52 protein-coding genes and 1 other RNA gene (2 of these 53 cut by a window edge) are annotated in these 55,626 nt (G+C 66.1%); 30 read left to right on the top strand and 23 right to left on the bottom strand.

What is annotated here, in order from left to right:
• The 10 genes from BMY12_RS12740 to BMY12_RS12695 form a co-directional block, all read left to right on the top strand.
• Positions 1-674 carry the 3' portion of a DUF2057 domain-containing protein gene (locus BMY12_RS12740; RefSeq protein ID WP_177188983.1) on the top strand. 37 nt of this gene lie to the left of the window's left edge, so only the last 674 of its 711 coding nucleotides appear in the window; the start codon falls outside the window, past its left edge; it ends in the stop codon at positions 672-674.
• Positions 675-885: 211 nt separating this feature from the next.
• Positions 886-2,049, top strand: coding sequence for a porin (locus BMY12_RS12735; protein WP_177188982.1), 1,164 nt, complete (start codon positions 886-888; stop codon positions 2,047-2,049).
• Positions 2,050-2,156: 107 nt separating this feature from the next.
• Entirely contained in the window at positions 2,157-4,460 is a 2,304-nt protein-coding gene (mrcB, locus tag BMY12_RS12730; RefSeq protein WP_093286752.1) for a penicillin-binding protein 1B, read from the top strand.
• A gap of 64 nt (positions 4,461-4,524) precedes the next feature.
• Complete coding sequence (locus BMY12_RS12725) at positions 4,525-5,097, top strand: tetratricopeptide repeat protein (protein WP_143068949.1); 573 nt, start codon at positions 4,525-4,527, stop codon at positions 5,095-5,097.
• Positions 5,094-7,040 (top strand): DNA repair helicase YoaA, encoded by a 1,947-nt coding sequence (gene yoaA, locus BMY12_RS12720; RefSeq protein ID WP_245732492.1) that lies wholly within the window; start codon positions 5,094-5,096, stop codon positions 7,038-7,040. Before BMY12_RS12725 ends, yoaA begins: the two co-directional genes overlap by 4 nt.
• Complete coding sequence (tsaB, locus tag BMY12_RS12715; RefSeq protein ID WP_093286747.1) at positions 7,037-7,732, top strand: tRNA (adenosine(37)-N6)-threonylcarbamoyltransferase complex dimerization subunit type 1 TsaB; 696 nt, start codon at positions 7,037-7,039, stop codon at positions 7,730-7,732. Before yoaA ends, tsaB begins: the two co-directional genes overlap by 4 nt.
• A 333-nt stretch (positions 7,733-8,065) precedes the next feature.
• Positions 8,066-8,536, top strand: a complete 471-nt coding sequence (locus BMY12_RS12710; RefSeq protein WP_093286745.1) for a hypothetical protein — start codon at positions 8,066-8,068, stop codon at positions 8,534-8,536.
• A gap of 275 nt (positions 8,537-8,811) precedes the next feature.
• Positions 8,812-10,227 (top strand): ShlB/FhaC/HecB family hemolysin secretion/activation protein, encoded by a 1,416-nt coding sequence (locus tag BMY12_RS12705; protein WP_093286742.1) that lies wholly within the window; start codon positions 8,812-8,814, stop codon positions 10,225-10,227.
• Positions 10,228-10,820: 593 nt separating this feature from the next.
• Positions 10,821-11,225: a hypothetical protein gene (locus BMY12_RS12700; RefSeq protein ID WP_143068948.1), complete on the top strand. Its 405-nt coding sequence runs from the start codon at positions 10,821-10,823 to the stop codon at positions 11,223-11,225.
• 147 nt (positions 11,226-11,372) lie between these two features.
• Positions 11,373-12,902, top strand: coding sequence for a ShlB/FhaC/HecB family protein (locus BMY12_RS12695; RefSeq protein WP_093286737.1), 1,530 nt, complete (start codon positions 11,373-11,375; stop codon positions 12,900-12,902).
• Between the two features lie 152 nt (positions 12,903-13,054).
• Here the strand turns inward: BMY12_RS12695 and BMY12_RS12690 are convergent, their stop codons facing one another.
• Positions 13,055-14,056 carry a LysR family transcriptional regulator gene (locus tag BMY12_RS12690; RefSeq protein WP_093286734.1) on the bottom strand — a complete coding sequence of 334 codons (1,002 nt, stop codon included), beginning with the start codon at positions 14,054-14,056 and terminating at the stop codon, positions 13,055-13,057.
• A 210-nt stretch (positions 14,057-14,266) separates the two neighbouring features.
• Here BMY12_RS12690 and tkt point away from each other — a divergent pair, with 210 nt between their 5' ends.
• Both tkt and BMY12_RS12680 read left to right on the top strand, forming a co-directional pair.
• Positions 14,267-16,312 carry a transketolase gene (tkt, locus tag BMY12_RS12685; protein WP_218140180.1) on the top strand — a complete coding sequence of 682 codons (2,046 nt, stop codon included), beginning with the start codon at positions 14,267-14,269 and terminating at the stop codon, positions 16,310-16,312.
• 14 nt (positions 16,313-16,326) lie between these two features.
• Entirely contained in the window at positions 16,327-17,043 is a 717-nt protein-coding gene (locus BMY12_RS12680) for an HAD-IA family hydrolase (RefSeq protein WP_093286729.1), read from the top strand.
• 13 nt (positions 17,044-17,056) lie between these two features.
• Here BMY12_RS12680 and BMY12_RS12675 read toward each other — a convergent pair whose 3' ends face one another.
• Genes BMY12_RS12675 through BMY12_RS12660 form a run of 4 tightly spaced genes read right to left on the bottom strand, consistent with a single transcriptional unit; the run spans position 17,057 to position 19,486 of the window.
• Entirely contained in the window at positions 17,057-17,863 is an 807-nt protein-coding gene (locus BMY12_RS12675) for a sulfite exporter TauE/SafE family protein (RefSeq protein ID WP_093286727.1), read from the bottom strand.
• 10 nt (positions 17,864-17,873) lie between these two features.
• Positions 17,874-18,569: an MBL fold metallo-hydrolase gene (locus tag BMY12_RS12670; RefSeq protein WP_093286724.1), complete on the bottom strand. Its 696-nt coding sequence runs from the start codon at positions 18,567-18,569 to the stop codon at positions 17,874-17,876.
• Between the two features lie 21 nt (positions 18,570-18,590).
• Complete coding sequence (locus BMY12_RS12665) at positions 18,591-19,049, bottom strand: YeeE/YedE family protein (RefSeq protein WP_093286722.1); 459 nt, start codon at positions 19,047-19,049, stop codon at positions 18,591-18,593.
• Complete coding sequence (locus BMY12_RS12660; RefSeq protein WP_177188981.1) at positions 19,046-19,486, bottom strand: YeeE/YedE family protein; 441 nt, start codon at positions 19,484-19,486, stop codon at positions 19,046-19,048. The genes BMY12_RS12665 and BMY12_RS12660 overlap by 4 nt, the downstream gene beginning before the upstream one ends.
• Before the next feature lie 210 nt (positions 19,487-19,696).
• Here BMY12_RS12660 and BMY12_RS12655 point away from each other — a divergent pair, with 210 nt between their 5' ends.
• Positions 19,697-19,966: a metal-sensing transcriptional repressor gene (locus BMY12_RS12655; RefSeq protein ID WP_093286823.1), complete on the top strand. Its 270-nt coding sequence runs from the start codon at positions 19,697-19,699 to the stop codon at positions 19,964-19,966.
• Between the two features lie 10 nt (positions 19,967-19,976).
• On the opposite strand, the gene BMY12_RS12650 is transcribed toward BMY12_RS12655, so the two are convergent.
• The 5 genes from BMY12_RS12650 to cydP are packed head-to-tail and all read right to left on the bottom strand — an operon-like array spanning position 19,977 to position 23,263.
• The gene (locus tag BMY12_RS12650; protein ID WP_245732490.1) at positions 19,977-20,258 is read right to left on the bottom strand and encodes a cyd operon YbgE family protein; all 282 of its coding nucleotides are present in this window, start codon (positions 20,256-20,258) and stop codon (positions 19,977-19,979) included.
• On the bottom strand, positions 20,255-20,374 hold the full coding sequence (gene cydX / locus BMY12_RS12645) for a cytochrome bd-I oxidase subunit CydX (RefSeq protein WP_093286717.1): 120 nt from the start codon (positions 20,372-20,374) through the stop codon (positions 20,255-20,257). Before cydX ends, BMY12_RS12650 begins: the two co-directional genes overlap by 4 nt.
• A 12-nt stretch (positions 20,375-20,386) precedes the next feature.
• Positions 20,387-21,526 (bottom strand): cytochrome d ubiquinol oxidase subunit II, encoded by a 1,140-nt coding sequence (cydB, locus tag BMY12_RS12640; RefSeq protein ID WP_093286714.1) that lies wholly within the window; start codon positions 21,524-21,526, stop codon positions 20,387-20,389.
• Between the two features lie 13 nt (positions 21,527-21,539).
• Positions 21,540-23,096: a cytochrome ubiquinol oxidase subunit I gene (locus BMY12_RS12635; RefSeq protein ID WP_093286711.1), complete on the bottom strand. Its 1,557-nt coding sequence runs from the start codon at positions 23,094-23,096 to the stop codon at positions 21,540-21,542.
• Complete coding sequence (gene cydP / locus BMY12_RS20350; RefSeq protein WP_177188980.1) at positions 23,093-23,263, bottom strand: cytochrome oxidase putative small subunit CydP; 171 nt, start codon at positions 23,261-23,263, stop codon at positions 23,093-23,095. The genes BMY12_RS12635 and cydP overlap by 4 nt, the downstream gene beginning before the upstream one ends.
• A 184-nt stretch (positions 23,264-23,447) precedes the next feature.
• On the opposite strand from cydP, the gene BMY12_RS12630 reads away from it, so the two are divergent.
• Entirely contained in the window at positions 23,448-24,329 is an 882-nt protein-coding gene (locus BMY12_RS12630; RefSeq protein WP_093286709.1) for an MBL fold metallo-hydrolase, read from the top strand.
• Between the two features lie 259 nt (positions 24,330-24,588).
• An RNA gene (ffs, locus tag BMY12_RS12625) (signal recognition particle sRNA small type) lies at positions 24,589-24,685 on the top strand.
• 35 nt (positions 24,686-24,720) lie between these two features.
• Here ffs and BMY12_RS12620 read toward each other — a convergent pair.
• The 3 genes from BMY12_RS12620 to BMY12_RS12610 are packed head-to-tail and all read right to left on the bottom strand — an operon-like array spanning position 24,721 to position 30,271.
• Positions 24,721-27,795 (bottom strand): efflux RND transporter permease subunit, encoded by a 3,075-nt coding sequence (locus tag BMY12_RS12620; RefSeq protein ID WP_093286706.1) that lies wholly within the window; start codon positions 27,793-27,795, stop codon positions 24,721-24,723.
• Complete coding sequence (locus BMY12_RS12615) at positions 27,792-28,949, bottom strand: efflux RND transporter periplasmic adaptor subunit (RefSeq protein ID WP_177188979.1); 1,158 nt, start codon at positions 28,947-28,949, stop codon at positions 27,792-27,794. The genes BMY12_RS12620 and BMY12_RS12615 overlap by 4 nt, the downstream gene beginning before the upstream one ends.
• Positions 28,946-30,271 carry a TolC family protein gene (locus tag BMY12_RS12610; RefSeq protein WP_177188978.1) on the bottom strand — a complete coding sequence of 442 codons (1,326 nt, stop codon included), beginning with the start codon at positions 30,269-30,271 and terminating at the stop codon, positions 28,946-28,948. The genes BMY12_RS12615 and BMY12_RS12610 overlap by 4 nt, the downstream gene beginning before the upstream one ends.
• Before the next feature lie 209 nt (positions 30,272-30,480).
• Between BMY12_RS12610 and dnaX the strand changes: the two genes are divergently transcribed.
• Complete coding sequence (gene dnaX, locus BMY12_RS12605) at positions 30,481-32,136, top strand: DNA polymerase III subunit gamma/tau (RefSeq protein ID WP_093286701.1); 1,656 nt, start codon at positions 30,481-30,483, stop codon at positions 32,134-32,136.
• Between the two features lie 160 nt (positions 32,137-32,296).
• Complete coding sequence (locus BMY12_RS12600; protein ID WP_093286698.1) at positions 32,297-32,623, top strand: YbaB/EbfC family nucleoid-associated protein; 327 nt, start codon at positions 32,297-32,299, stop codon at positions 32,621-32,623.
• A gap of 333 nt (positions 32,624-32,956) precedes the next feature.
• Here BMY12_RS12600 and BMY12_RS12595 read toward each other — a convergent pair whose 3' ends face one another.
• Together BMY12_RS12595 and BMY12_RS12590 are read right to left on the bottom strand one after the other, a co-directional pair.
• A complete protein-coding gene (locus BMY12_RS12595; protein ID WP_093286694.1) occupies positions 32,957-33,625 on the bottom strand; it encodes a hypothetical protein in 669 nt (222 codons plus the stop codon).
• 171 nt (positions 33,626-33,796) lie between these two features.
• Entirely contained in the window at positions 33,797-35,428 is a 1,632-nt protein-coding gene (locus BMY12_RS12590; protein ID WP_093286691.1) for an alpha-D-glucose phosphate-specific phosphoglucomutase, read from the bottom strand.
• Positions 35,429-35,496: 68 nt separating this feature from the next.
• Between BMY12_RS12590 and BMY12_RS12585 the strand changes: the two genes are divergently transcribed.
• Positions 35,497-35,982: a DUF1249 domain-containing protein gene (locus tag BMY12_RS12585; protein ID WP_245732486.1), complete on the top strand. Its 486-nt coding sequence runs from the start codon at positions 35,497-35,499 to the stop codon at positions 35,980-35,982.
• The gene (locus tag BMY12_RS12580) at positions 35,979-36,497 is read left to right on the top strand and encodes a gamma carbonic anhydrase family protein (protein ID WP_093286686.1); all 519 of its coding nucleotides are present in this window, start codon (positions 35,979-35,981) and stop codon (positions 36,495-36,497) included. The genes BMY12_RS12585 and BMY12_RS12580 overlap by 4 nt, the downstream gene beginning before the upstream one ends.
• Here BMY12_RS12580 and BMY12_RS12575 read toward each other — a convergent pair.
• From BMY12_RS12575 to BMY12_RS12555, 5 genes are all read right to left on the bottom strand, one after another.
• Positions 36,494-37,003 (bottom strand): SixA phosphatase family protein, encoded by a 510-nt coding sequence (locus BMY12_RS12575; RefSeq protein ID WP_093286684.1) that lies wholly within the window; start codon positions 37,001-37,003, stop codon positions 36,494-36,496. The genes BMY12_RS12580 and BMY12_RS12575 overlap by 4 nt on opposite strands.
• Positions 37,004-37,006: 3 nt before the next feature.
• On the bottom strand, positions 37,007-37,651 hold the full coding sequence (locus BMY12_RS12570; protein WP_177188977.1) for a class I SAM-dependent methyltransferase: 645 nt from the start codon (positions 37,649-37,651) through the stop codon (positions 37,007-37,009).
• Between the two features lie 50 nt (positions 37,652-37,701).
• A complete protein-coding gene (locus BMY12_RS12565; protein ID WP_093286679.1) occupies positions 37,702-38,016 on the bottom strand; it encodes an SCP2 sterol-binding domain-containing protein in 315 nt (104 codons plus the stop codon).
• Positions 38,017-38,106: 90 nt separating this feature from the next.
• Complete coding sequence (locus BMY12_RS12560) at positions 38,107-38,562, bottom strand: PaaI family thioesterase (RefSeq protein WP_093286676.1); 456 nt, start codon at positions 38,560-38,562, stop codon at positions 38,107-38,109.
• Positions 38,559-39,005 (bottom strand): PaaI family thioesterase, encoded by a 447-nt coding sequence (locus tag BMY12_RS12555; protein WP_093286674.1) that lies wholly within the window; start codon positions 39,003-39,005, stop codon positions 38,559-38,561. Before BMY12_RS12555 ends, BMY12_RS12560 begins: the two co-directional genes overlap by 4 nt.
• Before the next feature lie 32 nt (positions 39,006-39,037).
• On the opposite strand from BMY12_RS12555, the gene BMY12_RS12550 reads away from it, so the two are divergent.
• The 4 genes from BMY12_RS12550 to BMY12_RS12535 are packed head-to-tail and all read left to right on the top strand — an operon-like array spanning position 39,038 to position 41,380.
• Positions 39,038-39,685 carry a CoA pyrophosphatase gene (locus BMY12_RS12550; RefSeq protein WP_093286671.1) on the top strand — a complete coding sequence of 216 codons (648 nt, stop codon included), beginning with the start codon at positions 39,038-39,040 and terminating at the stop codon, positions 39,683-39,685.
• Positions 39,682-40,059 carry a MazG nucleotide pyrophosphohydrolase domain-containing protein gene (locus BMY12_RS12545; RefSeq protein ID WP_093286669.1) on the top strand — a complete coding sequence of 126 codons (378 nt, stop codon included), beginning with the start codon at positions 39,682-39,684 and terminating at the stop codon, positions 40,057-40,059. Before BMY12_RS12550 ends, BMY12_RS12545 begins: the two co-directional genes overlap by 4 nt.
• Before the next feature lie 35 nt (positions 40,060-40,094).
• Positions 40,095-40,886 carry a 4-hydroxy-tetrahydrodipicolinate reductase gene (gene dapB / locus BMY12_RS12540; RefSeq protein ID WP_093286818.1) on the top strand — a complete coding sequence of 264 codons (792 nt, stop codon included), beginning with the start codon at positions 40,095-40,097 and terminating at the stop codon, positions 40,884-40,886.
• 5 nt (positions 40,887-40,891) lie between these two features.
• Entirely contained in the window at positions 40,892-41,380 is a 489-nt protein-coding gene (locus tag BMY12_RS12535) for a GNAT family N-acetyltransferase (RefSeq protein WP_093286665.1), read from the top strand.
• Between the two features lie 18 nt (positions 41,381-41,398).
• Here BMY12_RS12535 and BMY12_RS12530 read toward each other — a convergent pair whose 3' ends face one another.
• From BMY12_RS12530 to BMY12_RS12520, 3 genes are all read right to left on the bottom strand, one after another.
• The gene (locus BMY12_RS12530; protein WP_093286663.1) at positions 41,399-43,717 is read right to left on the bottom strand and encodes an arylsulfatase; all 2,319 of its coding nucleotides are present in this window, start codon (positions 43,715-43,717) and stop codon (positions 41,399-41,401) included.
• A gap of 64 nt (positions 43,718-43,781) precedes the next feature.
• Entirely contained in the window at positions 43,782-44,642 is an 861-nt protein-coding gene (locus BMY12_RS12525) for a sterol desaturase family protein (protein ID WP_093286661.1), read from the bottom strand.
• Positions 44,643-44,773: 131 nt separating this feature from the next.
• The gene (locus BMY12_RS12520; protein ID WP_093286658.1) at positions 44,774-46,090 is read right to left on the bottom strand and encodes a carbohydrate porin; all 1,317 of its coding nucleotides are present in this window, start codon (positions 46,088-46,090) and stop codon (positions 44,774-44,776) included.
• A 121-nt stretch (positions 46,091-46,211) separates the two neighbouring features.
• Here BMY12_RS12520 and BMY12_RS12515 point away from each other — a divergent pair, with 121 nt between their 5' ends.
• The 7 genes from BMY12_RS12515 to ftsH form a co-directional block, all read left to right on the top strand.
• Positions 46,212-47,300 carry a PA0069 family radical SAM protein gene (locus BMY12_RS12515; protein WP_245732485.1) on the top strand — a complete coding sequence of 363 codons (1,089 nt, stop codon included), beginning with the start codon at positions 46,212-46,214 and terminating at the stop codon, positions 47,298-47,300.
• Between the two features lie 148 nt (positions 47,301-47,448).
• Positions 47,449-48,585, top strand: a complete 1,137-nt coding sequence (gene carA / locus BMY12_RS12510; RefSeq protein ID WP_093286656.1) for a glutamine-hydrolyzing carbamoyl-phosphate synthase small subunit — start codon at positions 47,449-47,451, stop codon at positions 48,583-48,585.
• 3 nt (positions 48,586-48,588) lie between these two features.
• Positions 48,589-49,233 (top strand): leucine efflux protein LeuE, encoded by a 645-nt coding sequence (gene leuE / locus BMY12_RS12505; RefSeq protein ID WP_093286654.1) that lies wholly within the window; start codon positions 48,589-48,591, stop codon positions 49,231-49,233.
• A 12-nt stretch (positions 49,234-49,245) separates the two neighbouring features.
• A complete protein-coding gene (carB, locus tag BMY12_RS12500; RefSeq protein WP_093286652.1) occupies positions 49,246-52,476 on the top strand; it encodes a carbamoyl-phosphate synthase large subunit in 3,231 nt (1,076 codons plus the stop codon).
• Positions 52,477-52,608: 132 nt separating this feature from the next.
• Entirely contained in the window at positions 52,609-53,085 is a 477-nt protein-coding gene (gene greA / locus BMY12_RS12495; protein ID WP_093286649.1) for a transcription elongation factor GreA, read from the top strand.
• Between the two features lie 78 nt (positions 53,086-53,163).
• Positions 53,164-53,793 (top strand): 23S rRNA (uridine(2552)-2'-O)-methyltransferase RlmE, encoded by a 630-nt coding sequence (gene rlmE / locus BMY12_RS12490; protein WP_093286647.1) that lies wholly within the window; start codon positions 53,164-53,166, stop codon positions 53,791-53,793.
• A 37-nt stretch (positions 53,794-53,830) separates the two neighbouring features.
• A protein-coding gene (gene ftsH, locus BMY12_RS12485; RefSeq protein ID WP_093286644.1) for an ATP-dependent zinc metalloprotease FtsH crosses the window boundary here: on the top strand, positions 53,831-55,626 show its 5' portion. Its footprint extends 145 nt past the window's final position; the window shows 1,796 of its 1,941 coding nt (coding positions 1-1,796); the start codon lies at positions 53,831-53,833; its stop codon lies beyond the right edge, outside the window.

Genomic DNA, 55,626 nt, shown 5'->3' with positions numbered 1-55,626 from the left:
GCAGCGGCACCCCCGTACGGCTCTACGAGGGCGCGCCGCGTCCAGCTGGAGAAGTGGCAACACTCAGCATGCCGGAAGCGCTGGAGGTGGCACGCGTCAACGGTGTTGAGATCAAGGGTGCCAGTGGCATGCTCAAGGGCGGCGACAAGCGGCTGGAGCTGGCGCCGGGCCGCTATGAGCTGCTCATCTTCTATCGCGAAGTCTGGGAGAGCGGCGGTGAGCATGATGTCCTGCGCTCCAGCCCTGCGTTGTTCGTGCTGGACGCGCGCGCCGGACATCGTTACCGCGCCGGCTATGAGTTGCCCAGTCGTTATGAACAAGCCAAGGCCCTGGCCAGCGGTTTCAGCGGCTGGATTGAAGATCAGGCTGACGGCAGCCGCGTCGCCTCACAGGCCAGCGGTCTCAAGTTCACCGGTGGTTTGCTCGGCTCGCTGGCCAACAGCGGTGAGCTGGTCCCCGACGCCGCAGCGTCAGGCGAAGCCAAGCGCAATGTCGTGGCTCCCCTGTCGACAGTTGCTGTAACGGCTGCGCCGGGGCTGTCGCCTACGCCTTCGCCTGCCGGCACCGTGCCTGCGGACAATGGCCGATATGCAGAACTGATGCGCGTGTGGTGGAAACAGGCCAATGCCGAGGAACGCCGTGAGTTCCTGCGCTGGGTTGCGGCGCAGCCGTGAAAGTCCGCACGCCGCCGCGCGACTCCTGCGGCGGATTGTCATCTGCGACATGTGGCTGCAATGAGTCTGTCAAGAAAGCTTCATGATCGCTTCCGATACTGCCGGCCGTCTGCTGAGGGCGGTCGCGGTAGCAAGGCCGCGCCGCACGGCGCAAACATCAATCATCAGATGTAATGCAAGGGAGCTAGGCGTGAAAAAAAATCTGTTGGCAATGGCAATCAGCACCGCATTCGTTCTGCCGGGCGCGGCTTTTGCCGACGTCAAGGTGTACGGCAAGTTCAATGTCGGTCTGGACGATCAGAAGGATGAGATCGGTATCACGAGCTCAAACGGCACCAACAGCAGCCAGCAGACTGCCGGCAGCGTGAAATATGCCGACAGCACCTGGAGCCTGCACGATCAGAACAATTCCTCGCGCCTGGGTTTCAAGGGCGACACCGAATTGGGCGTGGGTGATCTGAAAGCCATCTTCCAGCTCGAGTATGGCGTCAATCCCTTTGGTTCCGAAGCGGTCGGTGGTGGCAGCACGGCGCAGAGCACCTTCAGCCAGCGCAATATCTTCGTCGGTCTGCAGGGCGGGTTCGGCACCATCAAGGCCGGTCGCATTGACACGCCGCTCAAGCTCGCCGGCGAGAAGGCCGACCAGTTCAACGACGAAGGCATCGGCGATGACACCAATCTGATGGTGGGCGAAACCCGCATCAACAACATCATCGTTTACACCTCGCCGAAGATTGCCGAGGCGCTGACCGTGAATCTGGCCGTGGTGCCGGGTGGCGGCCGCACGGCGCTGGACGATACGAACAGCGTGGACAAGTCGATTGCCGACACCTATTACGCCTCGCTGGTGTTCGAAAACGAAATGCTCTTCGGCTCGGTGTCCTATGCCGCCAATGAACCCGGCAGCCTGAAGGTGGACGGCAAGGCCAGTGTTTCGGTGCCTACGCCGATCGCCACGCAGGCGTCGTCCGCTGGCGTCGACATCCTGCGCGTGGTCGGTGCGGTCAAGCCCATCGTCGACCTCGAACTCAATGCCTTGTTCCAGCAGGCCAAGGGTATTGACCAGAAGGGCAGCGCCACTTCGGCCACCGCCAGCGAGCTGAAGGAGACCACCTATCTGGTGGGCGCGGGCTACAGCATCGAAGCCTTCAAGCTCAAGGCCGAGTACGGCCAGACCAAGGCCGACTACAGCGACATCAAGCGCGACCTGATGGCCTTCGGCATCGACTACAAACTCAACAAGGCTTTCACGACGCAGCTGTACTACATCCAGTATCAGGACAAGGATCGCACCATCAGCCTGACCTCGCCGACCACGGCGGTGACGGATCCCAAGACCACGGCTTTTGGACTGGGTGTGGTGTTTACCTTCTGAGTTTCCCAGTCCTCACTGGAAACCTGTTTCGAGCCCGGCCTTTGCGCCGGGCTTTTTCTTTGCGCGTGCGCGCGGCGGCGCCAGGTTTCTTTTAAACTGCGCGGCTCATGGCTTCATTCTCCCGCAAGCTCGGCCTCCTGCTGGTGTCCGCGCTGGTGCTCCTGCTGAGCGTCGGCGGCGTGCTGCTGGCCGCTTATCTGATCAAGCTCGACGGCCAGATCCGGCAGCGTTTTGCCGGCGCGCGCTGGGCGCTGCCGGCGCAGGTCTATGCCGCGCCGCAGGAGCTGTATGCGGGGCTGGGCCTGAGTGCCGCGGAGCTGGCGCATGAGCTGGATCGCCTGGGCTATCGCCAGGACGCGGAGTTGCCGGCGGCGGGCACTTATCGTCTTGCCGGCCAGCGTCTGGAGGTGCAGCTGCGCGGCTTTGCCTTCTGGGATGGTGCACAGGCACCACAGAAGCTGAGCATCAGCTTCACCGGCAACAGCCTCAGTTCGGTGCGCGACGGCGACAGCGGCCAGGAGCGCGACATCGTGCGCCTGGACCCGATGCTGATCGGCAGCATCTACCCCAAGCAGGGCGAGGATCGCGTGCTGATCAAGCTCAGCGATCTGCCGGCGCTGGTGCCCAAGGGCCTGGTCGCGGTGGAGGATCACGACTTCTACTCGCACGCCGGTGTCAGCATCAAGGCCATCCTGCGCGCCAGTTTCGCCAATCTGCGCGCCGGGCATGTGGTGCAGGGCGGCAGCACCATCACCCAGCAGCTGATCAAGAATTTCTTCCTCAGCAGCAGCCAGACCTGGGATCGCAAGATCAACGAGGCGCTGATGGCGGTGCTGCTGGAGAGCCATTACAGCAAGGATGAAATCCTCGAGGCTTATCTCAACGAGGTGCACCTGGGGCAGGACGGCAACCGCGCCGTGCACGGCTTTGGCCTGGGAGCCCAGTTCTATTTCAACAAACCCTTGAGCGAGCTGCGGCCGCACGAGGTCGCCTTGCTGGTGGGTCTGGTCAAGGGCGCGTCCTACTACAACCCCAGGCGCAATCCGCAGCGCGCCCTGGACCGGCGCAATGTGGTGCTGGGGGTATTCCGCGACGAAGGTCTGCTCAACGAGCAGGAGTACCGCGAGAGCCTGGCCATGCCGCTGGGCGTGGTGGGGGGACGTGGCGGTGGCGTGGAGCGCTACCCGGCCTTCGTGGAGCTGGTCAAGCGCCAGCTGGAACAGCAGTACAAGGACGAGGATCTCACCAACGAGGGCCTGCGCATCTTCACCACCCTGGACCCGCACGCCCAGGAGGTGCTGGAGACGCATGTGCTGGACGTACTGCCGCAGCTGGAGAAGGCGCGGCGCATCAAGCCCGGCCTGCTGCAGGCTTCGGGGGTGATCACCAGCGCGGATCGCGGCGAGGTGCTGGCGCTGGTCGGTGGTCGCGACCTGCGTTATCCGGGCTTCAACCGGGCCCTGGATTCGCGCCGCTCCATCGGTTCGCTGGCCAAGCCCTTCGTCTATCTCACCGCCTTGCAGCAGCCGGAGCGCTACAACCTGGAAACGGTGCTGCCCGATGAGCCCATCGAGGTGCGTCAGGCCGGTGCCGCGCTGTGGGCGCCGCGCAATTACGACAAGCAGCTGCACGGGCCGCAGCATCTGTACATGGCGCTGGCGCAGTCGCTGAATCTGCCGACCGTGCATCTGGGCCTGGAGCTGGGCCCGGCGGCGGTGCTCAAGACCATGCAGTCCGCCGGCTACAGCGGTGATGCCAAGGCGCTGCCTTCGATCTTCCTCGGCGCGGTGGACGCCTCGCCGCTGGAAGTGGCGCAGATGTACGGCACGCTGGCCGCCGGCGGCTTCCAGGCGCCGCCTTCGGCGATCCGCGAGGTGCAGACCAAGGAAGGCCAGCCGCTGAAACGTTTCCCGCTGCAGGTGCGCCAGACGCTGCCGGAAGGGCCGATCTACCTGCTGACCTGGGCGCTGCAGAAGGTCATGCAGCTCGGCACCGGCCGCGCCGCCTACAGTCTGCTGCCGGCCGATACCGTGGTCGCCGGCAAGAGCGGCACCACCGACGATTACCGCGACAGCTGGTTCGCCGGTTTCGGCGCCGACCGTGTCACCGTGATCTGGGTGGGCCGCGACGATAACCAGAGCACCGGCCTGTCCGGCTCGGCGGGCGCGCTGCCGATCTGGGCGCGGGTGATGCGCGATCTGCATGTGCGCAGCATCGATCCGGTGCCGCCGGCGGGGGTGGAGGAGGTGCTGATCGAGCCGGCCAGCGGCCTGCGCGCCGACGAGCATTGCGGCAATGCCTTCAGCGTGCCTTATCTGGGCGACAGCGCCCCACAGGAGTGGGCACCGTGCACGGGCCAGAATCCGCTGTCGGCGCCGCTGAAGTGGTTGCGCGACATCTTCGGCAATTGACCGCGGCGGCAACTGTGATTTGCGTGAAGGCGGCACGGTGGGCGGTATAAATTACAATTCGCGCATGCCATCGAACGCTCGCATCGCCGCCGCACTTCGCTCCAGCCCGCTTCTGCTCTGTGCCCTGGTGCTGGCCGCCTGCCAGTCCATGAGTGGCACGCATCAGGTTTATCCCACCGTGCCGGAGCCGGTCATCCAGCCCTTGCCGCCACCGCCGCCGCCGGCAACGCCGCGCGTGCTGCCGGCGCCGTCGCCGGTCAGCGGCCCCAGGAGCGCCGAGGACATCAGCGGCGGCGCGGTCAGCTCGCTGATGAAGCAGGCTCGGGCCTACATGGGGGCCAAGCAGCCGGACCGCGCTGCGGGCGTTCTGGAGCGCGCGCTGCGCATCGAGCCGCGCAATTACTTCGTGTGGTCGGCGCTGGGCCAGGCCTATCTGGGGCAGCAGAACTATGCGCAGGCCGAGTCGATGGCGGCCAAATCCAATGCGCTGTCGCACGGCAATCTCTACGTGAGCCTTGAAAACTGGAAAACCATCGCCGCCGCCCGCCAGGCGAGCGGCGACAAGGCTGGCGCCCAGGAGGCGCAGGCCACGGCCGATGCCATCCAGGCCCGGCTCAGTGCGGCGGCGGGCGGGTGAGCGAGCCCGACGACTGCGCGCAGCTGCTCGGCCCTGCAGGCCCTTTCGCGCAGCTTCCCGGCTTTGCGCCGCGCGCCGCGCAGCAGCAGATGGCCGCGGCCATCATGCAGGCCTACGCGCAGAGTCGCGCCCTGGTGGTGGAGGCCGGTACCGGTACCGGCAAGACCTACGCCTATCTGGTGCCGGCGCTGTTGTCGGGCCAGCGCACCCTGATCTCCACCGGCACCCGAACCCTGCAGGACCAGCTGTTCCATCGCGACCTGCCACGGGTGCGCGAGGTGCTGCGCACCGGCGGGCGCATCGCCCTGCTCAAGGGCCGCGCCAATTACCTCTGCCTGTATCGCATGAAGCGCGCGCGTGGTCAGGCGCAGCTGCGCTGGGCGGAGGACCGCTTGCGGGCGGTGGAGGACTGGGCGCGGCGCACGCAGTCCGGCGAACTCTCCGAACTGGGCGCGCTGCTCGGCGACGACCGTGAGGACGAGGCGCTGGCGCGACAGATCAGTTCCACTGCCGACAACTGCCTGGGCAGCCGTTGCCCGGATTTCGAGAAATGCCATGTGGTGGCGGCGCGTCGCGCCGCGCAGGCCGCCGATGTCGTGGTGATCAATCACCATCTGCTTCTGGCCGACTTCATGCTCAAGGACAAGGGCTTCGGCCAGATTCTGAGCGGCGTGGATGCGGTGATCATCGACGAGGCGCATCAGCTGCCCGATCTGGCGGCGGATTTCTTCGGGCGCCGCGTCTCGACCCGGCAGCTGCAGGAACTGGCGCGCGATGTTCTGCTGGAAACCAATAACTGCGGTGATCTGCCGCAGCTGGCCGAGACCGCGCAGCGCCTGTCAGCCGATGTGACGCAGCTGGAGCAGCTGTTCATCGCCGTGCTCGGCGGCGGTGCTGCGCGCCTGCCGCTGCCGCGCTTCGCGCAGGGGCCGGCGCAGCACCGCGTGCTGGATCTGGTCGGCGAGTCGCTGAGCGCGCTGCGCCAGCAGCTCGCGCCGCTGGAAGAGCGCAATGCCGAGCTGGCTGCCGTGCTGGAGCGCGCGGCGAATCTGCTGGAAAGCTGGAATCACGTGCTCGACGAAGCGCCCGAAGAAGAAGGCAAGGAGGTGCGCTGGGTGGAGGGACTGCTGCGCGGCGGCAGCCTCAATGCCACGCCGATCGAGGTCGCCGAGGACTTTCGCCGCATGCGGGAGCGCTATCCCGGCACCTGGGTGTTCACCTCCGCCACCCTGGCCCTGGGCGAGGATTTCACGCATTACCAGCGCGCGCTGGGCCTGGAAGAGGCCGATGCGCTCAAGCTCGACAGCCCGTTCGACTACGCGCAGCAGGCGCGCCTGTATCTGCCGCGCGGGCTGCCCGAGCCCAATGATCCGGGCTACAGCCTGGCGGTCTGCAACGCGATCACGCCGCTCATACAGGCCGGCGGCGGCGGCGCCTTCGTGCTTTGCACCAGCCATCGCGCGCTGCGTCAGATCGGCGAGCGCCTGGGCACCACGCTCAGGCAGCGCGTGCTGGTGCAGGGGCAGGACAGCCGCTCGGCGCTGCTGGATGCCTTTGCCGAGGACGGCAATGCGGTGCTGGTCGGCACCGCCAGCTTCTGGGAAGGCGTGGACGTGAAGGGCAGGGCGCTGCGCCTGGTGATCATCGACCGTCTGCCGTTCGCCGCGCCGGGCGATCCGGTGTACGAAGCGCGCATCGAGGCGATCCGGCGTCGCGGCGGCACGCCGTTTTTCGAGCTGCAGCTGCCCGAGGCCATCGTCATGCTGCGCCAGGGCGCCGGGCGTCTGATCCGCGATCCCTCGGATCGGGGCCTGCTGATGCTCTGCGATCCGCGCATCACGCAGAAGAGCTATGGGCGGCGCGTGCTGGCCAGCCTGCCGCCGATGCCGCAGCTGCGCGAAGCCGAAGCCGCCTGTGCATTCCTCAAAGAGATTTCCGCATGAAGTTCCTGGCCGTCGATACCGCCACCGAAGCCTGCAGCTTGGCGCTGCAGATCGGTGAGCAGCGCCTGAGCCGCTTCGTCTGCGCCGGTCGCAGCCATACCGAGCAGCTCCTGCCCATGTTCCAGTCCCTGCTGGCCGAGGCCGGGCTGTCGCCAGGCCAGCTCGACGCTTACGTCTGCGGCGTGGGGCCCGGCAGCTTCGCCGGCGTGCGCATCGGTGTGAGCTTCGTCAAAGGCCTGGCCCTGGCGCAGGACAGGCCGGTGGTCGCCGTCAGCTCGCTGGCCATGCTCGCGGCTGCGGCGATGGCGCAAGGCCAGGAGCGGGTGCTGTGTGCAATCGATGCGCGGATGGACGAGGTCTATTTCGCCGCCTACGTGCGCGACGCTGCTGGCTTGCCGGCACTGCTGGGCGAGCCGCGCGTCTGCGCGCCCCGGGAGGTGCCGCGGCATGAGGGTTCATGGGCCGCCGTCGGCAGTGGCTGGCAGCGCTACGAAGACTCGCTGCGCGCCGCCAGCGCCGCCCAGCTCAGCCAGATCGATGCACAGGCCCTGCCACAGGCCGAACAGGCGCTGCGTATCGCGCTGCCGGAATTGCGCGCCGGACGAACCATCGGCGCCGCACAGCTGTCTCCTCTGTACCTGCGCAACAAGGTGGCCTTGACGCTGATCGAGCAGCGCGCGCGTACCTCCTGAGGCTGAAGCGGGCTGGCCTGGTTTTCCCGCAGCCACCACCATCCGGGCTGATGCCGAGCCGCAGTGCGGACTCCGGCTGGGGCGTCAGGAGAACCGATAGGGGGCACTGGCGAATTTCCTACAAGCGTGTAGGCAGAACATCCAAAAGTTCCAGCCCGCTTTCGCTACACCGATAAAAGGTATTTTTGCAACCCCCCAGCGGGCGAAGACGAAGCTTTACGGAGAAAAACGATTGCGTAACTCTGGGCTCACGCCATGGGAAGTTGCAAATGTCCCGGGCGTAGGCCCCCCCAGTCATGCAAATGACTGCCTATAGTTCGCAAGGAGTTTTAGATGAAAAAGCAACATGTGTTCATCGCTGCGGTGATAACGACTTTCTGCAGCTCCGCTTTTGCAGGTCCCCTGAATCTGCTCGGCATCAGCGGCAGCCACAGTGGCAGCAACACCACGACGCTCAAGGTCAATCCTCTGGGCGCAGTCACCAATCTGACGAGCAATCTCGCCAGCCGCTTGAATCAGAGCGGTCAGACGTCCTCCAGCGATTCATCGTCGTCGGATGTAGGAGGAACTGGTGATGCCGGCAGCGGTTCAACCCAGCGGGTGACTTTGCTGGGATCGGTCTTCGGTCTGACGTCCGGTCTGACCTCGCGTCTTCAGCAGAGCCTCAAGCTCAATCTGAGCCACTCGGGTTCCTCCGATCTGGTGGTTGGCGATTCCAATCTGCATACCTTCGCTGACTGGGGTGTGTCGGGTGCCAACGGCTTCACCACCACGTTTGGAAGTTCCTCGTCTTCGAGCTTCTGAGCTCCCGACGGCAGACGTCATAGAGGCCGCCCTCGGGCGGCCTCTTCAAAAAAAGCTGTCGGGTTTTCCAGGGGGACTGGAAAGGATGCTTGTTCTCCGCCGGAAGCGCGCCCTTTTTTCAGCAGGCGCCTCTTCCGATCTTTGCCATGAGCCGGAGAATGACCATGCCAGTCGACATGCCGCAGCCCGCCTTGCCCGTTATGGAGTCATCGGCAAGTCTGCAAGGCGCTCACCGTTTCCGCGAAACCCTTTCGTTTCGGGGGAAACTTCTGCACTTGTCCGCCGACCGCTGGCTGTGGCCGGATGCAATCGCCGAGGTCGTCAAGCCGGCTGAGTCTCTGGAAGAGGCACTGGCGGCCATCGAGGTTCTCTATTACCGGGAAGGCTTTCCCGCGACCCGTCTGCACTTTGCCGTGGACGGCCACGATGTCTACATCCTGATCCGGGTGGGCTCGATCAAGGAACTGCGTGGGGAATCGGAGCACTATGCCCGCTACTTCCGCGATCTGATCGGACGCAAGCCGCTGGAGATTTCCGATCTGGGCGCACGGGTGAGCCTGGCCAGCGAACAGGCGGATCGTGCCGGAGTGGATGTGCCTTTGAGCTTCGAGTTCCTGCCGGACGGCTCGGAGGCCTTGCTGATCGGCAAGCCCAACAAGATCGAAAGACAGGGCAGGCTGCGCGCGGACTTCAACAACTTTGGCAATCGCTATGCAGGCCGTTATCAAAGCAGCCTCAGCGCGCGCTATGCCACGCTGTCTGGCAATCAGGCCAGCGTCAGCGTCAGCACCGGCTTGCGCGATCTGGCCCGGGACGACACCGTGGGGCCGTATCATGCAGTCGCCGCGAGCCTGGGCCACGTAGGGCCCTGGGGCATCCTCGAACTCAGCGGCGACTACGCAAAAGCCCAGTCGCGACCGGACAATCTGCGCCTGAATCAGGACATCTGGCGCGCAGGATTGTCGTGGGCAAAACCGCTATACGCCGATCTTTTCACGCAGTTCAATCTGCAGTTGCGCGCCGAGGCGTTTTACAAGAGTACCCGCGATGATGCGAGCGACACGCTTCTGCAGGAGGAGCGTTATCCGGCGGTGACCGTGACGCCGAGTTACGCGCGCATGGTGGCGTTCGACAAATCACATCTGATGTTGAAGCTGGGCATCGATCTGCAGCAAGGGCTCAAGCCCGGCGCGCCTGAGCTGAGCAATGCGCAGATGGACTACACCCTGCTGAGGCCGGCCATGGCCGTGGAGTACTTCCGGAATTACTGGGATCTGTCCCTGAGTCTGCGTGGCCAGTTGACCAGTGATCGCCTGCCCGAACAGCAGCAGTGGGTGCTGGGCGGTCCGGGAAATATGTACGCCTATCTGCCCGGCGCGGCGGTTGGCGACGTCGGCGGCCTGGCGGGCCTCAAGCTGCATCGCAGCGCTTTCGGTTTTTACGGCGTGGGGTTCGAGCCCTCTGCGTTCATCGAGTATGGAAGCTCGCGCTTTGTGCAGGCGCGCAGCGGCAACCGGCCGGATGGCATTGCCTCGCTGGCGGATGCCGGGCTCAAGCTGAGCATCATGCCGACGCGATTCTTCAACTGCACGGTCTCCGCCACCCGCGAACTGCATGCCTCGAAGAAAGACACGCTCTCGCCGAACGCGGAGCGCAACATGCTCTACTTTCGCGCCACGCTCGAATACTAGAAGGCGCAGCGCGCATCCGCGCCGGGAGACAAAGCTGCGGTTTCCCGTGCCGGCGGGATGCGTCCATCGCTTGCCGGCTGATTCCGAGCGGAGCGTGTCCGCTCACAACGGACTCACCACACCCCTCGCCAGCGCATCTTCTTCGAGCTTCTGAACGCCGGATCATTGGCCGTGAAGCGGCCGCCTGCGGGCGGCCTCTTTTGTTTTCGCCGCGTAGTGAAACGCCGTGGAAAAAAATACGGGCGCCGGCTGAAGACTCATCGCGTAACGGCCTGGGTGACGTATTTTCAAAAAAGCCAATCTTTGCGTATCGTGCATTGACGCTAGATCAATGCCGTATCGTCTTTCATTTGCAGAATGGACAGCTGATATGAGCGCACTTGTTCTTCGGACGAGGGCCTGCCACGGAATGGAGTCACTGGCGATGACGATCCCAGTCATCACCATGGCCGCTCCGCGATGGCCCGGTAGCTTCCAGGGGCCAATGCTGGCGCGCATAGCTTCACAGGCGCAAAGAGGTTTGCAGGAACCTTGAGGCGCGATATCGCGTGGCCCTCAATCGACACCCATAAATGTTATCCAAGGAGTTTCAAATGAAAAAAGCATTGATTGCAACGGCGATGGCGATGTTCTGTGGTTCTGCCTTTGCCGGCCCGCTGGCGCTTCTGGGAATCACCGGCGGGCACAGCGCGGACAACACCACGACGCTGAACATCAACACGCTGAGTGCTGTTGCGGACCTGACCGGCGGTCTGGCGGACAGCCTGAATCAGCAGGCGGCCGCGCAGCAGCGCAGCTCGCTGCTGGGCACGGTGCTGGGTCAGACCTCGGAGCTGACGACGAAGCTGCAGCAGAGCCTGAAGCTCGATCTGAACCATTCCGGTTCTTCGGATCTGACGATCGGTGCCACCAGCTGGCACAGCTCCTCGCAGTGGAGCTTCAACGGCACCGACGGCTTCAGCTCCAGCTTCCAGCGCACCTCCTCGTCCAGCTTCTGAGCATCCGGCGGTACCAGAAGGCCGCCTGCGGGCGGCCTTCTTTGCGCAGCCTGCTCGAGATTCGAGGCTTGAACGCAGCGGGCGGCTGAACCACCCGAGGCTTCTCGCGCAGGCTGCTGGCTCATTTCCTCCCGCTGGAGCCCAGGCATGCCTGTCGATCTGCCGCCGCCCGCATTGCCCGCCATGAAGCCCGTGGCGCAGCTGCAAGCCGCAACACAAGGGCATGAGACCCTGTCATTCCAGGACAAGCTGCTGCACCTATCGGTGGAGCGAAGCCTGTATGAGGGCGCCATCGCCGGTGCGCTGCACGATGCCGATTCGCTGGAGGCGGCGCTGGCTTCGCTGGAGGTGCTTTACTATCGAAACGGCTATCCGGCCGCCCGGGTGTATTTCGCCATTGCCGGACACGATGTCTTCATCGTGATCCGTGCCGGCTGGATCAGCTCGGTGCGTGACGAGTCGGGACGATATCTTTCCTATTTTCGCGATCTGGCGGGCCGCAAGCCGCTGCGCGATACGGATCTGGCCCCGCGCCTGACGCTGGCGAGCGCGCAGGCGGACCGCGCCGGCGAGGCCGTGGCTCTGGACCTGCAGCCCGCCGGGGATGGCGGTGAGATTCTGGTGATTCACAAACCCAGCCGCGTTGCCGCGCGCGGCAAGCTGCGCGCCGATCTCAACAACTTCGGCACCCGATATGCCGGACGCTATCAGGGCAGTGTCAGCGCGCGTTACGCACTGGCCAGCGGCGATCAGGCCAGCCTTGCGGCGGGCATGGGCTTGCGCAATCTCGGCGACCGGGAACCGACGGTTGGGCCCTATCACACGCTCAGTGCCAGCTTCAGTCATGTCGGCCGCCTGGGCATCTTTGACCTCGGCGGCGACTACGCAAGGGCGCAGGCGCGTCCGGGCGGCCAGCGCCTGAATCAGCAGATCGAACGCTGGGGCGGATCCTGGTCCGTGCCCTTGCATGCGAATCTGTTCAGCCAGTTCAATCTGCAGCTGCGCGGCGAACTGTTCCGCAAAAACACGCGCGATGCCGAGACCGACGCTGTATTGCAGGATGAACGGTATCCGGCCGTCTCGATGGTGCCCGCCTACGCAAGGGTGCTGCCTTTCGAAAGCTCGCGCCTGAGTCTGAAACTGGGCACGGAACTGCAGGCAGGTCTTGGCAAGGCGCATCCCGCGCAGACCGATGCAAAGCTCGACTACTACCTGCTGCGTCCGGCGCTCGCGCTGCAGTATTTCCGTGATTACTGGGACTATTCATTCAGCATGACGGGGCAGCTGGCCACGGAGCGTCTGCCCGAGCAGCAGCAGTGGGTGCTGGGCGGTCCCGGCAATCTCTATGCATATCTGCCGGGTGCTGCGATTGGCGATGTCGGCACGCTGCTGGCGCTGAAGCTGCACCGCGAGGCCTTTGGGTACTACGGCGTGGGCTTCGAGCCCTCGTTGTTTGCCGAATACGGTGTGTCGCGTTACGCGCATACCGGCCACGACAACCGACCCGAACATACGGCCGCCCTGGCCGATGTCGGCGCCAAGCTGAGCGTGATGCCCTCGCGGTTTTTCAATTTCACGGTTTCGGCGACCCGCGAGGTGTACAGCTCCGGTCGCGACACGCTGTCGCCGAGCGCCGAGCGGGGCCTGCTGTACTTCCGTGCCACCGTCGAATACTGACAGGGCGCGGCCAAAGATCTCCATGAGCGTTTGCCGCGAGGCGCTGCTGCGCGCCTGAATCTCCAGAGCCCAGGCGCAGGGCTGATGCACACGAGTTTTACGCCGGCCTGCTGAAAGCCGCTGGGCAGGCCGGGTCTGGCGCTGCGCGGCTGTCAGCGGCGGCGCGAGCGGCCTGGCTTCTGGGCTGCTTTGGGCTTGCTGCCGGCGGGCTTGCTTCTGACGGGCGATGAGGCGGCAACGCTGGCGAAGCGTTCTTCGAGCAGCGCCTTGCCGTGTTCCAGAAGAAAGCAGCGGAAGGCTTCGGCCACCGGCGAGGGTGTGCGTGCGCGGCGATGCGCGATATGCCAGTGGCGGATGATCGGCAGGCCCGGCACATTGAGCGTCTTGAGCATGCCGTACTGCAACTCGGCGCCGACGGTATGCAGCGACAGAAAGGCGATGCCCATTTCCGCCATCACCGCCTGCTTGATGCTTTCGTTGCTGGCCATCTGCATCAGCACCGGCGGACGGATGCGGGTTTCGCGAAAGAAGGCCTCCATGGAAACACGCGCACCGGAGCCGGTTTCGCGGATGATGAAAGGCTCGCTGCCCAGCTGTTCGGGCGAGACTTCGCGCAGCCGGGTCAGCGGATGATTGGGCGAGGCGATGATGCCCAGTGGATGTTCGCCGAATGGTTCGGCCTGTGTCTCCAGTTCCTGCGGTGGACGGCCCATCACCGCCAGATCCACTTCATTGCGATGCAGGAGGTCCACCAGCTGCTGGCGGTTACCCTCGATCAGTGAGAACTCCACGCCCGGATGATCGCGCAGGAAGTGCGCGAGCAGATGCGGCAGGAAGTACTTGGCGGTGGCGAGCATGCCCAGGGTGATGCGGCCGGTTTCCACACGCCTGAGCTTGGCCACCAGGTCTTCGGCATCCTTGAGCGAAGAGAGCATGCGGCGTGCATGCACCAGCAGGAATTCACCGGTCAGCGTGAGCCGTACCTCGGTGGCGCCGCGTTCGAACAGCGGCAGGCCGATCTGGGTCTCCAGCTGCTTGATCTGCATCGACACCGCGGGCGGCGTCAGATGCAGTTCCTCGGCCGCGCGCGCAAAGCTGAGCAGCCGCGCCACCGTGGTGAATACCTTGAGCTGTCGCACTGTTACGTGAAGCATCAGGCTCTCCTTATGCCCGGCATCAGAAAACGTGAATGGCCGCTGCGGCTGGGCCAAACCTAGTATCGACTCATTGCCGCGCAGGGCGGTGTCTTGAAGCGCATCAGAACGCAGTTGGGGCGCTCACCGCAAGCCTGTTACGAAACGCGATGCTGAGTTGGCGAACGATTCGAGGAGAGTGGAGTGGACGTAGCGAAGATGAGAGCCGCAGTGAGCAGCCGCCAGGCGGCCAATGCCCTGCGGGCACTGGCGATGGACGCGGTGGAGGCGGCCAAGTCCGGACATCCCGGCATGCCCATGGGCATGGCGGATATCGCCGAAGTGCTGTGGCTCAACTTCATGAAGTTCGATCCGGCGCATCCGGACTGGTTTGATCGTGATCGCTTCGTGCTGTCCAACGGTCACGGTTCGATGCTGTTATATGCACTGCTGCATCTGAGCGGTTTCGATCTGCCCATCGAGCAGCTGCGCCGCTTCCGGCAGCTGCATTCACGCACGCCCGGTCATCCCGAATACGGTCTTACGCCGGGCGTGGATACCACCACCGGCCCGCTGGGCCAGGGCCTGGGCAATGCCGTGGGCATGGCGCTGGCCGAGCAGCTGCTGGCGGCTGAGTTCAATCGCCCCGACTTCCCGCTGGTGGATCATTGGACCTATGTCTTCGCCGGCGATGGCTGCCTGATGGAAGGCATTTCACAGGAAGCGATTTCGCTGGCCGGTACGCTGCGCCTGGACAAGCTGGTGGTGTTCTACGACGACAACGGCATCTCCATCGACGGCGCGGTACACAACTGGTTTGCCGATGACACTGCCGCACGCTTTGAAGCCTGCGGCTGGCGCGTGATCCGCGATGTCGACGGGCACGATGCCGAGGCGCTGATGCGCGCCATCGTTTCGGCGCGCGCGCGCAGCGGCAAGCCGGTGCTGGTGATCTGCAAGACGGTGATCGGCTACGGCAGTCCGGACAAGGCCGGGCAGGCTTCGGTACACGGTGCGCCCCTGGGCAGTGAAGGTGTGGCGCGCGCCAAGGAAGCGCTGGGCTGGAAGCACCCGCCCTTCATGATTCCCCAGGAGATCTACGCGCACTGGGACAAGCGCGAGGAAGGCGAGGAGCTGCATTACGACTGGGAGTCGATGCTGTATCGCTACGAGCGTGCGCATCCGCAGCTGGCCGCTGAATTCAAGCGCCGCATCCGTGGCGAGCTGCCGGAGAGCTGGCCGCAGCTGGCCGAGCAGGCGCTGGCGCAGCGCCGCGCGCAAACCAAGCCGGAAGCCACGCGCAAGTCTTCCGAGCATGTGCTGAATGCCTGTGCGCCCGCGCTGCCGGAGCTGTTCGGCGGTTCGGCGGATTTGAGCGAGTCCAACAACACCTACTGGCATGAGGCGCCGCGCGTGCTGCCCGGCAAGCTTGCCGGGCGCTACCTGAGCTACGGCGTGCGCGAGTTCGGCATGGCTGCGGCCATGAACGGCATTGCAGCACATGGCGGCTTGATTCCTTACGGCGGCACCTTCGCGGTGTTCTCCGATTACGCGCGCAACGCGATCCGCATGAGCGCGCTGATGCGCCTGCGCGTGATCTATGTGCTCAGCCATGACTCCATCGGTCTTGGCGAAGACGGCCCCACGCATCAGCCGGTGGAGCATGCCGCCAGCCTGCGTCTGATTCCGCATCTGCAGGTCTGGCGTCCTTGCGATGGCGTGGAGACGGCGATGGCCTGGCGCTGCGCGCTGGAGCGTCGCGAAGGCCCTTCGGTGCTGATGCTCTCGCGTCAGGCCCTGCAGTCCTGCCGGCGCGATGCGCAGCAGGAAGCCGATATCGCACGCGGCGGTTATGTGCTGTCCGAGTCGAAGCTGCCGCTGGAGGTGGTGCTGATGGCCACCGGTTCCGAGATTGCGGTGGCGCTGACCGCGCAATCGCTGCTCGCCGAGGATGGCATTGGTGCGCGCGTGGTCTCCATGCCCTGCACCAATCGCTTCGACGCCCAGGAGCCCAGCTGGCGCGCCAGTGTGCTGCCGCCGGGCCTGCCGCGTGTGGCAGTGGAAGCCGCGCATCCCGATTTCTGGCGCAAGTACGTGGGCCTGGAAGGCGCGGCGGTGGGCATCGAGGATTTTGGTGAGTCGGCACCCGCTGCGCAGCTCATGGATTATTTCGGCATCACGGCGGCGCGCGTCGCCGAGGTGGCACGCAGCCGCGTACGCACCGGCGCCGCACCATCCGCCGCCGAACCCACTCTCATCGTGCGTTCCATCAACTAAGGGCCACCACTGCCATGACCATGAATGCTCAATACGAAGCCGTGCTGTTCGATCTGGACGGCACGCTGATCGACACCGCGCCGGAGCTGGCCGATGCGGTCAACACCACTCTGCGGCACTTCAGCCTGCCGGCCGCCGACGAAGCGACGGTGCGCGGCTGGATCGGCCACGGCACACGCGCGCTGGTCGAGCAGGCCCTGGCCGCGGTGAAGGATCATGCCCGCGATCTGGCGCTGGATACGGTGATGCTGGAATTCGCGCGCAACTACCGCAACATCAGCGGCTCGCGCAGCCGCCTGTATCCGGGCGTGGAAGAGACGCTGGAGACGCTCAAGCGCCGCGGCGTGCCGATGGTGCTGGTGTCCAACAAGGAATCGGTCTACGCCAAGCGCCTGCTGGTCTCGCATCGCCTGGACAAGCTCTTCGACCTGCAGGTGTTCGGCGATTCCTTCCCCGAGAAGAAGCCTTCACCGCTGGCGGTGCAGCGCAGCCTCGCGCATCTGCGCGTGGTGCCGCCGCGTGCGGTGCTGGTGGGTGATTCGGAAATCGATGTGGCCACGGCGCGCAATGCCGATGTGCCGGTATGGCTGGTGTCCTACGGATATCGTCGCCAGCAGCGCGCCACGGATCTGGGCGCCGACCGCGTGATCTCCACCATGGTGGATCTGCTGCCGGCGATGCGCTCGCGCAGCCCGGTGTGGCACGACCGCGCGCGGGCCGGCGCCGAGTGAGTGCGGCTTCGGCTTATGACCGATCGAGCAGGGTACGGGTGATCAGGCCCAGGGCCACCAGCGCGGACACCACGGCGAAACCCTGCTGAAGTCGTGGTCCGGCCAGTCGCGCCGCCAGGGCGCGGCCGCCGAGCATGCCGGCGATGGCACCGCCAGCGAAGGGCAGCGCCACCTGCCATTGCAGGTGGCCGGCCAGCGCCGAGCTGAACACCGCAGCGCCGGAGATCAGCGCGATGGCCATCAGTGAGCTGGCCACGATTGCATTCATCGGCAGATCGGTACTGCGGCGCAGTGCCGGCACGATCACGAAGCCGCCGCCAACGCCCAGCAGTCCCGACATCAGGCCGGTGAGCGCGCCGGTGCTCATCAGCGTGCGCGCGCAGCGTGCGGTCCAGCGAAAGCGCCCGGTGCCCTGATCCAGCCTGCAGGCGGTGGCATCGGGCGCGTCCGTGGCCTCACCGCGCAGCTGCGCGCTGGCCTGCCGAAACAGGCGCAGCGCCACATGCAGCAGCACGGCGGCAAAGCCCAGCGCCAGCGGCGCGGCAGGCAGGCGATGCGCCAGCCAGACGCCCAGCGGCGTGAACAGCGCGCCGCTGCCGGCAATCAGAAACGCCGCGCGGTAGCGCACGATGCCGGCGCGCAGTCCCAGATAAGTGCCCACCGCCGCCGAGGCGCCGACCGCGAACAGCGCTACCGGCCCGGCGTGTGCCACATCCCAGTCCAGCGCGAAGATCAGCAGCGGCACGGCCAGGATGCCGCCGCCCGCACCGGTCAGGGCCAGCAGCAGGCCGATCAGCAGTCCCAGCGCCGCTGCAAGCATGATGAACGCCTCAAGCCTTGCCGCAGGCGAGATTGGCCGGCACGGCGATGTCCATCAGCTTGGGATTGGGCAGGTTCAGTGCCTGCATGACGGCGATGTATTCCGCGCGCGTCCTGCCCGCCAGGCGCGGGTTGTGGCGTTTCTCCTCGATGATCGAGGAGGCGGTGAACCCGCGGTAATCGTGTGCCGGATACACCAGCGTGTCATCGGGAAGGGTGAACAGCCGCTGCGTGATCGAATCCCAGCTTTTGCCGGCATCGCCGTTCTGGAAGTCGGTGCGGCCGGTGCCGCGGATCAGCAGCACATCGCCGGTGAACACTGCCTTGGGCTGCGCGGGATCGAGCAGGAAGCTGAAGGATTCATCGGTGTGCCCGGGAGTGTAAAGCGCGCGCAGACGGATGCCATCGACATCGATCAGCTCGTTGTCGGCCACCCGCATCGATACGCATTCGGCCTTGGTGTACTGGCCCATCACCGTCACGCAGCCGGTGTGGGTGCGCAGCTCGCCCAGGGCGGTGATGTGATCGGCATGGGTGTGCGTGTCGATGGCGCGCACCAGCTTCAGGTCCAGCTCGCGGATCAATTGCAGGTACAGGGGCAGCTGCTCGCGCACCGGATCGATGATCAAGGCCTCGCGGCCGCGCGCCGAGGCGAGCAGATAGGTGTAGGTACTGGAGACCGGTTCGAACAGTTGGCGCAGCAGCATGAGTCGCGCGGGGGTTCTGGATCAGGAGAGATGATTGCGGGTGTGCAGGCCGCGCGCGCTGGGCAGCGCGTCCAGCCAGTCGTGCAGCCACATGCCTGCGGCCATGCAGCTGACGAAGACCAGCATGGCCAGCGGTGCTGCCCCCAGATTGGCGATCGCCGGGCCCGGGCAGAGTCCGGCGATACCCCAGCCCAGACCGAACAGCAGCGAGCCGATGATGAGCCGCGCATCCACGCGCTGCTGTGTCGGCAGATGGAAGCGCTCGTCGCCCAGCGGCTGGGCGCCGCGACGGCGTGCCAGCGCGAAAGCCGGAATCGTCACCAGCAGCGCGCAGCCCATCACGAAGGCCAGCGAGGGATCCCAGCGGCCGCTGATGTCGAGAAAGCCCAGCACCTTGTGCGGATCGGTCATGCCGCCCATGGCCAGGCCGGCGCCGAACAGCAGACCGGAGAGCAGGGCCCCGAAGAGTTTCAGTTTCATGCGCTCAGACTCCGGATCGCGAACACGGTCAGCATCGCCGCAGACATGAAGCACAGCGTGGCCAGCAGCGAGCGCCGCGAAAAACGCGCCAGCCCGCAGACGCCGTGACCCGAGGTGCAGCCATTGGCCATGCGCGTGCCGACGCCGACCAGCAGTCCCGAGGCGGCGAGCAGGGGATAGTCCGCCGCGCGGTAGTCGAGCGGGGCGGTCGCCAGCAGACGGCTGCACAGCGTGGCGCCCACGATCAGGCCGAGCAGGAACAGCCCGCGCCAGAGGCGGTCGGCGCCGCTGCGCTGTCCGAGAAACAGCAGGGCAAAAATGCCGCTGATGCCGGCAATGCGGCCGTTCCACCACAGCAGCAGCGCCGAGGCCGAGCCGATCAGCACGCCTCCCGCCGCGGCCAGCAACCAGCTGTGACTGTCCACCACGATCTGCATGCGGCACCCCCCGAAAATGATCTCTGAAGCTAATTGGATACTGGGCAGTGTATAGGAGGAGGGCGTCGCGATGTTGGGTCCGCCGGCGCGTTGCGGGCTCTGTTCTGAAAATGTCGATGCATATTGTGATCCGGCGCCACAAGCTGGCGTGCGCAATCGGCGCGGAGGTTCTAAGCTTGTGATCTTGAGCTTCGAATCCAGATGATGGCCATGACCAGCAAAGAAGAGCACCAACGTAATCTGATCGCGCGCCTGCGCCGTGTGGAAGGGCAGATCCGCGGGATTCAGGGCATGATCGAAAAAGGTGCAGAGTGCGAAGCGGTTGCCCAGCAGCTGGCCGCCGCGCGGCGGGCGCTGGACCGGTCTTTCTATGAAATGATCGCCTGCAGCATGGAAATGGAAATCCAGCAGGCACCGAATGTGTCGGCGGCGCGCCAGGCCGGCACGCAAGTCGGCAAGCTGCTCGCCAAATACGGCTGAAGCCTCGGCTTTACCGCAGCAGGCGCGCGGCCAGCAGCGCCAGGAACAGCAGCGCTGCGGCCGGCGAAAATAACCAGGCAATCCAGACGGTCTGCGGGCGATAGCCCACACCGCGCACGATGCAGGCGGCCATCGCCGCGCCCGCCAGGGTGGCGGCGAGGTGATCGGCGTGGCCTTGTGCGTCGGCAAACAGCCGTGGCCAGACGGTGTACAGCAACATCTGGCCGATGCCGAGCAGCAGCAGCGGCCAGTTCATCGCAGCACCCGCAGCCGTCTGGTCTTGCGTTTTCATGCTTCGGGGTTTTTGGCCGCTTCCTCGCGGTTTTCCTCGTTCTCACCCCACATGGCGTTGAGAATGGCCAGCAGCACGGCGAATCCCACGCCCAATACCCAGGTCAGATACCACATGGCGTTGCGCTCCTAGTAGGCGGAATGTTCGTTGCGGCGGATGTGCTCGGCCGTGACCTTGCCGCTCATCACGCGATAGCACCAGGCGGTGTAGGCGATGATGATGGGGGTGAAGATCAGCGCGGCCCAGAACATGATCGCCAGCGTCAGATGGCTGGACACCGCATCCCAGACCGTGAGGCTGTGGCCGGGATTGGAGGACGAAGGCATCACGAACGGGAACAGCGACAGGCCCGCCGTGCCGATGATGCCGGTCAGCGTCAGGGATGAGCAGATGAAGGCGATGCCGGTGCGGCCGGCGCGCAACATGGCGAACGCCAGCAGCATGCCCAGATAGGCCAGCGCCGGAATCACCATGGTCACCGGCATGGCCTTGTAGTTGGCGAGCCAGGCCCCGGCGCTGCGCACCACGCTCTTGCGCGTGGGATCCAGTACCGCGCCCGGGTCCACTGCCGAGGTCAGCTGGTAGCCGTCGATGCCCATGGCCAGCCACACACCCGCGAGGCTGAAGCTGAGCAGCGTGACCAGACCCGCGCCATAGGCGGCGCGCATCGCGCGTGCCTGAATCAGCCCTTCCGTGCGATGGCTCAGATACACCGCGCCATGCGCCGTGATCATCGCGCTCGACACCACGCCGCAGAGCAGCGCAAAGGGATTGAGCAGGGCCCAGAAGCTGCCGGTGTAGTACGGCACCATGTTTTCGTCGAAATGGAAGGGCACGCCCTGGAACAGATTGCCGAAGGCCACGCCGAAGATCAGCGGTGGCACGCTGCCGCCGATGAACAGGCCCCAGTCCCAGGTGCTGCGCCAGCGCGCGTCGTGGATCTTGCTGCGGTAATCAAAGCCCACCGGACGGAAGAACAAGGCCCAGAGCACCGCCAGCATCGCCCAGTAAAAACCGGAGAAGGCGGTGGCGTAGACCAGCGGCCAGGCGGCGAAGATCGCGCCGCCGCCGGTGATGAACCACACCTGGTTGCCGTCCCAGTGCGGGCCGACGGTATTAATCACCACGCGCCGCTCCACATCGTCACGGCCGACGAAGGGCAGCAGCGTGCCCACGCCCATGTCGTGGCCGTCCATGATGGCGAAGCCCACCAGCAGCACGCCCACCAGCAGCCACCAGATCAGTTTGAGAACTTCATAGTCGAGCATGGTTGGCTCTCCTTTAGTGGTAGGACGGTTCGGCGAGATAGCGGCCGGTGCCGAGGCTGCCGGGCCCCTGACGCGCGAAGCGCTGCATCAGATACAGCTCCACGCAGAGCAGCACGGTGTAGAAGGCCACGAAGCCGGACAGCGAGCCGTACAGGCTGGCCTCGCTGAGCGTGGACACCGACATATGCGTGGGCAGCACGCCGTAGATGGTCCAGGGCTGACGGCCGTACTCGGCGACGAACCAGCCCAGCTCGCAGGCGATCCAGGGCAGGGGCAGGGACCACAGCGCCCACTTCAGCAGCCAGGGGCGGTGCTTGCACTGGCCCTTCACCGTCGTCAGCGCGGCGATCGCGAACAGCGCCAGCATGACGAAGGCGATGCCCACCATCAGGCGGAAGGTCCAGAACATCGGCGTCACGCGCGGAATGGTGTCGTTGACGGCGCGATCAATCAGTTCCGGCGTCACCTGATTCATGTCGGTGACGTACTTGCGCAGCAGAAAGCCGAAGCCCAGATCCGCCTCGTGTGCCTTGAGGTTTGCCTTGGCCTGCGCGTCGTCCGGATTGGCGCGCAGTGTGGCCAGAGCCTTCACCGCCTCGATGCCGGAAATGATGCGTTCGCGATTCTTCTCCTTGATCTCGTGGATGCCGGGAATGGTCTTGGAGATCGAGCGCGTGCCGATCAGGCCCATGACCCAGGGAATCTTGATCTCCCAGTCGTTGCGGCCGGTGGCCTCATTGGGGGCGGCGATCAGGGTGAACGAAGCCGGCGCCGGTTCGGTCTCCCACATCGCTTCCAGGGCCGCGAGCTTGGTCTGCTGCGCTTCGCCCACCGTGTAGCCGGACTCGTCGCCCAGCACGATCACCGAGCAGGCCGAAGCCAGACCAAAAGCCGCGGCGATGCGAAAGCTCTTGCGCGCGAATTCCACGTCGCGACCTTTGAGCAGATACCAGGCCGAGATCGAGAGCACGAACATCGCGCCGGTGACATAACCGGCCGAGACCGTGTGCACGAACTTGGCCTGCGCGTCGGGATTGAAAATCACCGCCCAGAAATCGGTGAGTTCCATGCGCATGGTGTGGTAGTTGAATTCCGCGCCGACCGGATTCTGCATCCAGCCATTGGCGATCAGGATCCACAGCGCCGAGAGATTCGTGCCCACCGCCATCAGCAGCGTCACCAGCAGATGCTGTGGCTTGGACAGCCGGTCCCAGCCGAAGAAGAACAGACCGATGAAGGTCGATTCGAGGAAGAAGGCCATCAGGCCTTCGATGGCCAGCGGCGCACCGAAGATGTCACCGACGTAGTGGGAGTAGTAGGCCCAGTTGGTGCCGAACTGGAACTCCATGGTGATGCCGGTGGTGACGCCGAGGGCGAAGTTGATGCCAAACAGTTTGCCCCAGAAGCGCGTCATGTCTTTGTAGACGACCTTGCCGGTCATCACATAGACGCTTTCCATGATCACCAGGATCCAGACCATTCCCAGGGTCAGTGGCACGAAGAGGAAGTGATACATCGCGGTGACGGCAAACTGCAGCCGCGACAAGTCGATTAACTGCTCGGACATCATGGGTGACTCCGTTGTTCGACGGTATTGAAGTGATCGGTGACGCTCTGCGTGTCGACCGCCACGGTCGAGTCGCGCACGAACAGCCACCAGAGCAGGAACAGGGCGCAGAGCTTGAGCGCAATGACGATGCTCAATTCGCGTAGTAAGCCCAAGCTGAAAATGGTCATGTGCTTTTTCACCTGATCGTTTCTCAAGAAAGCGATTCGGTGCCGGCATGGCGTATCGCCTGCCGTTTCTTGGACCTTTCCTTAACGTTCTTATTATGGTGAGTCGCCGGCATCGCGCACCTTGATTTCAATCAACGGTCATGCCCCGTTTTTGAGGCACCTTTGACATACACCAGAGGGTATCATGCAGAACTCGAAACTGAAGGTGGAGGGACATTTTGACCCGGCCACCTGGACCATCAGCTATATCGTGATGGACGAGACCAGCCGGCATTGTGCGCTGATCGACACGGTGCTGGATTACGATCCGAAGTCGGGGCGCACTTCGAGCCGCAGCGCGGATGCGCTGATCGAACGCGTGCGGCAGTTGAATGCGAAGGTGCTCTGGCATCTGGAGACCCATGTCCACGCCGACCATCTTTCGGCGGCAGCCTATCTCAAGGACCAGCTCGGTGGCGAGATCGTCATCGGCCGCGAGGTCTGTGCGGTGCAGCGGGTATTCGGACAGCTGTTCAATGTCGGGGCGCAGTTCGCGCGCGACGGCAGCCAGTTTGACCGGCTGCTGGATGACGGCGAGGTTCTGGCGATCGGCGGCCTGCGGCTGAGCGCCCTGCACACACCCGGTCATACCCCGGCGTGCATGAGCTATCGGGTCTCGGACGGTCAGGAGCAGGCGGTGTTTGTCGGCGACACCTTGTTCATGCCGGACTTCGGGACTGCGCGCTGCGACTTCCCCGGTGGCAATGCGCGTACGCTATTTCGTTCCATCCAGCGTCTGCTGAGCCTGCCGCCGGAGACCAGGCTGTACATGTGCCACGACTACCTGCCGGGCGGCCGCGAGCTGGCCTATGTCAGCACGGTGGCCGAGCAGCGCGAGCGCAACATCCATCTGCGCGGCGGTGTGGACGAGGAAGGCTTTGTGGCGATGCGCACCGCGCGTGACCGGCAGCTGGAAATGCCGGTGCTGATTCTGCCCTCGGTGCAGGTCAACATGCGGGCCGGGCGCCTGCCGGAGCCGGAGGACAACGGCATCCGCTATCTGAAGATCCCGCTGAACGTGTTGTAGGCGGGTGTCAGGGCGGTGACGGTTTTACGGCATCACCGCGAGCAGGATGCCGATGGTGATCGCCGAAAGGGCGACGACGGTGGCGAGTTTGTTGTTCTTCATGACGCTGACTCCGCTTGGTGCTACCGCTGATCGGTGAACCCGGGACCGGGACTGATCAGCTCAAGCAAGGCCTGTGCCCGAATCGTGCTGGCAGTGCGCACGCGATTCGGGCACACTTCGCGTCCCTCGCCGCCCGGCGAGGTTTCGATGGTGGCCCGTGTCGGCCCTCCGCGACGTGAAGCCGTGAACCCCGCCAGGCCCGGAAGGGAGCAACGGTAGCGGTACTAGCGGGTGCCGGAGTCAGCTGATACGGGCCGCCGCCTTCGACGGCCCCTCCCCAGAAACGCTCTTACTGCAGCTGCGCGCGTCGGCGCTGGCTGAAGCGCTCCATGGCCAGATAGAAAGCCGGGGTGATGAACAGGGTCAGCAGCTGCGAACTGAGCAGGCCGCCGACCACGGCGATGCCCAGCGGCTGGCGCGACTCGGCGCCGGCGCCCAGGCCCAGGGCGATGGGCAGCACGCCCAGAACCGCCGCCAGCGTGGTCATCATGATCGGCCGGAAGCGCACCGTGCAGGCCTGGAAGATCGCGTCCTCGGCGCTGAGCCCTTCGCGACGGCGGGCGATGGCGAAGTCGATCATGATGATGCCGTTCTTCTTCACCAGGCCCACCAGCAGAATCAGGCCCACGAAGCTGAACACGTTCAGCTCGGAATCGAACAGCCACAGCGAGAGCAGCGCGCCGATCACCGCCAGCGGCAGGGCGGTGAGAATGGTCAGCGGGTGCACGAAGTGCTCGTAGAGAATCGCCAGCACCATGTAGATCACCAGCACCGAAAACAGCAGCAGCACCGGCAGATCCACCAGGGATTGCTGGAAGGTGGCGGCGGTGCCGGCGAAGCTGCCGACGACATTGTCCGGCAGGTTCTGCGCGGCGGCGCGCTCGATGGGCGCGCTGAGCTGGCCCAGGGACACCCCCTCGTTGAGATCGAAGGACAGGGTCACCGAGGGCAGCTGCTGATAATGCGTGATCGCCAGCGGTCCGACGCCGCGCTGCACGCGCGCGACACTGCCCAGCGGCACCAGGCCGGCGTTGGCGGTGGGCACGTACAGGGCCTGAAGTGCCTCGACGTCCTTCTGGTAATCCGGATCGAGCTGCAGGAGCACGTCGTACTGATTGCTGCTGGTGTAGATGGTGCTGATCTTCTGCGTGCCGTAGGCGGCGTACAGGGTGTTCTGGATGTCGGCGACGGCGACCTGCAGGGCGGCGGCGCGCTCGCGGTCGATGCGCACATCGATCTGCGGATTGTTGAGCTGCAGATCGCTGTTGACGTCGCGGATGCCGGGAATCTGCGCCATCGCCTTGAGCATGCGGTCGGCGGCCAGGCTCAAGGCGCCGAAGTCGTCGCCCTGCAGCACGTACTGATAATTGGCGGTGGAGGAAAAGCCGCCGATACGGATCGCCGGCGGATTCTGGAAGAACACCTGCATCAGCGGCACGGCGCGCACGGCGCGGCGCAGCTCGCCGATGATCTGGTCGGCGCTTTGCGCGCGCTCGGCGCTGGGTTTCAGACGGATGATCAGACGCCCGGTGTTGCCGCTGGACACGCCGCCCTGGCCCTGGCCGGCGGAGGACTGCACGGCTTGCACATTGGGATTGTCCAGGACGATCTTCGCCACCTGCCGCTGCAGCTTGAGCAGTTCCTCGAAGCTCAGGCCGTCGGGGGCCAGGGTCGAGCCATTGATCAGGCCGGTGTCCTGGGTGGGAATGAAGCCGGTGCGTACCAGCTTGAAGGCACCGACGCTGGCCAGCAGGCTCAGTGCCGCGATCAGCAGCATCAGGCGGTAATGGCGCAGCGCCCAGCGCAGGCTGCCGGCGTAGAGCGCCTGCGCGGCGGCGAACAGGCGCTCGCTCGCGCGGTACAAGGGGTTCTGCGGCTGCTGCTGGTGCTCGCCCAGATAACGCGCGCAGAGCATCGGGGTGAGCGTCAGCGAGACCAGGGCCGAGAGCAGGATGGCGATGGCCACGGTCATCGAGAACTCGCGGAACAGACGGCCGATGATGCCGCCCATGAACAGGATGGGAATGAACACCGCCACCAGCGACAGCGTCATCGAGATCACGGTGAAGCCGATCTCGCCGGCGCCGACGCTGGCCGCCTGCGCGCCGGAGAGGCCACGTTCGCGATGGCGGGCGATGTTCTCCAGCACCACGATGGCATCGTCCACCACGAAGCCCACCGACAGGGTCAGCGCCATCAGCGAGAGATTGTCCAGCGAGAAACCGCACAGATACATCAGCCCGAAAGTGCCCAGCAGCGAGGAGGGCAGGGCCAGGGCCGCGATCAGCGTGGCGCGGTTGTCGCGCAGGAACAGGTAGATCACGCCGATCACCAGCACGATCGACAGCAGCAGGGTCAGCTTCACGTCGTCGATGGACTCGCCGATGAACTCGCTGCGGTCGTACATCACCGACACCCGGGCATCGCCCGGCGCCTGCTTCTCCAGTTCCGGCAGCAGCGCGCGGATGGACCTGGCGATCTTGACGGTATTGGTGCCGGGCTGGCGGGTGACCGCGACCACGATCGCCGGCCGGCCGTTGAACTCGGTGGCCTGCTTGTCGTTGGCGATGCTGTCCACCGCGCGGCCGACATCGCGCAGCCGCACCGGGGCGCCGCTGTGCCAGGCGATCACGCTGTCGTTGAAGGCCGCGGCATTGCGCAGCTGGCCGTCGGCGGACACGGTGTAGCTGCGCTGCGCACCGTACAGCGTGCCGCTGGGCTGGTTGCTGTTGGCATTGGCGATGCTGCTGATCAGCTGCGTCAGCGACAGGCCGCGCGCACTGAGCAGCGCCGGATTGACGTAGAGCCGCGCGGCATAGGTCTTGGCGCCGTAGACCTGCACCTGCGCCACGCCGTCCACCTGCGAGAGCCGGTTGGCGACCCGCGTCTCGGCAAAGTCATCCAGCGTGGTCAGCGGGATGGTGGTGGCGCTCATCGCCAGAAACAGAATCGGCGAGTCGGCGGGATTGACCTTGCGCAGCGTCGGGTCGCTGGTCATGGCCGTGGGCAGCGAGCGGCGCGCCTGCGAGATCGCGGTCTGCACGTCCTGCGCGGCGGCGTCGATGTCGCGATCCAGCGCAAACTGCAGCGTGATCTGCGTGCTGCCGGTGCTGCTGCTGGAGCTCATGGTGTCCACGCCGGGAATCTGCGTGAACTGCCGCTCCAGCGGCGTGGCCACGGTGGCGGCCATGGTTTCCGGATCGGCGCCGGACAGGCTCGCCGAAACGCTGATGGTGGGAAAATCCACGCTGGGCAGTTCCGCCACCGGCAGGCTGCGATAGGCGAACAGACCGAACAGCACCAGCGCCAGCATCAGCGTGCTGGTCGCCACCGGGCGCCGGATGAACAGCTCCGATACGCTCATTGCGCGGCGCCGGCCTTGCGGCTGCCGGCGGCGTCGCGTACCAGCGTGCCGGGCCGGAAATTGTGCGGCACCTTGGCGATGATGGTCTCGCCGGCCTGCAGGCCCTTGCTGATCACCAGTTCGGCGCCGGCCTGGCGATCCACGCCCACATAACGCTGCACCGCCTTGTGATCGGCGCCGACCACGAACACGTACTGGCCTTCGGCGCCAGGCTGCACCGCGGCCTCCGGCACCAGCAGCACGGACGGATCCACGCGCAGGCTGAGGCTCAGGTTCACGAAGGCGCCGGGCCACAGCGCCTGTGCCTGGTTGTCGACCTCGGCCTTGAGCATCACCGTGCCGCTGCCGGCCGCCACCGCGTTGTCCACGAACATCAGCCTGCCGCTGGCCAGGGTCTCGCCGCCGCGGCTGGCGCTGACGCGCACCGGCACCACGCTGCGCTGCAGGGCCTGCTGCACGGCGGCGAGCTGATCCTGCGGAATCGCGGCCTGCACCTGCAGTCGCTCCACCTGATTGATCACCACCAGCGGCGTGCTGTCGGTGCTCGACACCAGATTGCCGCTGCGCACCGCGATGGCGCCGCTGCGGCCGCTGATCGGCGCGCGGATCAGGGTGTAGCCGAGATTGATCTCGGCGCTTTGCACGGCGGCCTGATCGGCCTGCAGCCGGGCCTGCGCTTCCTGTGCGGCGGCGCGGGCGTCGTCGAATTCCTGGCGGGTGACGAAGTCCTGCTCGGCCAGCGGCTTCATGCGCTCGTACTGCGCCTGCGCGCTGCTGGCGGCAGCGCGATCCATGGCCAGCTGCGCGCGTGCCTGCGCCAGCGCGGCCTGATACGGCGCCGGGTCGATGAGAAACAGGCGCTCGCCCGCCTTCACGTCCTGGCCTTCCTCGAAATACACCGCTTTGAGCAGGCCGCTGATCTGCGCGCGCACGCTGACGCTGTGCGGGCTCAGCACGCTGCCCATGACTTCGAGCACCACCGGCGCGCTGCCGCTGCGCACGCGGGTCAGCGACACCGCCGTGGCTTCCGGGGCATGACCGGCGCCGGGGCTGCTGGCGTGCCAGTGCCGCCAGGCGAACCAGGCCAGCGCCAGCAACAGCAGCAGCACGAGCGCGCGACGACGGCGCGAAACCCTTGGAACGGCGAGATTCAAGGCGTGACTCCCGGGGCAGTGGCCTCGTCCGGCAGGCGCAGGCCGCCGGCGTTGTGGGCGAGCGTGGCCAGCGCGGTGTACCAGTCCAGCGCTGCCTGGATGCGGGTGACGCGGGCTTGCGCCAGGGTCGCCTCGCTGCTCAGCAGATCCAGCATGCTCGACAGGCCGTTCTGGTAGCGCGCGCGGATCGCCTCGGCGGCGCGCTGCGCGGCCTGTTCCTGCAGGCGGCTGCTGGCCAGGCCGCTGTAGGCGGTCTGCATGTTCTGCCAGGCGCTCCACACCGCCTGCTCGACGCTGCGCAGCACGGTCTCGCGGTTGGCCTGTGCGAGATCCTGCGCGGCGCGTGCCTGGGCGATCGCCGCGTGCAGCGCGCCGCCGGCAAACAGCGGCACGCTGAGCGTGGCGGCGGCGCTGTATTGGCGGCTGGTGCCGACGTCGAGAATGCGCGTCTGTCCGGCACTGCCGCTGAGATTGAGCTTGGGCAGGGCATCGCCGCGCGCGATGCGCACGGCGGCGGCGGCGGCCTGCTCGCTGGCCTGCGCTGCCAAGAGCTCGCTGCGCGCGCCGCGCGCCTGGGTGAGCAGCTGTTCGAGCGTGGTGGCGGGCAGGCGCGCCTGGGTCGCGTCGGCCTGCCAGTCGGTGAGCTGCAGCAGGGTGTCCGGCGCATAGCCGGCCGCCACCGCCAGCGCGCCCTGCGCAATGCGGGCATTGCCCTGCGACTGCTGCAGGCTCAGCTGGGCCGCGGCCAGCGCGGCCTGTGCCTGATAGACATCGGCGACGGTGGCCAGACCGGCCTTGTGCTTGGTCTGTGCGGCATCGAGATTGGCCTGCGCTTCATCCAGCGATTGCTGATGGGCCTGGCTGAGCGCGCGCTGGCCGAGCAGGCTGTAGTAGCCGGACTCCACGCTCAGCGCCAGATCCTGCAAGCTCTGGTTGAGGCCGTACTGCGCCACCAGCACATTGGCCGCAGCCTGATCCGCGCTGCCGCCGCGCGAGCCGAAGTCGAACAGCAGCCAGCTCAGGCTCAGGGACGGCGACAGCCGCGTCTGCGCGGCGACGCTGTTGCCCTGCGCCGCCAGCGAACGCAGGCGCTGCGCGCTGAAGCTGGCGTTGACGGTGGGCCAGTAGCCGGCCGCCGCGATTTTCTCGGCCGCCTGTGACTGCGCCAGACTGGCCCAGGCCGCGCGGGTCTGCGGATTGTTGCGCAGCGCCAGGGCCGTGAGTTCGGCCAGGCTCAGGGGATGCGCCGGCGGCGGCTCGGCGGCCGGCGCCGCCGCGCACAGCAGGAAGCAAAGGCCAGCCAGCCGCCGGGACCAGGACAAGTTCACGCTTGCTTGACCGTGTTGGGTTTTCGAAATCGCCCGGACGATAGCATCGTGAGGCCTCATGGAGCATCCGGGCTGTGTAAAGTTTCGTCTCCGGCGGTTCTGGCCATCGCCGCGCCGATCCCGGACAATCCGCCTTCGCCAGGCCGCGCCCGCTGCGCTGCCTTGATCGACTTCTCCCACCGCCCACCATTTCCGGATCGCCGATGAGCTATCTCGCCCTGGCCCGCAAATACCGTCCCCGCAGCTTCGCCGATGTGATGGGGCAGGGGCACGTCGTCAAGGCGCTCTCGCACGCGCTGGCCGGCGACAAGCTGCATCCGGCCATCCTGCTCACCGGCACACGCGGCGTGGGCAAGACCACGCTGGCGCGCATCATCGCCAAATGCCTGAATTGCGAAACCGGGGTCAGCGCCAATCCCTGCGGCGTGTGCTCGGCCTGCCGCGAGGTGGACGAGGGCCGCTTCGTGGACCTGCTGGAAATCGACGCCGCCTCCAACACCGGTGTCGATGATGTGCGTCAGGTGATCGAGAACGCGCAGTACGCGCCGGCACGGGGCCGTTACAAGGTCTACCTGATCGACGAAGTCCACATGCTGTCCAAGAGCGCCTTCAATGCGCTGCTCAAGACCCTGGAAGAACCGCCGCCGCATGTGAAGTTCATTCTCGCCACCACCGATCCGCAGAAGCTGCTGGTGACGGTGCTGTCGCGCTGCCTGCAGTTCAATCTCAAGCGCCTGCCGGTGAGCCTGATCCGCGATCAGCTGGCCAAGGTGCTCGATCACGAGGGTCTGCAGTACGAGCTGCCGGCGCTGAGCCAGATCGCGCGCGCCGCCGACGGCTCGATGCGCGACGGCCTGTCGCTGCTGGATCAGGCCATCGCCTTCTCCGGCGGTCAGACACTGATGCGCGAGCCCATCGAGGACATGCTCGGCACCAGCGGCCGCGCGCGCCTGTTCGAGCTGCTGGAAGCGCTGGCCGGCAACGACAGCGCGCTCTTGTTGCGCGGTCTGCAGGCGCTCGAGGAGCAGGCGCCGGACTACGCCGCCCTGCTCAGCGATCTGGCCGCGTCCCTGCAGCGCATCGCGGTGCTGCAGATGCTGCCCGGTGCCGCCGGCGAGGAAGACGATGCCGTGCTGCTGACGCTCAAGGATCGGCTGCGGCCGGAGGATGTGCAGCTCTACTACCAGATCGCGGTCAGCGGCCGGCGCGATCTGCCCTGGGCGCCGGATCCGCGCCTGGGTTTCGAGATGACGTTGCTGCGCATGGCGGCGTTTCGTCCGGACGAGGGTCCCGCCACGCCGGCGAACACCGGCGGTGGCGGTGCGGCCTTGCGCGGCAGCGCTGCGGCCGGCGGGGTCGCGGCGGCTCCGGCTGCCGCCGCCGCGCCACGCGCACAAGCTGCGCCGTCGCCGTCGCCGTCACCCGAACCGCCTGCGGCTGCGCCCAAGCCCGCGCTGCCGCCGCTGCGACTGCAGAGTGCCGAGGACTGGCTGACGGCCATCGACAATCTGGGTCTGGAAAGCTTTGCCCGGCAGCTGGCGCGCAACTGCGCCTGGACCGCTCGTGTCGGCGCGCAGCTGCATCTGAGTCTGGACGCGCGCGCGCGTCATCTGCTCACGCCTGAGCGTCGTCAGCAGCTCACGCGCACGCTGTGCGAGCGTCTGGGCGAGGACGTGGAGCTGGTGGTGGAAATCGCCAGCGAAGCGGTGCTGACACCGGCGCAGCAGGCGCAGCAGGCCGAGCAGCTGCGGCGCGAGGATGCGCAGACGGCGATGGAAAACGATCCGGTGGTGCGGGCGTTTCGCGAACAGTTCGGCGCGAGCATCAAGCCGGGATCGATTCATCCGCTCGATTCGTGAGAGCTGAGAGCTGAGACACGCCGGGCCCGGCTCTGTCTCAGGGCGCACGGCGGCGCCATGACCCGGCGACGCGCTCAGCTAGAATGCGCATCCGGCAGCACGGCCCGCCATCGGCGTGGGCGCTGGTGCGGCCCCCGAATCCAGTACAAGGAGTTTTCCCATGAAAGGCGGTCCACTCGGCCAGATCATGCGCCAGGCGCAGCAGATGCAGGAGAACATGAAGCGCGTGCAGGATGAAATCGCGCGCGCCGAAGTCACCGGCGAGTCCGGCGCCGGCATGGTCAAGATCACGCTGAGCGGCAAGTATCAGGCGCGCAAGGTCGAGATCAGCGCCGATGCGCTGAAGGAAGACAAGGAGTTCGTCGAAGACCTGATCGCCGCGGCGATCAACGATGCCACGCAGAAGGTCGAGGAACTCACCAAGACCAAGATGGGCGCGGTCACCGCCGGCATGCAGCTGCCGCCGGGCATGAATCTCGGTCTGTAAAAACGCAGTCGCCGGAACCACAGCGGTGCGCGGGCGCGGCCTCGCGCGCCGCTGTTTGCGTTTTTAGGGCCTGTTCGCCTTCACTTTGCCGGCTGCGTTGCTGCCAGGAATTTCGCCAGACAAGGCGCGAAACGCAGGCCTTGGTGGGGCCAAGGCCAAGTTTCGCAACGCCGCATGGCGGAATTTCCGGCGCAACCCGGGCGGCACGGGGTTGTGCTGCCGCGGTGCGGCCTTGGCAGCCGCTTGCTTGGAATCACCAGGCGGCGCGTCTGCCGCCTTGCCCTGCGGCAAAACAAGCTCCGTCGCAGCGCGTAAAGGGAATGTGAACAGACCCTAAGCGCTGGTGCTGATCAGGCTGCCGCTGGGCAGATGCTTGAGCAGCTCGCCCAGATACTGCTGCGCCGCGCCGGAATCACCGGAGCTGATCGAATCCTCCAGCTTGCCGACCAGCTGCTGCAGCGGATTGCTGCCGTCGCTGCTGCTGGTGCTGGACGCGTTGTAGGTGCTGCTGCTGTCGCTGTTGCTGCTCAGCGCCGAGAGGATGGCGCTGAGTGAATCGGCGGCCGACGAGGCCGAGCTCAGATCATTGTTGCTCAGCGCTTCGAGCAGACTCGATACGCTGCTGCTGAGATCATCACTGTCGCTGTCCGAGGGCGGCGGGCCCGGCGGTGGCGGCGGCGGACCGCCGGCACCCTGCGCGCCCTGCATGCCGGACGGCGGCGTGGCCTGGGCAAAGACTTCCGCAGCGTCCTGGGCGGCGCTGACATCGTTCGAACTCAGGGCCTCACCGACCGAAGTCAGCAGGCTGCCGATCGGATCCTTGCCATTGCCGCCGCTCTTGCTGCTCTGTGTGAGGCTGTCGTAGGCGCTCTTGATTGAATCGAGATCGCCCGAGTCGATGGCGCTGAGCAGCGAGGACAGCTTGGTCTGGAAACTGTTCTGGCTGCCGCTGGCGCCCAGCGCCTGGGCGCTGAAACTGCTGCTGATACTGGAAATGCTCATGGCTGAAAGCTCCTGCTAAGTGGGTCTCAAGGCAGCGGACGCTGCTGCGCTTGAGCCTCTTAGCGGCGCTGACCCTGCAGGCTGCAGCGGCTTTTACAGCTTGTTACAGCCTGTAGCAGCTGTTCACCCGGGATGACCGTTCGGCGGTCGGCAGCGACCGCTCGCGGCGCTTCAGGTCACCACATCCGGCGTGCGCCGGCCGCTGAGTTCGCTGATCCGCGCCAGCTTGTCGATGGCGGCGGCCAGCGGCGCCACGGCATCGCCGGTGGCCCAGTTCAACGCGCCGGCCTCGCGCACATAGCGCTCCAGATATACGCGCAGCGTCGCGCCCTTGGTGCCGGTGCCGGACAGGCGCAGCACCACGCGCGCGTCCTCGCCGCAGATGATGCGATGACCTTGCGCGGCGGCGACGCTGCCGTCGATGGGATCGTGATAGCTGAACTCGTCGGCCTGCGTCACCGTCCAGCTGGCAAAGCTCTGAGCGGCCAGCGTCGGCAGCAGGCTGGCAGCCTGGCGCATCAGGTTCTCCGCGAGCGCGGTGTCGAGCTCTTCGTAATCGTGACGCGCGAAATAATGGCGGCCGTAGCGCGCCCAGTGCTGCTGCGCGAGTTCCTGCACCGACAGGCCGGTGGCGGCCAGCACATTGGCCCAGGCCAGCACCGCCCACAGGCCATCCTTCTCGCGCGTGTGCACGGAACTGGTGCCGAAGCTTTCCTCGCCGCAGATGGTGGCCTGGCCGGCGTCGAGCAGATTGCAGAAGAACTTCCAGCCGGTGGGGGTTTCGTGCAGCGGCACCTTGAGCGCAGCGGCCACCTGATCGGCGGCGCGGCAGGTGGGCATGGAACGGGCGATGCCGGACAGGCCCTGGCGATAGCCCGGCAGCAGCGCGAGATTGGCGGCGAGCATGGCCAGCGAATCGCCCGGCGAGATGAAGAGGCCGCGGCCGAGAATCATGTTGCGGTCGCCGTCGCCATCGCTGGCGGCGATCAGATCCGGTGATTCGCTGCTGTAGGCCAGGTCGGCCAGATGCTTGGCGTAGATCAGATTGGGATCGGGATGTCCGCCGCCGAAGTCCTGCAGCGGCACGGCATTGCTGACGCTGCCGGGCGGCGCGCCGAGCAGATCGACGAAGATGCGCTGCGCGTACGGCCCGGTGACGGCATGCATGGCGTCGAAGCGCAGGCTGTGGCCGCGCTTGAGCCAGTCGCGGATACGATCGAAGTCGAACAGCTGCTGCATCAGCTGCGCGTAATCATCGACGCTGTCCAGCACTTCCACCACGGTGTTGCCGAGCTGCTGCTCGCCGCAGCGGTCGAGATTGACCTCGGTGCCGTCGAGCACGTAGTAGCGGCCGATGATCTTGGTCTGCTCGTAGATGCGCGTGGTCAGGGCCTCGCTGGCCTGACCGCCGCCGGCGATGTTGAACTTGACGCCGAAGTCGCCATCCGGGCCAGCCGGATTGTGGCTGGCGGTGAACAGGAAGCCGCCGCTGGCCTTGCGCACGCGGATCAGATGGGACGCCGCCGGCGTGGACAGGATGCCGCCCTGGCCAACCACCACGCGCGCCACGCCATTGGCGGCGGCCAGCGAGATGGCGGTGCGGATCGCGTCGCGGTTGTGATAACGGCCGTCGCCGCCGATCACCAGCAGCTGGCCCTTCAATTCCGGCACGCAATCGAAAATGGCCTGCAAAAAGTTTTCCAGATAATGCGGCTGCTGGAAGACCGCCACTTTTTTGCGCAGACCGGCCGTGCCGGTCTTCTGGTCGAGATAAGGCTTGGTGGTAATTTCGCGGATCGGCATGGCGGCGGGGGTTGAGCGGCGGATGACAAGTCTTGGAGACGACGTCATGGGTATCTTATAGTCCTCGCATGCAAGCCACCACGCATCTTTGTCCTTGCTGCGGCAAGCCTCGCAGCATCGCGCATCTGCTCGAACTCTACGAGCGGAATTACCGAATGTTGTTGCGCCTGATTCCGCAGCTGGAGCGTCATGCCGCCGGGCAGCAGGTGGTTTCGCGCAGCCAGAGTGACTGTCCCCTGCATCTGGAAATTTCCGCCTGCGACCGCTACACGCACACCCTGCGGCTCACCTACGAATTCACCGATGAGCAGGGGCTGCGCCGGCAGCCCGACCTCTGGGTGCGCGCCTACCGCGACGCCTCGCTGGCGGAAGCGCTGGAATGCGAGCACCGTCCGCCCTGGCTGGCGCGCGACGATGCCGATCCGGCCGCACACGCTTTCCTGAGTGCGCAGTGGCGGCGCAATCTGCTCTTGCACAAGTGGCTGGAATATCTGCTCGACAACGGCCACGGCTTCAGCGCGCAGACGCAGGCACTGCAGGCCGCCGCCGCATGATCTATGAACTCGGCGAGCGTCGCCCGCAGCTGGATGGCGACAACTTCGTGGCGGCCGATGCCAGCATCATCGGCTCGGTGCATCTGCAGCGCGGCGCCAGCGTCTGGTTCGGTGCGGTGCTGCGCGGCGACAACGACCAGATCACGGTCGGGGAAAACAGCAATGTGCAGGACGGTTCGATCCTGCATACCGATCCCGGTTTCAAGCTGCTGATCGGCGGCGGCTGCACCATCGGCCATCGTGTGATGCTGCACGGCTGCACCATCGGCGAGGGTTCGCTGATCGGCATCGGCAGCGTGGTCCTGAACGGCGCGAGCATCGGCCGCAACTGCCTGGTGGGCGCGCAGTCGCTGATCACCGAAGGCAAGCGTTTCCCCGACAACAGCCTGATCATGGGCTCGCCGGCCAAGGTGGTGCGCGAGCTCACGCCGCAGGAAGTGGCGCGCATCGCGCTCAGCGCGCAGGTCTATGTGCAGAACGCGGCGCGTTTTTGCAGCGAGCTCAAGGCGCTTTAAACCGAGTCGCCGCCGCGCAGCTGTTTGGGCGTGACGTAGTAGGCCAGATGCCCGCAGTGCTCGCCCAGCTCGCGCCAGCGGGCGCGATCCAGTTCCAGATGCGCCACAGCGCAGGTCGGCAGCTCGCTGAAGCTGCAGGGCGCCAGATAGTGGGCCAGCTCCGAGAGTCCGGGATTGTGGCCGAACAGCATCAGATGCTGATCGCAATCGTCCATGCCGCGCAGCAGCTTGAGCAGGGCATCGCCGCTGGCTTCGTAGATGCCGGGCAGCACTAGCAGGCTGTCGTGAGGGATGCCCAGGGTTTCGGCGAACACCCGCGCCGTGCTGATGGCGCGTAGCGCCGGACTGGTGACCAGGCGTGCCGGTGTCTCCAGCTCGCGCTGCGCCAGCGCCGCCATGCGCGGCGCATCGCGCCGGCCGCGCTCGTTCAAGGGGCGTTCGAAATCGTCCAGGCTGTCGTCGGCCCAGGAGGATTTGGCATGGCGTATGAGGGTCAGTCGCAACATCACTCAGGCGTCGCGCAAGGGCAGGTAGACATCGTAGCGCGCCTGCGTGCCCTGCAGAACATGGCTGGGATCGCGCCCGGCCAGCGGCGGCGCGCTCGCCGGACGTTTCACCACCACGCGCAGGCGCGCGCAGCGCAGCGCCGGTTCCAGCAGCGCATCGGCGTCGGGGTCGCCGCCGCTGAGTTCGCGCAGGATCTGCATCTCTTTCTGCGGCAGCGCCTGCTTGCCGCGATGCGGATACATCGGGTCCAGATGCACCACGTCCCAGCGTTGTCCGCTGCCCAGCACGCTCAGGGCGTCGGCCTCGATGATGTGCGTGCGCTGCGCCGCCTCGGCCCAGCGTGCCTCGCCCAGGCATCGCGCGCGGGCATCGCGCAGCAGTGCGGCGAACAGGCTCTGGCGTTCCACCAGCGTGACCTGCGCGCCGAGCGCGGCCAGGGTGAAACCGTCGCGGCCCAGGCCGGCGGTGGCGTCGAGCACGCTCAGCTCGCGCTGCTTGTGCAGGCCGATGGCGCGCGGCAAGAGCTGCTGGCGGCCGGCGGCGATGCGGCGCATCACCTCGGCCGCGGTCCAGTCGCAGCGCAGGGGCTTGAACTGCGGATGATGCAGGGCGCGCAGGCACAGGCCCTGCGCGCTGTCTTCCAGCACAAACGAAAAGCCCCGGAGCGCGTCCGGGGCCGGATCGGCGCGGCTGTCGCTCAGAGCTTGCTCGCGTCGAACAGGCTGGCGATGCGCTGCGCCAGCATCAGATCACCTTCCACCTGCAGCTTGCCGGTCATGAACGCGGTCATGCCGTTGAGCTCGCCCTTGAGCAGCGCGATCAGATCGTCGTCTTCCATGGTGATGGTGACGTCGGCATTGCCGGCGCTGCCGTCCTGCACCGCGCACTGGCCGTCCTTGATCTGCACATAAACCGGCTTGGAGCTGTTGAACTGCAGCACGCAGGCGGTGCCGGCGGCGGCGCTGGGATTGAAGGCGGCGGGCAGCTTCTTGAGAAAATCGGCGGCGGACATCGGTGCTTCCTCCTGTAATTGATGAGCGCTGGATGCTAGGCCGCGTCGTCTGGTGCTCACAAGCGCCGTCTGGACGAGGCCGGCTGTCGCTCATGCACTCTCGGGCGCGGGCTCCAGCAGGAAATGACCGCGCGCCAGGGCGATGGGCTGCTGCACCTGGTCCTGCCAGCAGCGCACGCTGACGTGGGCGACGCGGCTGCCCACGCGGGAAATCTCGGCATCGGCGTAGAGGGTCAGCGGTCGTCCCGAACGCAGGTAATCGATGGCGAAGTCCACGCTCTTGGGCATGCGCAGCACATCCAGGCGCAGCAGCAGGCAGAGCAGGGCGGCGTTCTCCATGAACGCCGCGGTGACGCCGCCGTGTATGGCCGGCAGGGCGGGATTGCCGACCAGGCCCTCGCGAAACGGCAGCTGCAGGAGTGCCGAGCTTTCCGGCGCGGCGCTGCGGATGCCCAGGAAGCGCGCGTAAGGCACCGCGTCGATGAGGCCTTGCAGGTCTCCGGACTGTCGCGCCGCGCGGCCGGCGGCATACAGGGTGCTGCTCATACCACCCCCGCGTTGCGCACACCGTTGCGGGCGAACACCAGCTGCGCGCGGGCGATGGGACGTTCGCGATCGTCCTGCCAGGCCTCGGCGCTCAGGAAGGCGATGCTGCTGGTCTTGCGATAGCAATGCGCATGGCAGTGCAGCGCGCTGCCGGCGAAGGCGGGGCGCAGATGGTCGATGCGCAGGTCCAGGGTGGCGATGCGCTCGGGCTGGCCCAGGTGCGCCATCAGCGCCACGCCGGCGCTGCTGTCGATCAGCACGCTGAGCACGCCGGGATGCAGGCGGCCGCTGTCGGCGTCGCCCAGCCAGTCTTCGCGATACGGCAGCTGCGTGCTCACCCCTTCTGCGCTGAGCGCGGTAATCTCGATTCCACAGTCGCGGGTGTGTGGGGAGAAGCGCGCATAGCGTTGCAGCAGCTGGTCCAGGAAGGATTCGGAGTTCATGCCGCCATTGTAGGGCGATAGACTTGCCGGATATGAACGCCCCGCAAACCGCTCCGCTCACGCCCCTGGAACTACGCCTGCGCGCCGCGCTGGCCGGTACGCATCTGCAGGCGCCGCGTCCGCTGGTGATGGATGATCTGCCGCCCAATCTGCGCCAGCAGCTGCCGGCCGGCACCCTGGAGCAGCTGCGTCCGGCGGCGGTGCTGGCGCCGGTGCTGCGCCGGGGTGCGGAGCTGAGCCTGCTGCTCACGGTGCGCGCCAGTCACCTGCGTTCGCACAGCGGCCAGATCGCCTTTCCCGGCGGTGGCCGCGATGCCGGCGATGCCGATGCCGTGGCCAATGCCCTGCGCGAGGCGCAGGAGGAAATCGGTCTGCCGCCGCAGCGCGTCGAAGTGCTGGGTTTTCTTGATGACTATCCGTCGATCTCGCGCTATCGCGTGACACCGGTCATCGGCCTGATCGACGGCACGCCGCCGCTGGCGATCGATCACGGCGAGGTGGCCGAGGTCTTCGAGCTGCCGCTGGCCACCGCGCTGGACCCTCAGGCCTATGTACTCACGCATCTGGATTTCCAGGGCGAGCCGGTGCCGATGGTCGAGTTGCACTGGCAGCAGCACCGCATCTGGGGCCTGACCGCGCGCATGCTCTGGAATCTGGCGCAGAAGGTGACTGCGATATGAGCCAGGTGCTCAGCGAGGCCCTGCGTCTGCAGCGCGAAGCCGCCGAACTGGGCTTTGACTGGCGGCATCTGGACGAACTCTGGGACAAGCTCGCCGAGGAAAGTGCCGAGCTGCGCGAGGCCGCAGCGCAGAGCCGTGAGGCAGCACAGGACGAGCTGGGTGATCTGCTGTTCATGGCGGTGAATCTGGCGCGGCATCTGGGCGTGGATGCCGAGGCGGCACTGGCCGGCGCCAACGACAAGTTCCGCCGGCGGTTCGCGCATGTCTGCGCGGCGCCGGATGCACTGCCGCCACTGGGCGATCCAGCACGGCTGGCGGCGATGGAGGCGCGCTGGATCGAGGCCAAGCGCGCGGAGCGCGGCGCCACGCCGTAGACTACGCGCCCGTTTTTTTGCTGCGTGATTTCGCCATGAGTGTTCCTGTCCGCATTGCCATCCAGGGCGCCACCGGCCGCATGGGCCAGGCCCTGCAGGCCGCTGCCGCCGCTTCTTCAGCCGTGACCCTCGGCGCCGCCTTCGAGCGCGAGGGCCACGCTGCCATCGGCACCGCGATCAACACGCAGGGAATCAAAATCGGCGCCGATCTCGCGGCGGCGGCCGGCGATTACGACGTGCTGATCGACTTCACGCGCCCTGAAGGCACGCTGGCGGCCTTGGAGATTTGCCTGGCGCAGAACAAGGCCGTGGTGATCGGCACCACCGGCTTTACCGCCGAACAAAAGGCGCGCATCGACGCTGCTGCGCAGCGGATTCCGATCCTGATGGCCGGCAATTTCAGCATCGGCGTGAATCTCTGCCTGAAGCTGCTCGAAGACGCGGCGCGGGTGCTGGGCGAGGACTTCGATATCGAAGTAGTGGAAGCCCATCACCGGCACAAGGTCGATGCGCCCAGCGGCACCGCGCTGATGATGGGCGAGGCGGCGGCGCGTGGCGCAGGCCGTGATCTGGGCCAGGACGCGGTCTACGAACGCTACGGCCACACCGGCGCGCGCGAGCGGCGCACGATCGGTTTTTCCACGGTGCGCGGCGGCGATGTGGTGGGCGACCACACCGTGATGTTCCTGGGCGAAGGCGAGCGCGTGGAGATCACGCACAAGGCCTCCAGTCGCATGAACTTCGCCAACGGCGCGGTGCGCGCGGCGGCCTGGCTCGCGGGCCGCGCGCCGGGTCTGTACAGCATGCGTCAGGTGCTGGGATTCTGAAGGCCATGAGCGCCGTGACCATCCGCGCCGCCAGGCCCGATGACGTGCCGCTGCTGGTGCAGCTGGTGCAGGCGCTCGCGGATTACGAAAACCTGCGCGAGCAATGCGTGCTGCGCGAAGAGGATCTGCGCGAGCATCTGTTCGGCGCGCGGCCTTACGCCGAGGCGCTGATCGCCGAATACGAAGGCGAGGCGGCAGGCTTTGCGCTGTTCTTCCACAACTACTCCACCTTTGCCGGCCGGCCGGGAATCTATCTCGAAGACCTGTTCGTGAAGCCGGCGATGCGTCGCCACGGTCTGGGCCGCCGTCTGCTGCAGGCGCTGGCGGCGCTGGCCGTGCAGCGCGGCTGTGCCCGTTTCGAATGGACGGTGCTGGACTGGAACGAACCGGCGATCCGCTTCTACGAAAGCCTGGGCGCCGAGCTCAAGCGCGAGTGGCTCATCAACCGTGTCAGCGGCGAGGCGCTGCGCCGGCTCGCCGAGGGTCTCGGCTAGCCGGCGGGCGCGCTGTACTCATTGCAGCTCGATGCGCAGCTGCTCGATCTGGCCATTGAAGGCGAAAGGCGGCTGATAGGCGTCGCTGACCGGCGAGACGTGCGACCGGCCGATGTCGAAGGTGCCGAGGCTGGAGGCCGGCGCAACGCGTTCGAAATGCGTGCTGCCGACTTCCTTGCCGTCGATCAGCAGTCGCGCCTTGCCGCCCACCAGGCCCTGGCCCGCGTCGCGGGTGAATTCGTAGGCAATCTCGGCGGCCCCGGTCGGCAGCGGCGCAGTGGCGATCAGCCGCTCGCGCTTGAGATCGGCGAAGTTGTTTTCGTACACCAGCTGGCCGTCCTTGATGTACAAGGTGTAGCCACCGTAGCGGCCGCCGTCCGAGACGATCACGCCCTGTGCCTTGGCCGGCAGCGTGACGCGCGCCACCAGGCGGTGCGAGAGCAGGGGCGGCGGCGCGGCGGCCGTGGGCAGGCGCGGCTGATCAGCGAAATAGGTGAACTGCTTGCGCCCTTCGGTGAGCCCCTGCGGCGGCGGGCCGCTCTTGCCGCCGATGCCATTGTTGAAGGGATAGACATCATTGGCGCGGGCCTGCTGGTCGAACAGCGCCTGCAGCTCGCGCAGCTTGTCCGGGTATTGGGCGGCCAGATCCCGGGCCTCGCTGAAATCGTCGTCGAGCCGGTAGAGCTCCCAGCGGTCCTGGGTGAAGTCCTCGTTGCGCGCCACGTTTTCCCAGGGCAGGGAATGACGCGCGGCGGCAATCCAGCCGTCCTGGTAGATGGCGCGGTTGCCCAGCATTTCGAAGTACTGCACGCGGTGTCGCGAGGGCGCTTCGGGATGATCGAAGCTGTACGCGAAGCTGGTGCCGTCCAGCGCCTGCTGCGCGATGCCGTCGACGGCGCCGGGGAAGCTGATGCCGGTGACTTCGTACAGCGTGGCGGCGATGTCGTTCACATGCGTGAACTGCTGACGCAGGCCGCCCTTGTCCTTGATGCGCGCCGGCCAGGACAGCACCAGCGGATCGCGCGTGCCGCCGAAATGCGAGGCCACCTGCTTGGTCCACTGAAACGGCGTGGTGGTGCCCCAGGCCCAGGCGCTTGCGTAGTGATTGTCGTGCGTCACCGAGCCGAGTTCGTCGATGTGCGTCAGCTGCGTGCGCAGATCTTCGGGCAGATTCATGAAGAAGGAGGCGACGTTGTTCTCCGAGCCTTCCAGGCCGCCTTCGGCGCTCGCGCCGTTGTCGCCGACGATGTAGAGAATCAGCGTGTTGTCGGACTGCGGGGTCTGATGCACCGCGTCGATCAGCCGTCCGATCTCGTGATCGGTGTGGGCGAGAAAGGCAGCGAATACTTCCATCTGCCGCGCATAGAGTTTTTTCTGCTCGGGTTTCAGGCTGCTCCAGGCCGGCAGCTCCTTGGGCCGCGGCGTCAGCTTGGCACTGGCCGGAATCACGCCGAGCTTTTTCTGGCGCGCGAAAGTTTCCTCGCGCAGCTTGTCCCAGCCCTGATCGAACCTGCCCTTGTAGCGGTCCACCCAGGCCTTGGGCACGTGATGCGGGGCGTGTGTGGCGCCCGGTGCCAGGTAGAGAAAATACGGTTTGTCCGGCGCCACCGATTGGTGCGTGTGCAGCCAGCCGATGGCGTCATCGACGATGTCGGTGGTGAGGTGATAGTCCTCGGCATTGGCCGGATGCGGCGGGTCCACCGGCGTGGTGTTGCGGAACAGCGGCGGCTCGTACTGGTTCTGCTCGCCGCCCTGGAAGCCGTAGAAATAATCGAAGCCCAGACTGGTGGGCCAGCGATCGAAGGGGCCGGTCGGGCCGGTTTCGCGGCGCTGCGTGTTATGCCATTTGCCGAAGGCCGCGGTGCTGTAGCCATTGAGCTGCAGCACGCGCGCAACGCTGGCGGTGCTGCGCTTCCAGAAGCCGTTGTAGCCCGGATAACCGCTGCCGATGTCCACCACCGTGCCGAAGCCGACGCGATGATGATTGCGGCCGGTGAGTAGCGCGGCGCGCGTTGGCGAGCACAGGCCGGTGGTGTTGAAGTTGTTGTAGCGCAGGCCTTGCGTCGAAAGCTGCTGCAGGCTCGGCGTCTCCACCGGGCCGCCGAAGGTGCTGGCGGCGCCGAAGCCGGTGTCGTCGGTCATGATCAGCACGATATTCGGCGCGCCGCTGGGTGCGCTCACCGGGGCCGGCCACTCGGGTTTGGAGTCCTTGGCGTTGATGGCGATGCTGCCGCCGAAGGCCGGGTCTGCTTGCGGCAGCGAAAGCTCGGCGGCGGCCTGGGCGATGCCGCCCGTGGCGAGGCTCAGCAAGGCGGCGAACAGCGGACGTTTGATCATGGCGAGAAACGGAGCGTTTGCAATGGCAGACAGACGGGGCGGGCGCCGCGCCCTGGCGCGGGGCTCAGGAGCGGACTGGAGCTGCTTGGGCGGCAAGACCCGGGTCTTGCGCAGGCGCTGTGCGTGCGCGGCGACGTAACGGGTAGAACATCAGCTCGGACCAGGGGCGCTGGGCGTCCGGCGAATTCGCTTCGAGCCCGAAGGCGACCGGGTAGCGGCGCGAGATCAAGGCCGTGCCGAACAGCACATCCCAGAAGAACAGCAGATTGCCGAAATTGCCGCTGTGATGGCCCACGCCGTCGTTCTCGACGGCGGCGTGATGAGCAAAGTGCGTGGCCGGCGTGGAGATGCTGCGTTCCACCAGCCAGGCCAGCGGTTGCAGTGCCCGGTGGCGATAGAGAAACCGGTCCCAGCGGATGGCGCTGTGCGCGCCGATGGTGACCACGGCCTTGATCAGCGAGTAGACGAGGAACACCTCGCCGAAGCCCAGATACACCAGCACGCTGGCCAGCCAGATGTTGGGGAACAGCAGGATGTAGAAAAAGCTGTTGCGGTAGGTGACCAGCGAGTTCATGTAGGGCGCGCTGTGGTGCGCCAGATGCAGAGGCCACAGTGCCGGCACGCGGTGCACGCTGCGGTGATACCAGTACTGCACCATGTCTTCGCAGAGCAGAAAGGCCAGGAACTGCAGCCAGACCGGGGTGCCGGCCAGCACGCCGGCGTAGGCGGGAAACAGCGTGTGCTCCAGCCAGGCCAGGAACCAGGCCAGCAGCGGGCCGATCACCACCGTGGCTGAGAACAGGAACGACAAGTCGATCAGCAGTTCGCGGCGTGAGGCATAGGCCGGTGTGAAGCGGCGCGTGGCCAGCTCCAGCGCGATGAAGGCGAACAGGATCGCGAAATAGGACAGCAGGCCCAGGTGCATGAGTCAGATTGTTCTGGCCGCAGCATGCGGTGTATGGGCAGCGATGCTCGCGGGCGCGGCGCGGTTTGTGAACGAAGTTCTACTGCTAAGCTCGTGCGCGTCGGCGCCATATTCTTATGCCGGTGCCGGTCTCAGAACTGCACATGCAGGCGCAGGGCCGCGAGCCGCACCGGTCCGCGGTCGCGGTTGTAGGCGGGGTTTTCCACGTACTGGCCATCGGCCGAGAGCTGCAGCTGCGGCAGCATCTGCCAGCGGTAGTACAGCTCCGCGATGCGCTCGCTGCCGTAATGCGGCAGCTGCCCGTCGCCGATCAGCAGTCCCATGCCGCCGGCCGCGAAGTAGCGCTGCGCCGCGCCTGACAACTCATTCACGACCGCCGCCAGTCCCACGCTGTCCTGCGCTCTTTGCCAGGCGCTGCCTTGCAGTGACAGGCCGCCGGACAGCGAGCGGTTGATGTCGGTGAACTCGAAGGTCTCCTTGCTGCCATCGTTGGCGCTCAGGCGCGTGAACAGGCCCAGATCCGCCGTCAGGGCCTGTTCCAGATTCAGCGCCGCGCCGGGCCGCGAGTCGAACTGCCGCAGGCTGCTGACGTCGGCTGGCGCGGCGCTGCGCTGCGCCGCTGCCACCGCGGCGTCGTAGCGCGCCATGCGGCCGCGATTGTCGAAGGCCGTCAGGCGCAGGGCGCCGTCCTCCCCCCAGCACTGGTGGCGATGTTCCAGCTCGCCGATCAGCGCAAACTGCTTGAACGCCGGCTCCAGCTGCGGGCTGTTGGGCACACGGGACATCGCAAATACGCCGCCACGCAGCGTCCATTGCCGCTGCTGCCACTCGGCCGCGCCGCCATAGCTGTAGCCCCAGGCGTCGGCGGCGTAGTCGAAGGCGCCGGCATCGAGCAGCGACCAGTTGAGAAAATCGCCGCGCGGATCGTGGGCATAGCGATTCGTGTCGAACAGATCGGTCACCGAATACTTGCCGATGCTGAGCGTCAGGTGATTGTGCGTGAGGCCGCCGCCCAGCTGATTGGCGGCCGAGGGCAGGGCTTCGTACTCGCCGCCGAATTCGAAACTCTGGCGCAGGAAGGCGCGCTGCAGCTTGGCGTAGGGAGTGGCGCGGCCGACCTTGTAGGCCTCGCCGCTGGCATAGCCCGCCAGGCCCAGGGTGTTGCTCAGGCCAAAGCCCTGATCGAGTTCGCCGTCGAGATAAAGCTCGCTGTGCGGCGCCAGACGCAAGCCGGCGTACAGCGTCAGATCGCTGGTCTGGCGCACCGAGCGTTCACCCTTGAGGCTGTTCTCGCCTTCATAGGGCGAGCGGAAGCTGGGGTGGCCCTGCACGACTTCCGTGAACTGGGCGTGCAGATTGACGGTTTCGGTGGCGTCCTGCGCCTGGACGGCAGCACTGGCGAGGGCGGACAGGATCAGGAACGCGCGCGGCGGCGCCGAGGTCTTCATCGATAAAATTTCCGCTGCCGTCGTTGTGGAGCCCGGCGCGTTTTCTGAGCCCGGCGCTTTGCCAGAATGCTGGCATGGCTTTGTGACAAGCGGATCATCGGGAAGTTTTGGGAGCGATGCAGTGGCGGTGCAGGACCACAGGCAGGCGCAGAAAGGCCGGGGGGCGGTGTCCAATCCCGAAGGCCGCTTCGAGACGCAGCAGTGCGAGCCGGTCGATGACGGCTGGCTGACGCAGGCGCAGGAGACGCCGCGTCTGCCGACGCGCCTGCATGTCGATGCGGCGCGCAGCATCATCGCCCGCAATGATTCGCCCGACATCGCCTTCACGCAGTCGATCAACCCGTATCGTGGCTGCGAGCACGGCTGCATCTACTGCTATGCGCGGCCCAGCCACGGCTATCTGAATCTGTCGGCAGGCCTGGATTTCGAAACCGAGCTGTTCTACAAGCCGCAGGCGGCCGCGCTGCTGGAGGCGGAGCTGCGCAAGAGCAGCTATCGCTGCGCGCCGATCGAGCTGGGCTCCAATACCGACCCTTATCAACCCGTGGAACGGGAGCTGGGCATCACCCGCAGCCTGCTGGAGCTGATGCTGCGCTTTCGACAGCCGGCCCGCGTCACCACCAAGGGCGCGGCCCTGCTGGCGCGCGATCTGGATCTGCTCGCGGCGCTGGCGCGACAGCGGCTGCTGAGCGTGGCGGTTTCCATCACCACCCTGGATGCACAGCTCAAGCGCACCCTGGAGCCGCGCGCAGCCTCGCCACAGGCACGCCTGCGTGCGATGCGTCTGCTGCACGAGGCCGGCGTGCCGGTGATGGTCAACTTCTCGCCGGTGATTCCCTTCGTCAACGATGCCGAGATGGAGGCGGTGCTGGAGGCCGCGCGGCAGGCGGGCGCGCAGCAGGCCAGTTACATCCCGCTGCGTCTGCCTTACGAGGTGAAGGACTTGTTCCGGCAGTGGCTGGACGTGCATCTGCCGCAGAAGGCCGCGCATGTGATGAGTCTGGTGCAGCAGATGCGCGGCGGCCGTGACAACGATCCGCGCTTCGGCAGCCGCATGCGCGGCGAGGGCGAGTACGCGGAGGTCCTGCGGCAGCGCTTTGCCCTGGCCTGCCGGCGGCTGGGCTTGGACACGGGCGCGCGCATCAGTCTGGACTGCTCGCGTTTCGCCCCGCCGCCACAAAGCGGCGAGCAAATGGGTCTTGACTTCTGATTCGCTGCAATTGAGGGTAAATTCCCGGCGTTTTGCTGTAGACCTTGCGGCATTGCACCAATATAATGCCCGTCTAATCCAGCACGGGGGCGGCCGATCACCATCGCGCCCCCGTTTTAGTGTCCGCTCCACGGATTAGACCATTCTGATGACCGAACTCAAACCGGCCCTGCTCGCGCTCGCTGACGGCTCCATTTTCCAAGGTGTTTCCATCGGCAGCGATGGTCAGACCGTGGGTGAGGTGGTGTTCAACACCGCGATGACGGGCTACCAGGAGATCCTCACGGATCCCTCTTATCGTGAGCAGATCGTTACGCTCACCTATCCCCACATCGGCAATGTCGGTGTGAATCCCGAAGACGCCGAATCCGATCGCGTGCATATCGCCGGCCTGGTGCTGCGCGAGGTGCCGCGCCGGCCGAGCAATTTCCGCTCGCAGCAGGATTTCCGCGAGTACCTGAAGAGCAACAAGGTCGTCGCCGTCGCCGGCATCGACACGCGCCGGCTCACGCGCATCCTGCGTGACAAAGGCGCGCAGAACGGCTGCATCCTGGCCGGCTCGCGCATCAGCGAGAAGAAGGCGCTGGACGCCGCACGCGCGTTCCCGGGCCTGAAGGGCATGGACCTGGCCAAGGTGGTCAGCGGCAGCAGCGTGCAGCGCTGGACGCGCGGCAGCTGGGAGCTGGAAAGCAACCGCGAGGTGGAAAAGCCCGAGGGCCGTTTCCACGTGGTGGTCTATGACTTCGGCGTGAAGCGCAACATCCTGCGCATGCTCGCCGACCGCGACTGCCGCGTCACCGTGGTGCCGGCGCAGACTCCGGCCGCCGATGTGCTCAAGCTCCGCCCCGACGGCGTGATGCTGTCCAACGGCCCCGGCGATCCGGAGCCCTGCAATTACGCCATCGCGGCGGCGAAAACCTTCCTGAGCAAGAAGACGCCGCTGTTCGGCATCTGCCTGGGCCATCAGATCCTGGGCCTGGCGCTGGGCGCCAAGACCCTGAAGATGAAGTTCGGCCACCACGGCGCCAACCATCCGGTACAGGACCTGGAAACCGGGCAGGTGATGATCACCAGCCAGAACCACGGCTTTGCGGTGGACGAGGCCAGCCTGCCGGCCAATGTGAAGGTCTCGCACCGCTCGCTGTTCGACGGCTCCAACCAGGGACTGCGCGTGCTGGACGCCCCGGCCTTCAGCTTCCAGGGCCATCCCGAGGCCAGTCCGGGTCCGCACGATGTCAGCGGTCTGTTCGACCGCTTCGTGCAGGCGATGTCGCAAGCGCGGTAAGCCATGTTCGGCATCACCGACCTCACCGCCTACCTGATCGGTACGACGGTCATCATTTTGCTGCCCGGCCCGAATTCGCTGTTCGTGCTGAGCGTGGCCGCGCGCCAGGGCGTGCGCGACGGCTATCGCGCGGCGGCCGGGGTGATGGTGGGTGATACCTCGCTGATGCTGCTCTCGGTGCTGGGCGTGGCGGCCCTGGCCAAGACCCATCCCACGGCCTATCTGGCCCTGCGCCTGGCCGGTGCGGCCTATCTGGCCTGGCTGGGTCTGGGCCTGCTGCGCGCGGCCATTGCGGCCTGGCGCCACGCGGACGCGCCGGCGGCGGTGCTGCCGGCGCCCGCGCGCGAGCCGCGTCCGTTTCGCCGCACCCTGGGAATCTGCCTCACCAATCCCAAGGCGATTCTGTTTTTCGTGTCCTTCTTCATCCAGTTTGTCGATCCGGCCTATCCGCACCCCGCACTGAGCTTTCTGGTGCTGGGCCTGATTCTGCAGTGCATCAGCCTGAGCTACTTGAGCCTGCTGATCTTCGCCGGCAGCCGTCTGGCTGCGCGCTTTGCCGCGCACCGACGTCTGGCCGCCGGCGGTACCGGCTTTGCCGGCCTCCTGTTCATGGCCTTCGGGGCCAAGCTGGCCACGGCCAGCGTCTGATCGAGATAACACATGCCAAAACGCACAGACCTGAAAAGCATCCTGATCATCGGCGCCGGCCCGATCATCATCGGCCAGGCCTGCGAGTTCGACTACTCGGGTGCGCAGGCCTGCAAGGCCCTGCGGCAGGAGGGCTACCGGGTGATTCTGGTCAACTCCAACCCGGCGACGATCATGACCGACCCGGAAATGGCCGATGCCACCTACATCGAGCCGATCCGCTGGGAGTCGGTGGCGCGCATCATCGAGAAGGAGCGCCCCGACGCGCTGCTGCCGACCATGGGCGGCCAGACCGCGCTCAACTGCGCACTGGATCTGGCGCGCGAGGGCGTGCTGAAGAAATTCAACTGCGAGCTGATCGGTGCCAGCGAGCATGCCATCGATCTGGCCGAAGACCGCCAGAAGTTCCGCGATGCGATGACCGAGATCGGTCTGGGCAGCGCGCGCTCGGGCGTGGCCCACACCATGGCCGAGGCGCGCAAGCTGCAGCAGGAGATCGGCTTCCCGGTGATCATCCGTCCCAGCTTCACGCTCGGCGGCAGCGGCGGCGGCGTGGCCTACAACGTCGAGGAATTCGAAGAGATCGTCACCCGTGGCCTGGATCTGTCGCCGACCACGGAAGTGCTGATCGAAGAATCGCTGCTGGGCTGGAAAGAGTACGAGATGGAGGTGGTGCGCGACCGCAAGGACAACTGCATCATCATCTGCTCCATCGAGAACTTCGATCCGATGGGCGTGCACACCGGTGACTCGATCACGGTGGCGCCGGCGCAGACGCTCACCGACAAGGAATACCAGCTGATGCGCAACGCCTCGCTGGCGGTGCTGCGCAAGATCGGCGTCGATACCGGCGGCTCGAACGTGCAGTTCTCGATCAACCCGGCCGACGGCCGCATGATCGTGATCGAGATGAACCCGCGCGTGTCGCGCTCCTCGGCGCTGGCTTCCAAGGCCACCGGCTTTCCCATCGCCAAGGTCGCCGCCAAGCTGGCGGTGGGCTACACGCTCGACGAGCTCAAGAACGAAATCACCGGCGGCGCCACGCCGGCGTCCTTCGAGCCCAGCATCGATTACGTCGTCACCAAGATTCCGCGCTTCACCTTCGAGAAATTCCCGCAGGCCGATTCGCGTCTGACCACGCAGATGAAGTCGGTGGGCGAGGTGATGGCCATCGGCCGCAATTTCCAGGAGTCGCTGCAGAAGGCCATGCGCGGCCTGGAGACCGGCAGCGACGGCTTCGATCCGCAGGTGGAGCCGGGCGCCAATGGCTACAGCGAGGAAGCGCTGGCGCGCATCCACAACGAACTGGCGGTGGCGCGCTCGCGGCGCCTGTGGTTCGTCGGCGATGCCTTCCGCGCCGGCATGTCGGTGGCGGAGATTCACAAGCTCAGCCGCATCGATCCCTGGTTCCTGGAACAGATCGAGGAACTGCTGGCCACCGAAGCCGAAATCGCGGAGCAGAAGATCACCAAGGTGGAAGCCGCCGATCTGCGCCGCTACAAGCGCCTGGGCTTCTCGGACCGGCGCATCGCCCGGCTGATGGGCGTCAAGGAAGACTCGGTGCGCCGCGCCCGTCACAAGGCCGGCATCCGCCCGGTCTACAAGCGCGTGGACACCTGCGCCGCCGAGTTCCCGACCTCCACCGCCTACCTGTATTCCAGCTACGACGAGGAATGCGAGGCTGCGCCGAGCGGGCGCGAGAAGATCATGATCCTGGGCGGCGGTCCCAACCGCATCGGCCAGGGCATCGAGTTCGATTACTGCTGTGTGCACGCGGCGCTGGCGCTGCGTGAGGATGGCTACGAGACAATCATGGTCAACTGCAATCCGGAGACCGTGTCCACCGACTACGACACCTCGGATCGCCTGTACTTCGAACCGCTGACCTTCGAAGACGTGATGGAGATCATCGAGCTGGAGAAGCCCAAGGGCGTGATCGTGCAGTTCGGCGGCCAGACGCCGCTCAAGCTCGCCCGGGCCCTGGAAGCCGCCGGCGCGCCGATCATCGGCACCACGCCGGATGCCATCGACCTGGCCGAAGACCGCGAGCGTTTCCAGAAGCTGGTGGACAAGCTGGGCCTGCTGCAGCCGCCCAATGGCGTCGCGACCTCGGAGAAGCAGGCCCTGAACGTGGCCGCCAAGGTCGGCTACCCGCTGGTGGTGCGCCCCAGCTACGTGCTCGGCGGCCGCGCCATGGAGATCGTGCACGACGACGACGATCTCAAGCGCTACATGCGCGAGGCGGTGCAGGTTTCCAATGATTCGCCGGTGCTGCTCGACCGCTTCCTCAACGACGCCATCGAGGTGGATGTGGACGCCCTGGCCGATGGCGAGGACGTGGTGATCGGCGGCATCATGGAGCACATCGAGGAGGCCGGCGTGCATTCCGGCGACTCGGCCTGCTCGATTCCCGCGCACTCGCTGCCCAAGAAAGTGCTGGACGAAATCCGCAGCCAGGTGGTGAAGCTGGCCCGCGCCCTCAAGGTGGTGGGTCTGATGAACACCCAGTTCGCGGTGCAGGCCGGCAAGGTCTACCTGCTGGAGGTCAATCCGCGCGCCTCGCGCACCAGCCCCTTCGTCTCCAAGGCCACCGGCCGGCCGCTGGCCAAGATCGCCGCGCGCTGCATGGCGGGCCAGAGCCTCAAGCGCCAGGGCGTGACCGGCGAGATCCTGCCCAAGTACTACTCGGTGAAGGAGTCGGTGTTCCCCTTCGCCAAGTTCCCCGGCGTGGACCCGCTGCTGGGGCCCGAGATGCGCTCCACCGGCGAGGTGATGGGCACCGGCGCGCATTTCGGCGAGGCCTTCAACAAGGCCCTGCTCGCCGCCGGCGTGACCGTGCCGCGCTCCGGCACGGTGTTCATCTCGGTGCGTGACCAGGACAAGAAAAAGGCCGTGGAGCTGGCCAAGCTGGTGGCCGAGAAGGGCTTCCGCATCGTCGCCACCCATGGCACGGCGCAGATGATCCGCAAGGCGGGGCTGGCCTGCGAGGGCATCAACAAGGTCAAGGAAGGCCGGCCGCACTGCGTGGACGCGATCAAGAACGGCGAAATCCAGTTCATCGCCAACACCACGGAAGGCAAGCAGTCCATCGAGGAGTCGCGCTCGATCCGCGCCGCTGCGATCCAGCACAAGATCTGCTACTTCACCACCATCGCCGGCGCGATGGCGGCGGCGGTGGCCATGGATCACCTGGACCGCCGCGACGTGAACCGCCTGCAGGACCTGCACGCCGGCGTGCGCTAGCGCCGGCCCGCGCCCGGCCGCGACTAGGCAGGTCGCGGCCGGGATGTTAAGTTTTGCCATCCCTTTGACGCGCAAGGCCGCCGTGCTGTCCCGGCGAACCGCGCTATTGCCCCCGGTCCCAGGACATTACCGATGAGCAAGTTTCCCATGACCCTGCGCGGTGCCGAGCGTCTGCGCGAGGAGCTGCGTCACCGCAAGAGCGAGCTGCGGCCCAAGATCATCGCGTCCATCGACGAGGCGCGCTCGCACGGCGATCTGCGCGAGAACGCCGAATACCACGCCGCCCGCGAGCAGCATGGCTTCAACGAGGGCCGCATCCAGGAGATCGAGGCCAAGCTCTCCAATGCCCAGATCATCGACCCCAAGGCGGTGGCCGCCAACGGCAAGATCATCTTCGGTGCCACGGTCAGCCTGGCCGATGCCGACAGCGGCGAGGAGCAGGAGTACCAGATCGTGGGCGAGGACGAGGCGGACGTGAAGGCTGGCCTGCTCTCGTTCAACAGCCCCATCGCCAAGGCCTTGATCGGCAAGACCCAGGGCGATTTCGTGCAGGTTGCCACGCCCAAGGGCGTGCGCGAGTTCGAGGTGGTGGGCGTCCGCTATCTGTAAGCCAGGGGGCTGTGGCGCCGCAGACCTTGAAGCCGGCGGCGGCGGCCCCATATCCTGGACTCCGATAGTGGGCATGCGATGACTCAGAAACGCCGTCCCAGTTCCGCTCGCTGGATTGCCGAGCACGAAGCCGACCCTTACGTTCAGGAAGCCCGACGCCTGGGCTATCGCTCGCGTGCGGTGTTCAAGCTCAAGGAAATCCAGGAGCGCGACAAGATTCTCCGTCCCGGCCAGATCGTGGTCGATCTGGGCGCCGCACCGGGCGGCTGGAGCCAGTACGCCCGGCCGCTGCTGGGCGCCAAGGGCCAGCTGTTCGCCCTGGATATCCTGCCCTTCGAGCCGATTCCGGCGGTGGACATCATCGTCGGCGATTTCCGCCAGGACGCGGTCCTGCATCAGCTGGAAGCCAAGGTCGGCGATCAGCTGGTGGACGTGGTGCTGTCCGACATGGCGCCGAACATCAGTGGAATCGATGCCGCCGATCAGGCGGGCAGCGTTTATCTGTGCGAATTGGCGCTGGAATTCGCCAAGGCGCATCTGAAGCCGCGGGGCAGTCTCCTGGTGAAGGCTTTCCAGGGGGAGGGCTTCGATGCTTATCTCAGATCAATGCGCGAGGTGTTTGAAACGGTCACGATCCGCAAGCCGCGGGCGTCCCGGCCACGCTCCTCGGAAGTGTACTTGCTGGCGCGCAACTTTCGCGCGGTGTAAGGTGTCCTAAACGGTGGTCGAAGGGTAGGAAAAGACGTTGAACGATCTGGCCAAAAATCTGCTGCTGTGGGTGGTGATTCTGGTCGTGCTCATGAGCGTGTTCCAGAGTTTCTCGTCCCGCTCTCGCGCGCATCCCGAGCTCGCCTATTCGGAGTTCATGGGCCAGGTCAAGGAAGGCAATGTTGCCGAAGTGACCATTGACGGTCAGATGATCCGCGGCGAGATGAAGGGCGGTTCGCCTTTCGTCACCATCAGCCCCGAGACCGACAACAGCGCCATGGTCGGCGCGCTGCTGGACAACAAGGTCAAGTTCAGCGGCGAGCTGCCCAAGGAAACGCCGCTGCTGCTGCAGCTGCTGTTCAATGCCTTCCCGATCCTGCTGCTGATCGCGGTCTGGGTGTACTTCATGCGCCAGATGCAGGGCGGCGGCAACACGCGGGGCGCCATGTCCTTCGGCAAGTCGCGCGCGCGCATGCTCAACGCCGATCAGGTCAAGGTCACCTTCAATGACGTGGCCGGCTGCGAGGAAGCCAAGCAGGAAGTCTCCGAACTGGTGGACTTCCTGAAAGACCCGGGCAAGTTCCAGAAGCTGGGCGGCAAGATTCCGCGCGGCGTGCTGCTGGTCGGCAGCCCCGGCACCGGCAAGACCCTGCTGGCCAAGGCCATCGCCGGCGAGGCTGGCGTGCCCTTCTTCACGATTTCCGGTTCCGACTTCGTCGAGATGTTCGTCGGCGTCGGCGCCTCGCGCGTGCGCGACATGTTCGAGCAGGCCAAGAAGCACGCGCCCTGCATCATCTTCATCGACGAAATCGATGCCGTGGGCCGTCATCGCGGCGCCGGCCTCGGCGGCGGTCATGACGAGCGCGAGCAGACCCTCAACCAGCTGCTGGTGGAAATGGACGGCTTCGAGGGCAACGAGGGCGTGATCGTCATCGCCGCCACCAACCGTCCCGACGTGCTCGACCCCGCGCTGCTGCGTCCGGGCCGCTTCGACCGTCAGGTGGTGGTGCCGCTGCCGGATGTGCGCGGTCGTGAGCAGGTGCTCAAGGTGCACATGCGCGCCGTGCCGCTGGCCGACAACGTCAAGGCCGAAATCATCGCCCGCGCCACGCCCGGCTTCTCCGGCGCCGATCTGGCCAACCTGGTCAACGAGGCGGCGCTGTTTGCCGCCCGCGCCAACAAGCGTCTGGTCGATCACGACGACTTCGAGCGCGCCAAGGACAAGATCATGATGGGCGCCGAGCGCCGCAGCATGGTGATGTCCGAAGACGAAAAGAAGCTCACCGCCTACCACGAAGCCGGCCATGCCATCGTCGGCCTCTCGGTGCCGGAGCACGATCCGGTGTACAAGGTGACCATCATTCCGCGAGGCCGCGCCCTGGGCGTGACCATGTTCCTGCCGGAAGAGGATCGCTACAGCTACACCAAGATGCGCCTGAACTCGCAGATCTGCTCGCTGTTCGGCGGCCGTATCGCCGAGGAAGTGATCTTCGGTCTGGACAAGGTCACCACCGGTGCCAGCAATGACATCGAGCGCGCCACGGACATCGCCCGCAACATGGTCACCAAGTGGGGCATGTCGGACCGCCTCGGCCCTCTGGCTTATTCCGAGGACAACGGCGAGGTGTTCCTGGGCAAGTCGGTGACGCAGACCAAGAACGTGTCCGACGGCACCGCGCATGTGATCGACGAGGAAATCCGCAAGGTGATCGAGGCCAATTACGGCCGCGCCAAGCAGATCATCATCGACAATCTCGACAAGCTGCACGCGATGTCGGCGGCGCTGATCAAGTACGAGACCATCGACATCGAACAGATCAAGCGCATCATGGC

The sequence above is a fragment of the Solimonas aquatica genome, assembly GCF_900111015.1.
GTDB lineage: Bacteria > Pseudomonadota > Gammaproteobacteria > Nevskiales > Nevskiaceae > Solimonas > Solimonas aquatica.
The sequence above is the reverse complement of the archived record's forward strand: the minus strand, read 5'-3'. Positions and strand labels throughout refer to the sequence as shown.

What these genes read in the sequence shown, in the direction of transcription:
- BMY12_RS12735 (WP_177188982.1), top strand. Translation starts at nt 886, where the DNA reads ATGGCAATCAGCACCGCATTCGTTCTGCCGGGCGCGGCTTTTGCCGAC.
- mrcB (WP_093286752.1), top strand. Translation starts at nt 2,157, where the DNA reads ATGGCTTCATTCTCCCGCAAGCTCGGCCTCCTGCTGGTGTCCGCGCTG.
- BMY12_RS12725 (WP_143068949.1), top strand. Translation starts at nt 4,525, where the DNA reads ATGCCATCGAACGCTCGCATCGCCGCCGCACTTCGCTCCAGCCCGCTT.
- tsaB (WP_093286747.1), top strand. Translation starts at nt 7,037, where the DNA reads ATGAAGTTCCTGGCCGTCGATACCGCCACCGAAGCCTGCAGCTTGGCG.
- BMY12_RS12710 (WP_093286745.1), top strand. Translation starts at nt 8,066, where the DNA reads ATGAAAAAGCAACATGTGTTCATCGCTGCGGTGATAACGACTTTCTGC.
- BMY12_RS12700 (WP_143068948.1), top strand. Translation starts at nt 10,821, where the DNA reads ATGAAAAAAGCATTGATTGCAACGGCGATGGCGATGTTCTGTGGTTCT.
- BMY12_RS12695 (WP_093286737.1), top strand. Translation starts at nt 11,373, where the DNA reads ATGCCTGTCGATCTGCCGCCGCCCGCATTGCCCGCCATGAAGCCCGTG.
- BMY12_RS12690 (WP_093286734.1), bottom strand. Translation starts at nt 14,056, where the DNA reads ATGCTTCACGTAACAGTGCGACAGCTCAAGGTATTCACCACGGTGGCG.
- BMY12_RS12680 (WP_093286729.1), top strand. Translation starts at nt 16,327, where the DNA reads ATGACCATGAATGCTCAATACGAAGCCGTGCTGTTCGATCTGGACGGC.
- BMY12_RS12675 (WP_093286727.1), bottom strand. Translation starts at nt 17,863, where the DNA reads ATGCTTGCAGCGGCGCTGGGACTGCTGATCGGCCTGCTGCTGGCCCTG.
- BMY12_RS12670 (WP_093286724.1), bottom strand. Translation starts at nt 18,569, where the DNA reads ATGCTGCTGCGCCAACTGTTCGAACCGGTCTCCAGTACCTACACCTAT.
- BMY12_RS12665 (WP_093286722.1), bottom strand. Translation starts at nt 19,049, where the DNA reads ATGAAACTGAAACTCTTCGGGGCCCTGCTCTCCGGTCTGCTGTTCGGC.
- BMY12_RS12660 (WP_177188981.1), bottom strand. Translation starts at nt 19,486, where the DNA reads ATGCAGATCGTGGTGGACAGTCACAGCTGGTTGCTGGCCGCGGCGGGA.
- BMY12_RS12655 (WP_093286823.1), top strand. Translation starts at nt 19,697, where the DNA reads ATGACCAGCAAAGAAGAGCACCAACGTAATCTGATCGCGCGCCTGCGC.
- BMY12_RS12650 (WP_245732490.1), bottom strand. Translation starts at nt 20,258, where the DNA reads ATGAAAACGCAAGACCAGACGGCTGCGGGTGCTGCGATGAACTGGCCG.
- cydX (WP_093286717.1), bottom strand. Translation starts at nt 20,374, where the DNA reads ATGTGGTATCTGACCTGGGTATTGGGCGTGGGATTCGCCGTGCTGCTG.
- cydB (WP_093286714.1), bottom strand. Translation starts at nt 21,526, where the DNA reads ATGCTCGACTATGAAGTTCTCAAACTGATCTGGTGGCTGCTGGTGGGC.
- BMY12_RS12635 (WP_093286711.1), bottom strand. Translation starts at nt 23,096, where the DNA reads ATGATGTCCGAGCAGTTAATCGACTTGTCGCGGCTGCAGTTTGCCGTC.
- cydP (WP_177188980.1), bottom strand. Translation starts at nt 23,263, where the DNA reads ATGACCATTTTCAGCTTGGGCTTACTACGCGAATTGAGCATCGTCATT.
- BMY12_RS12630 (WP_093286709.1), top strand. Translation starts at nt 23,448, where the DNA reads ATGCAGAACTCGAAACTGAAGGTGGAGGGACATTTTGACCCGGCCACC.
- BMY12_RS12620 (WP_093286706.1), bottom strand. Translation starts at nt 27,795, where the DNA reads ATGAGCGTATCGGAGCTGTTCATCCGGCGCCCGGTGGCGACCAGCACG.
- dnaX (WP_093286701.1), top strand. Translation starts at nt 30,481, where the DNA reads ATGAGCTATCTCGCCCTGGCCCGCAAATACCGTCCCCGCAGCTTCGCC.
- BMY12_RS12600 (WP_093286698.1), top strand. Translation starts at nt 32,297, where the DNA reads ATGAAAGGCGGTCCACTCGGCCAGATCATGCGCCAGGCGCAGCAGATG.
- BMY12_RS12595 (WP_093286694.1), bottom strand. Translation starts at nt 33,625, where the DNA reads ATGAGCATTTCCAGTATCAGCAGCAGTTTCAGCGCCCAGGCGCTGGGC.
- BMY12_RS12590 (WP_093286691.1), bottom strand. Translation starts at nt 35,428, where the DNA reads ATGCCGATCCGCGAAATTACCACCAAGCCTTATCTCGACCAGAAGACC.
- BMY12_RS12585 (WP_245732486.1), top strand. Translation starts at nt 35,497, where the DNA reads ATGCAAGCCACCACGCATCTTTGTCCTTGCTGCGGCAAGCCTCGCAGC.
- BMY12_RS12580 (WP_093286686.1), top strand. Translation starts at nt 35,979, where the DNA reads ATGATCTATGAACTCGGCGAGCGTCGCCCGCAGCTGGATGGCGACAAC.
- BMY12_RS12575 (WP_093286684.1), bottom strand. Translation starts at nt 37,003, where the DNA reads ATGTTGCGACTGACCCTCATACGCCATGCCAAATCCTCCTGGGCCGAC.
- BMY12_RS12565 (WP_093286679.1), bottom strand. Translation starts at nt 38,016, where the DNA reads ATGTCCGCCGCCGATTTTCTCAAGAAGCTGCCCGCCGCCTTCAATCCC.
- BMY12_RS12560 (WP_093286676.1), bottom strand. Translation starts at nt 38,562, where the DNA reads ATGAGCAGCACCCTGTATGCCGCCGGCCGCGCGGCGCGACAGTCCGGA.
- BMY12_RS12555 (WP_093286674.1), bottom strand. Translation starts at nt 39,005, where the DNA reads ATGAACTCCGAATCCTTCCTGGACCAGCTGCTGCAACGCTATGCGCGC.
- BMY12_RS12550 (WP_093286671.1), top strand. Translation starts at nt 39,038, where the DNA reads ATGAACGCCCCGCAAACCGCTCCGCTCACGCCCCTGGAACTACGCCTG.
- BMY12_RS12545 (WP_093286669.1), top strand. Translation starts at nt 39,682, where the DNA reads ATGAGCCAGGTGCTCAGCGAGGCCCTGCGTCTGCAGCGCGAAGCCGCC.
- dapB (WP_093286818.1), top strand. Translation starts at nt 40,095, where the DNA reads ATGAGTGTTCCTGTCCGCATTGCCATCCAGGGCGCCACCGGCCGCATG.
- BMY12_RS12535 (WP_093286665.1), top strand. Translation starts at nt 40,892, where the DNA reads ATGAGCGCCGTGACCATCCGCGCCGCCAGGCCCGATGACGTGCCGCTG.
- BMY12_RS12530 (WP_093286663.1), bottom strand. Translation starts at nt 43,717, where the DNA reads ATGATCAAACGTCCGCTGTTCGCCGCCTTGCTGAGCCTCGCCACGGGC.
- BMY12_RS12525 (WP_093286661.1), bottom strand. Translation starts at nt 44,642, where the DNA reads ATGCACCTGGGCCTGCTGTCCTATTTCGCGATCCTGTTCGCCTTCATC.
- BMY12_RS12520 (WP_093286658.1), bottom strand. Translation starts at nt 46,090, where the DNA reads ATGAAGACCTCGGCGCCGCCGCGCGCGTTCCTGATCCTGTCCGCCCTC.
- carA (WP_093286656.1), top strand. Translation starts at nt 47,449, where the DNA reads ATGACCGAACTCAAACCGGCCCTGCTCGCGCTCGCTGACGGCTCCATT.
- leuE (WP_093286654.1), top strand. Translation starts at nt 48,589, where the DNA reads ATGTTCGGCATCACCGACCTCACCGCCTACCTGATCGGTACGACGGTC.
- carB (WP_093286652.1), top strand. Translation starts at nt 49,246, where the DNA reads ATGCCAAAACGCACAGACCTGAAAAGCATCCTGATCATCGGCGCCGGC.
- greA (WP_093286649.1), top strand. Translation starts at nt 52,609, where the DNA reads ATGAGCAAGTTTCCCATGACCCTGCGCGGTGCCGAGCGTCTGCGCGAG.
- rlmE (WP_093286647.1), top strand. Translation starts at nt 53,164, where the DNA reads ATGACTCAGAAACGCCGTCCCAGTTCCGCTCGCTGGATTGCCGAGCAC.